Origin of the sequence: Amycolatopsis sp. (assembly GCF_035546795.1) — a bacterium.
Taxonomy (GTDB): domain Bacteria; phylum Actinomycetota; class Actinomycetes; order Mycobacteriales; family Pseudonocardiaceae; genus Amycolatopsis_E.
On sequence record NZ_DASZWC010000007.1, the window covers coordinates 57,046 to 113,200 of the forward strand.

Genomic DNA, 56,155 nt, shown 5'->3' on the forward strand with positions numbered 1-56,155 from the left:
CTGTTGCGGGCCGAGAACGGGGAGCCGGTACTACTGCTCGACGACGTGTTCGCGGAGCTGGATCGGCGTCGGCGATCCAGGTTGGCCGAGGTAGCGGCGGGTGCCGAACAGGTGCTGGTGACCGCCGCCGTGGACGAGGACGTGCCCGCAGAGCTATCGGGAACGCGGTTCGCGGTCTCGAACGGGGAGGTCAACCTTGCCTGAAGAAGATTCAGCAAGATCAAATCGGGCACGCGGAGTGACCGGGGCCACACATTTTATGCACCGATCTGGGGACAACTCTGTGGATAGTGTGGATAACACGGTGAGCGAGTTATCGCCCCCTGTGATCAAGAGGTCAAAAGGGTCTTCTACTTCCCCTACTACGGGGGTTAACCCCACCGAGGGGACTGTATCCGGCACGCAGCGTGATTCCCCGGCTGGGCCGAACGAGAACGCGTCGGGGCGCGACCTGGCGCGTCAGGCGCTGGCGGCCGCTCGGGCCAAGGCGGAAGCGCGGGGTGTGGAGCCCGGTGTGCGCAAACGCGGCAAGCCCAGCGACTTCGGCCAGAATCCCCGGCGCCGCCGCTGGTCCTCGCCCGGCGCCGACTCCCGTGATCCGCAGCCGCTCGGGCGGCTGATCTCCCGGCTTTCCGCTGATCGCGGCTGGGCGGCGCGCCTCGCCGACGGGCAGGTTTTCGGCCAATGGGCGAAACTCGTCGGCGAAGAGGTCGCCGAGCACGCCCAGCCGATCTCACTCAAGGACGGTGAGCTCACCGTCCGTGCCAGCTCGACGGCGTGGGCCACCCAGCTTCGCCTGCTGCAGGGCCAGTTGCTGACCAAGATCGCCGCGGCCGTCGGGCACGGCGTGGTCAAGCGGATGCGTATTCACGGGCCCACCGCACCGAGCTGGCGGAAGGGGCTGCGGCACGTTCCCGGGCGCGGTCCGCGCGACACTTACGGCTGACACTTGAATGCGCCGTGATGCCCCGGCATGACGCAGAGCCATCTCGGCACCCATCTGGGTTCGAGTTCGTGCGCCTGTGACGAAATCAGGGGTGTCCTTGCCGCATGTGAGCGCGCGTGGCCAAGTAAGATGTAACAGGGAGCGGGGATCCCTTGGGCAAGACTGAGGAGAAAGCAGGCCTGTGGCAGCGAATCAGAGTGACTACAACGCGTCCTCCATCACCGTGCTCGAGGGTCTCGAAGCCGTCCGGAAACGCCCGGGTATGTACATCGGCTCGACCGGTGAGCGCGGCCTTCACCACCTTATCCAAGAGGTCGTCGACAACTCGGTCGACGAGGCGATGGCGGGATTCGCGACCAAGGTCGAGGTGACCCTGCTGGCCGACGGCGGTGTCCGCGTCGTCGACGACGGCCGCGGCATCCCGGTGGACATGCACCCCAAGGAGAAGAAGCCGACCGTCGAGGTCGTGCTCACCATGCTGCACGCCGGCGGCAAGTTCGACAGCGACTCCTACGCGGTGTCGGGCGGGCTGCACGGCGTGGGCGTCTCGGTGGTGAACGCGCTGTCCACCGCGCTCGATGTCGACATCCGCTACGCCGGCCGGCGGTGGCAGCAGCACTACGACCACTCCGTGCCCGGCGAACTCATCGACGTCGGCCCCGCCGACGACACCGGTACCACCGTCACGTTCTGGGCGGACCCGGACATCTTCGAGACCACCACGTACAACGCGGAAACGGTCGCGCGCCGCCTGCAAGAGATGGCCTTCCTGAACAAGGGCCTCTCGCTCACGCTGCGAGACGAGCGGGTCAGCGACGAAGAGACCGAGACCGACGTCGAGGGCAGGCAGGCCAGGGTCAAGGAGCGGGTCTACCACTACCCGGGCGGGCTCGAGGACTTCGTCAAGCACATCAACGGCAGCAAGGACCCGATCCACCAGAGCGTGATCTCCTTCGACGCCAAGGGCGACGGCCTCGAGGTCGAGGTCGCGATGCAGTGGAACAACTCCTTCACGCCCTCGGTGCACACGTTCGCGAACACGATCAACACGCACGAAGGCGGCACGCACGAAGAAGGCTTCCGCGCCGCGCTCACCCGCGTCGTCAACGCGTACGCGCGTGACAAGAAGCTGCTCAAGGAGAAGGACGAGAACCTCTCCGGTGAGGACGTGCGCGAGGGCCTCGCCGCGATCGTCTCGATCAAGCTCGCCGAACCGCAGTTCGAGGGCCAGACCAAGACCAAGCTGGGCAACAGCGAGGCGAAGTCGTTCGTGCAGACGAAGACAAACGAATGGCTGGCCGACTGGTTCGAGCGCAACCCGAGCGAAGCCAAGACGATCATCAACAAGTCGGTGTCCAGCGCGCAGGCGCGGATGGCGGCGCGGCGTGCCCGGGATCTGGTGCGCCGCAAGGGTGCGATGGACATCGGCGGGCTGCCCGGCAAGTTGAAGGACTGCCAGTCCACCAACCCCGAGGAGTGCGAGCTCTACATCGTGGAGGGTGACTCCGCGGGTGGCTCGGCCAAGGAAGGTCGGGAGTCGCGGTTCCAGGCGATCCTGCCGATCCGCGGCAAGATCATCAACGTGGAGAAGGCCCGGATCGACCGGGTGCTCAAGAACAACGAGGTCCAGTCGCTGATCACCGCGCTGGGCACCGGTATCCACGACGACTTCGACCTGTCGAAACTGCGCTACCACAAGATCGTCCTGATGGCCGACGCCGACGTGGACGGGCAGCACATCCGCACCCTGCTGCTGACGTTGCTGTTCCGCTTCATGCCGCAGCTCATCGAGCACGGCCACGTGTATCTCGCGTGCCCGCCGCTGTACAAGATCAAGTGGCCCCGGGCGGAGCCGGAGTACGCCTACTCCGACAAGGAGCGCGACGGGTTGATCGCCGCCGGCGCCGAGGCCGGCCGGAAGCTGCCGAAGGACGACGCGATCCAGCGCTACAAGGGTCTCGGCGAGATGAACGCCGAGGAACTGTGGGAGACCACGATGGACCCGGCGCACCGGCTGCTGCTCCAGGTGACCCTGGACGACGCGGCCGCCGCGGACGAGCTGTTCAGCGTGCTGATGGGCGAGGACGTGGAAGCCCGCCGCTCGTTCATCACCCGCAATGCCAAGGACGTTCGTTTCCTCGACGTGTAGCCGCACCAGCGCACTGACTCCAGCTTTCTCATGAGAAGGACCCCATGACGGAAACCTTGCCGCCGGATCACGACCGCACCGAACCGGTCGACATCCAGCACGAGATGCAGCGTTCCTACATCGACTACGCGATGAGCGTGATCGTGTCGCGGGCGCTGCCGGACGTGCGCGATGGCCTCAAGCCGGTGCACCGCCGCGTGCTGTACTCCATGTACGACTCGGGTTTCCGGCCGGATCGCGGGTACAACAAGTGTTCCCGCGTCGTCGGCGACGTGATGGGCAACTACCACCCGCACGGTGACTCGGCGATCTACGACGCGCTCGTCCGGCTGGCCCAGCCGTGGTCGCTGCGCTACCCGTTGATCGACGGGCAGGGCAACTTCGGCTCCCCGGGCAACGACCCCGCTGCCGCCATGCGGTACACCGAGTCCCGGCTCGACCCGCTGGCCATGGAGATGCTGCGGGAGATCGACGAGGAGACCGTCGACTTCTCCGACAACTACGACGGCCGCACCCAGGAGCCGGACGTACTGCCGGCGCGGATCCCGAACCTGCTGGTCAACGGCACGTCCGGGATCGCGGTTGGGATGGCGACCAACATCCCGCCGCACAACCTGCGTGAGGTCGCCGAAGGCGTCATCTGGGCGCTGGAAAACCCCGAGGCGAGCGAGGACGAGCTGCTCGCCGCCCTGCTGCTGCGCATCAAGGGGCCGGACTTCCCGACCAAGGGCCAGATCCTGGGCACGTCCGGGATCGAAGACGCGTATCGCACCGGCCGCGGTTCGGTGAAGATGCGCGCGGTGGTCGAGGTCGATGAAGACCTCAAGGGGCGCACCGTTCTCGTCGTCACCGAGCTGCCGTACCAGGTCAACCCGGACAACCTGGTGGAGAACATCGCGGCGCTGGTGCGCGACGGCAAGCTCACCGGGATCGCGGACATCGCGGATGAGTCGAACAGCCGCCGCGGCATGCGCATCGTGATCACGCTGAAGCGGGACGCGGTCGCGAAGGTCGTGCTGAACAACCTCTACAAGCACACCCAGCTGCAGTACAACTTCGGCGTCAACATGCTCGCCCTGGTCGACGGCGTGCCGCGGACGCTACGGCTGGACCAGGTCGTCAAGCACTATGTCAAGCACCAGATCGAGGTCATCGTCCGGCGCACCCGGTTCCGGTTGCGCAAGGCCGAGGAACGGGCCCACATCCTGCGTGGGTACGTCAAGGCGCTGGACATGCTCGACGAGGTCATCGCGCTGATCCGCCGGTCGGCGACCGTCGACGTCGCGCGCACCGGTCTGATCGAGCTGCTGGAAGTCGACGAGATCCAGGCCAACGCGATCCTGGAGATGCAGCTGCGGCGCCTCGCCGCGATGGAACGTCAGAAGATCATCGACGAATTGGCCGAGATCGAGGCCAAGATCGCCGATCTGAAGGACATCCTGGAGAAGCCGGAGCGGCAGCGGCAGATCATCAAGGAAGAACTGACCGAGATCGTCGACAAGTACGGCGACGACCGGCGCACCCAGATCATCCCCTTCGACGGGGATGTCTCGGTCGAGGACCTGATCGCCGTCGAGGACGTCGTCGTCACCATCACCCGCACCGGGTACGCGAAGCGGACGAAGACCGATCTTTACCGCTCGCAGAAGCGCGGCGGCAAGGGTGTGCAGGGCGCGCAGCTCAAGCAGGACGACATCGTGCAGCACTTCTTCGTGTGCTCCACGCATGACTGGATCCTGTTCTTCACCAACAAGGGCCGGGTGTACCGCACCAAGGCGTACGAGCTCCCTGAGGCGAACCGCAGCGCACGTGGTCAGCACGTCGCGAATCTGCTGGCGTTCCAGCCGGATGAGACGATCGCCCAGGTAATCGAGATCCCGAACTACGAGGTGGCGCCGTACCTGGTGCTCGCCACGCAGAAGGGCCTGGTCAAGAAGACCAAGCTGAGTGACTTCGACTCCAACCGCTCCGGCGGCCTGATCGGCGTCAACCTGCGCGAAGGTGACGAACTGGTCGGCGCCGTGCTGGCCGGCCCGGACGACGACCTGCTGCTGGTTTCGGCGGAAGGGCAGTCGATCCGCTTCCACGCCACCGACGAAGCGCTGCGCCCGATGGGCCGCGCCACCTCGGGGGTGCTGGGCATGCGGTTCAACGACGGGGACGAGCTGCTCGCGCTGAACGTGGTCAAGCCGGAGAAGTTCCTGCTGGTCGCGACCGACGGCGGGTATGCGAAGCGGACGCCCATCGAGGACTACCCGGTGCAGGGCCGCGGAGGCAAGGGTGTGCTGACCATCCAGCACGACCGCAAGCGTGGCAGGCTGGTGGGAGCGCTCATCGTCGACGTGGACGACGAGCTCTACGCCATCACCTCCAGCGGCGGCGTCATCCGGACCGCCGCCGAGCAGGTACGGAAGGCGGGCCGGCAGACGAAGGGCGTGCGGCTGATCAATCTCGGGGAGGGGACAACCCTGCTCGCGGTGGCACGCAACGCGGACGAGCCCTCGGACGTCGATAATGGTGAAGGCAACGAAGGAGACGAGACCGGCGCGGACAACGCCGGGTAAGGACTAGTTGGTGACCTCCCCCGAAAACTCGGAACAGCCGACAGCCACCGGTGAAGCGGCGACTCCGCCATGGCAGCGGCTGAGCAAGGACGCCTCCAACGGCAAATCGGAGACCACACCCGAACAGTGGTTTCCGGGCGGCCAGGCTGCGGAAAATGTGTTGTACTCGGACGGTGGCGGCGGTGCCGACCAGCCGGTGGTGACCGGCACTGCGGCCCAGGGTCTGTTCGGCAACCCCGGGCAGCCGCGAGACGACGACGCACTGGCGGGGCTGAGGGGGCAGGAGACGGTGAGCGTGACCAGTCCCGGCGTGAAGCAGCGCTCCGCGCCCAGCGCGCTGCGCCGTCCGGGCCGCGGTCCACGCCGGGCGAGCCTGCAGGTCAAGCGGTTCGACCCGTGGTCGGTGCTGAAGCTGTCGCTCGTGCTCGGCGTCGCAATGTTCTTCGTGTGGCTCGTCGCGGTCGGGGTGCTGTACACGGTGCTCGACGGTATGGGCGTGTGGGACAAGCTGAACGGCACGTACTCGTCCCTGGTTTCCGGTGACGGTGGGGATGCCCCCGCCCCGCTGATCAGCGCCGGCCGAGTGTTCGGCATCGCCGCGATCCTCGGTGCGATCAATATCGTGCTGCTCTCGGCGTTGGCCACGGTGAGCGCGTTCATCTACAACGTTTCCGCCGATTTGGCAGGCGGCCTGGAGGTCACCCTGTCTGAAAGGGAGTAGAAGGCATCCTGTAGTCTTCTTTCGTTCCCAAAGACGGGCCCATAGCTCAGGCGGTTAGAGCGCTTCGCTGATAACGAAGAGGTCGGAGGTTCAAGTCCTCCTGGGCCCACAGCAGATCAAAGCCCCGTTCTCCCGATCAGGAGAACGGGGCTTTGATCATTCCGGGCCCTTACCAGGGGAGCGCCTGCTGAGCGTGTGACATCACCCCGTGATGTGTGTAACGGGCGGGCTGGTTCACCGTCCTCCGCTGCTTATGGTCGCAACGCAAGGACCGTCAGCGAGGGGAGTGCGAATGTTCGGCCGTCTGCGGCGCAGGGATGGTCGGCAGGGGGAACCGGTCAGCTTCGAGGCCGGTGCCGGACTGGTCAGCGCCAGGGTGCGTAACGAGCATGGGCGTCCGCTGCCCGGGGCCGAATTGTTGTTGCGGCACAAGCGATCGCACCGGGTGAGCCGGGCGGTCGCCGATGATTTCGGGCTGGTTGTGAGTACTGCGGCCGCGGGTACGTACGCCGCCTCGGTCAGCGCGGGTGGTTACCGCGCGGCGACGCACAACGTCGACGTCGGTTCGGGTGATCACACCGCGCTCGGCGAGGTGCACCTGGTGCCGGACGCGGGGCTCCGGCTCCCCGAACCCGGCGACTGGAACCTCGACCCGGACCACTCGTCGATCCGTTTCGTGGCAAGGCATATCGGACTTTCGCGGGTGCACGGCCGGTTCACCGGATTCCGCGGTCGGGTGCACGTCGGCGACCGGCTCGAGGACTCGTCGATCGAGGTGCTCATCGACGCGGCGAGCATCGACACCGGTTCGCCGAAACGGGACGAGCACCTGCGGTCATCCGATTTCCTTGATGTGGAACGGTTTCCGCGCCTGCAGTTCTACAGCGACCGCATCCGACCCGCCGCCGGCGACCAATGGACCCTCGACGGCACCCTGAACCTGCGTGGCGCGAGCCGTGGGGTGCGGCTGAACTCGACCTACCTCGGCCTGCGGTCCTGGAACGGCGACCGGCTCGGTGCGCGGGCCACGACCGAACTGCACCGCGAGGATTTCACGATCAACTGGCAGCAGACACTGGCCAAGGGCCTGGTGGTCGTCGGCTCGACTATCGAGATCCGGCTGGACGTCCAAGCGGTGAAGGCCTGACGTCGGCGACGACGCAGGCCACGTTGTCGGCGCCGCCGGTGTCGTTGGCGAGGCGCACCAGTTCGCGCACCGCGTCTTCGGGCTCCGGTGTCGTTTGCAGGACCCGGCGGACGGTCTCGTTGTCGAGGGCGGCGTGCAGGCCGTCGGAGCACAGCAGGTAGCGGTCGCCCGCTTCGGCGTCGAGCAGTTGGATGTCGGGTTCCTGCCGCTGTCCGCCGTGCAGTGCCTTGACCAGCAGGGTCCGTTGCGGATGCGAGGTGGCTTCGTCGGTGGTGAGCCTGCCTTCGTCGATCATGGCCTGGACGAGCGTGTGGTCGTGGGTGATCTGGAACAGCTCCTCGGCACGCAGGAGATAGACGCGCGAATCGCCGATGTGCACGAGCGCGAGCTGACTGCCTGACCAATGCAGCGCGGTGAGTGTTGTGCCCACGTCGGCGGCGTCGAGCGCGCGGACCGCGTTGTCGGCCCGGCTGATGGCGTCGTTCAGGACGTTGAGCAGTTCGTCCGCGGGGACAATGGTGTCCAGCGGTCGAAGTGCCTCGACCGCGGCCGCGCTGGCGAGGCGATCGTCGTTTTCGGCGCCGAACCCGTCGGCCACGGCGAGCAGATGTGGCCCGGCGTAAGCGACGTCCTGGTTCGACTCGCGCACGAGACCTTGGTCGGTGCGCACGGCGTAACTGATGGTCAGCGGCATGACAGGTTCCTTTCGGGAGAGGTGCTGGACCAGGAAAGACGCGAGACGGCCACGCGCAGCGGTGTCGGCTTCGATCTCCCGCCAGAACGCGGCGATCTGCTCGGCCGCCTCGGGTGCGGTGAGTGCGCAGACGGTCCTGATGCGGGCCAGCGGCATCCCGAGCCGGCGGAGCCAGGCCACGAGCCTTGCCTGTTCGAGCTGGTCAGGGTGATATCGGCGGTAGCCGGACGACGGATCGACGACGGCCGGCCGCAGCAACCCGAGCTCGTCGTAAAGCCGCAACGCCTTCGGCGAGAGGCGAGCCGCCCTGGCGAACGCGCCAATCGTCAGTAACTCCACTCAGTCACTGTGCGGTCTGCCCCAGGGGAAAGGTCAACAGGTTTGGTTCCACGTGGAACGGCCGAAACCGGCGGGTGACCGCGCCGACCGGGGTGCAGCGCCGTGCAGTAACATCGTGAGGTCAGCCGGACCGTCGAGAAGGGGCTTCAGGTGAAGAAGCTGTTGGCGCTCGCAGTAATCGCGGGTGGTGTGCTGTTCGTCATCAAGCGCAACAAGGACGCCAAGGCCGAAGCTGACCTGTGGCGCGAGGCCACCGCCCCGACGGACAAGCCGCTCGGCGCCGTCTCGGCCAATGGCAGCGCCCCGGCCAAGGCCGCGGGAGCAGGTCACAACAACTAGAACTTCCCGCGGGCGGTACTCCCGCCCGCGACCGGGGCTGTAGCTCAATTGGTAGAGCGCTGCTTTTGCAAGGCAGAGGTCAGGGGTTCGATTCCCCTCAGCTCCACCCGGTGGTCAGACCTCATCGATGCTGTTGGTCGTGGCGGCGCTGGGCAGTGACGACGTCGATCGTGTGCTGACGGATCCAGCGCAGGAGTTGTTCCAGCGATTTGGCGAGGCCCTGGCCGAGTGGCGTGAGTTCGTAACTGACCCGCGGCGGCGTGGTGGGCTCGACCGTTCGCGCGACAAGCCCGTCCCGCACCAGGGTGCGCAGTGTTTGCGACAGCATCTTCTCGCTGATCCCACCGATTGTCGCGTGCAATTCGGAAAAGCGCCGCGGTCCGTCTCTCAGCGCCGCCAGGATCAACATGCCCCAGCGAGTGGTGATGTGTTCGAGCACCTCGCGCGCCGGGCAGTCGCTGTTGAACGCGTCACTCATGTTCTGCCAGGCGTCCTGCCCAGCCTGGGAACCTACCTTCATATCTGGAGCTTACTTCAAGGTAGGTCCTTTCGATAAGTAAGCCTCAGACCTACGCTCGTGGCATGGTCACAGTGGTTTTCGGAGCCAGCGGGAATGTCGGTCGTCATGTCGCGGCGGGTCTGAGTTCGGCGGGCGAGAAGATTCGGCTGACGAGCCGGAAGCCGCTCCCCATGGGCTTTCCGCCAGGATCGGAAGTCGGCACGGCCGATCTGGAGAACCCCGAAACCCTGCCCGCCGTACTCGACGGGGCGCAGCGCGTGTTTCTCTACGCCAAGCCAGAAGGAATCGACGGTTTCGTGACTGCGGCAGAATCCGCCGGCGTCCAGCACGTGGTACTGCTGTCGTCCGGGTCTGTCATCCACCCGGATGCCGCGCACAACCCGATCGCCCTGGCACATCTCGCCGTCGAGTCCGCCATCGAGAACTCCAGCCTGTCATGGACATTCATCCGACCAGGAATGTTCGCCACCAACACCTTGTGGTGGTGGCGGAACTCGATCCGCGATGAGGGCGTCGTCCGGGTGCCGTACCCAGACGCGCGGACAGCGCCCATTCACGAGAAGGACCTGGCGGCGCTCGCGGTGACCGCCTTGACCCTGCCAGGTCACCATGGCCACGCCTACACCGTGTGGGGGCCCGAGTCACTGTCCATCCGGCAGCAGGTACGGCACATCGGTGCGGCCACCGGTCGCGAGATCGCCCTCGAGTGGATCACGGTCGAACAGGCACGCGTCGAGCTCGGCAAGACCATGCCGCCTGTCGGTGTTGACGCGATCTTGGCGGCATGGCAGGCCGGAACCACCGCGCCGCCGCAGGTGTCGACCGTCGTCGCGGAAGTCACGGGTCGTCCTGCCCACACGTTCGCGCAGTGGGCCGAAGACCACGCGAACGATTTCCGCTGACCGGCCGACTTCACCACGCGACCGTGAAATGCCTTTCCCTGCTGGGATTTCCAGTTCATCCAGTGCGGCGGTCGCCAGGTCTTCGGCGAAGATGCGGGAAATGCCGTGGGCATCGGTGAGCAAGGTCGACCGGCCGCGGCGATAGTGGCCGGTGGACACGCCTGGCTCGGGAATCGCCGGCGGGCTCAGGTAAGTCCAGTCCGCCGAGTGGGTGCGGCAGGTTTCCAGCCTGGACCACGCTGGCTGCTGCGGCATCACGCCATTCCGTTGGCACGTAAGCAGGATCGTCGAGTGTCAGGCCGCCGGCGGGGCTGAGCAAAGGCCCGGCGCCGCCGATGAACAGGATCCGCACGGCGGCGTCCAGGAGCGCGGTAGTCGTCTCGGCCACCACGTTTTCCTGGCCCGGCCGAGGCCTTGTCGCCGCGACCACGGCCTCGACCCCCGGTGAACACCTCCGCCATCCGACGACGGTCGGTCGCATCGGCACACACCGGCGTGGCCGCACCCACTACCGCGAGATTCATCGGACAGCACCTTCCTTCGAGACAGCCAACGGTTTCCCGGGCAACTGCCCGGCCACGATCGCCGCCAATGCCAGTGCGAAACCGAGTAACTGCACCGGATTCAAGGTCTGCCCCAGCACGAGCACACCCAGCAGCGCGGCGACGATCGGCGACAACAGCGCCAGCACCGCGACCGAAGTGACCGGCATGGTCGCGATTCCCCGGAACCACAACACGTACGCCGCCAGTCCGCCGACCAGCCCGAGCCACAGATAACCGGCCACCGCGGGCAGATCGATCGCGGGCGGCGCGCCTTCGACGAGGAAAGTCAACGGCAGCAACACCAATCCACCCGCGGTCAGCTGCCAGCCCGCGAACGCGGTCGGGCTCACGCCTGCCGGACGGCCCCACCGCTTGGTCAGCGTCACGCCGAAGGCCATCGAAACCGCACCGCCAAGCCCGGCCACAATCCCCACCAGGTCGAAACCCGCGTTCGGGCCGAGGACGACGAGGCCGACACCGATGAGCCCGACCACGCCCCAGCCGAGCTTCCACCCCGACGGCCGTTCGCCGAGTAACACCACGGCGAGCGCGGCGACGACGACAGGTTGCGACGCGCCCAGCGTGGCGGCCACTCCGCCGGGCAGCCGCTCGGCCGCGATAAACAACAGCGGGAAGAACAGGCCGATATTCAGCACGCCGAGCGCGGCCGCCTTCGCCCACCACAAACCGTGCGGCAGCTTTCGCGTCAACACCAACGCGATCAGGCCCGCGGGCAGCGCCCGCAGCAGGCCGGCGAACATCGGATGGCCCGCCGGCAGCAGTTCACTCGTCACGATGTACGTCGTGCCCCACGAGATCGGGGCCAGCGCCGTGGCGGCATTTACCAGTTTCTGCACCAGTTCAGTGTTGGCTGACCTGGGTACATGAGTCCAACACATGTTTGTCATCTGATTGATCTGCATTCACGATGGACGGGTGGAACTCCAGCAGATGCGTTACGTCCTCGCCGTCGCGGAGACGAACAGCTTCACCCGCGCCGCGAAGCAGTGCCTCGTGGTCCAGTCCGCGCTCAGTCACCAGATCGCCCGCCTGGAGCGGGAACTCGGCGCCAAACTGTTCGAGCGCACCAGCCGTCGGGTCCGGCTGACGGCTGCGGGCCGGGCGTTCCTGCCCGAGGCGCGTCAGTGCCTGGACGCGGCGGAGCGCGCCGCCGCGCAGGTCGCCGCCGCGGTGGGGGAGATCCGTGGCCGGCTCAACATCGGCGTGATCCCGACAGTCGCGGCCGTCGACATTCCGGCAGTGCTGCACGACTTTCACCGGCAGCACAAGGAAGTCCGCATTGGATTGCGCGTCGGGGCGAGTGAAGACCTCATCGAGCAGGTGGCGCAGGGAGCGATGGAGGTGGCCTTCCTCGGCCTGCCCGCGACCGCGCGGCCGCAGGGCGTCCACGCGCACGAGCTGGCACGCGACCGGCTTGTCGCGGTGGTCGCGCCGGGGCACCCGCTCGCCGGTGAACCAGCCGTCGACCTCCAGCGGCTCGCGGGCGAGGTGTTCGTGGACTTTCCAGCCAAAACGGCCGGGCGTATCCAGTCCGACCAGGCGTTCTCGGCGGCGGGCCTGACCAGGGAGGTGGCCTTCGAGGTCACCACCGCGGATCTGATGCTGCGCCTGGTGCTACAAGGTCTTTGCGTCGCCATGCTGCCGTCCACCTATACGCCGCAACTCACCGACGTCGTCACCGTTCCGGTGACCGACGCACCGGCCCGCATCGAGTACCTGATCTGGCCGAAGCTGGGGCTCACGCCGGCGGCCGCCGCGTTCCTGGAGCTGCTCGGCGCCCCTGTCACTTGACCGGGCGATTTCGCAGCTTCCCCGCGCGCTTCTCCCCCCGAGCACGGAGTATCACGACTATCCCTGAACTGGAATAGTCGCGAAACCGAAAGGTCGGCGATGGCGCAGGAGGCGATTTACCGCAGGGTGGCGCTCGGCGGGGTCGCGTGCCTGGTTGCCGGAGTCATCGCGACCGGAGTGCAGGCCAACGTGCCCGTCGCGCACGCCGCGGTCGGGGTCAACCCGGTGCGCCCGGTCGCGCCGGACGACGTGCAGGCCGACCCCAGTCACGGCTTTCTCGTACTTGTCGAGGGCGACGCGAACCTGTACGAGAACGAGGTCGAGGGCCCCGTCGCCGTCGGTGGTGACGTGCGATTCCGCAGCTACCAGGTCGCCTTGAACAACCCGGGCACCTACGTCGCGCCCGGAGACAGCCAGGTCACGGGCCTGGTGGTCGGTGGCGCGCCGGATTACGCGGGCAGCCCGGCCGATGGCCAGCTCCGGGTGCTGACCAACACCTACGCCAAGATCGGTGACCTGTCCGGTTCGAGCGTCGAGCGCTCCGGCGCGCACACCTTCGTCGAACCCCTGCGCCAGCCACCGGGCGCGCTACCCGACGTCGACATCCAGACGGCCCAGCCCGCCGACTCGGTCGGTGGCGAGAGCGGTTTCGACTTCCCGTCGCTGTTCGCGACGTATCGCGAGCTCAACGCCCAGATCGCGCAGTGCCCGCACACGATCACGCTCAAGGACCAGAACGGGCAGGCGGACTGGAACGGCACGGATCCCGTCGCCACGGTCGGCCTGCAGCCAGGCGAAAACGTGCTGACGCTGACCGAGGACCAGATGTCGGCGCTCAAGTACATCAACCCGGTCAACGGCGCGCTCCAGCCCGGCGACAGCGCGTGGCTGGTGATCAACGTCGAGAGTTCCGGCGACTACGACTGGCCCGTGCCCGAGGTGAGCTGGCAGGGCAACCACCCTTCGAAGCACGTGCTCTGGAACTTCACCAACACCGGCACGATCACGCTGCCGGTCGGTTCGCCGACGGTCTGGGGCACGATCTACGCCCCCAACGCCGAGCTGGTCGACAAGAGCTCCAACAACATCGAGGGCAACGTCGTGGTCCGCGAGTTCACCCACGGCGGGCGCGTGTCCGGCGCCTCCGGGGACAACGGCGGCGAGGTGCACTACGCCCCGTTCTCCGATGTCGTGAGCTGCCGGAACACCGAGCCGACGACCACGACGACCACCACCACGACCGGGCCGGGCGTGACCGAACCCACCACGACGACCGAGCCGACCACCACCACAACCACGGCAGCCACCTCGACCACGACGAGCACGACGACCACCACCGAGCCGGGCGTGATCGTGCCGACCACGACGACCACCTCGGACACCGCCGAATATCCCGGTTATCCCGGCCCGTCCGGCCCCGGCTCCTCGGGCGGGCAGCTCGCCAGCACCGGTACGCCGATCGTCCCGTGGCTGGTCGCCGGGCTGGGGCTGATCGGGTTCGGCGTCGGGATGCTGGTGCTCGGCAGGCGGCGATTTCGCGGCTCCTCCCAGAACTGACGGCTTGCCCAGCGCAAGTTAGGTTGGTGCGAAAGCAGCAACCGGCGCGAAGGAACCCGATGACCTGGACGGCCCCCGAGGCGAAGATCGTGGACGGGTCGACCGCGGCCGACGAACGCACCATGCTCGCTGGTTACCTGGACTGGCACCGCAGCGTCCTGCTGCACAAATGCGCCGGCCTGACCGGTGAGCAGCTGGCGAAGCAGAGCGTGGAGCCGTCGAGGCTGTCGCTGCTCGGGCTGATCCGGCATATGGCGAAGGTCGAGCGGATCTGGTTCCGCGAGCGGTTCGCGGGCCTGCCCGTCGAACGGCTGCACAAGGGCACCGACACGGACTTCGACCAGGTGGATCCGGCGCGGGCGGCTGAGGAATACGCGCAGCTGCTCGAGGAGCGACGGCTCGCGGACGAGGTTGCCGCGAAGGCCGAGCTGGACGACACCTTCACGTACGACGGCGAAGTGTTCTCCCTGCGCTTCGTCTACCTGCACCTGATCCAGGAGTACGCGCGCCACAACGGGCACGCCGACCTGGTGCGCGAGCGTGTCGACGGGGTCACCGGCGATTGAGCAAGCGACGCAGGCCCGGCCGGCCGGTTCCGGGCGAGTATCCGGTCCGCTTCGGCACCGCTGAGCTGCGCGCCGACGCCGACCGGCCGGGTGGGTGGCTGGTGAGTGTGGACGGCATCGCACAGTCCTATGTGGACCTCGACGACCCGGCGCACCTCGAATTCGATTACGTGCGGCGGATGGGCGATCTCATCGACTGCCTCGGCCCGGGGCCGCTCGACGTACTGCATCTCGGTGGAGCCGGGTGCACGTTGCCGCGGTACGTGGCGGCGACGCGACCCGGTTCGCGGCAGCTGGTCTTCGACGCGGACGGCGAACTGATCGAACTGGTGCGTGCGCATCTGGATCTGCGTGCTGTGCCGAAACTCCGGGTCCGGATCAGCGACGGGCGCGAAGGCGTGGCGACGCGGTACGACGATTCCGCGGATCTGCTCATCGCCGACGTTTTCGAGCGGGCGAGTATGCCCGGCGGGCTCGCGACCGTCGAATTCACCAGGGATGTCGCGCGCGTGCTGCGGTCGACGGGCACCTATCTGATCAATATCGCGGACGGCCCCGGGCTCGTTTTTTCGCGCCGGGTCGCGGCCACGGTCGCGTCCGTTTTCCCGCACGCTTTACTGCTTGCGGAACCGGGTGTGTTGCGCGGACGGCGGTTCGGGAATGTCGTACTGGCCGCGGCGAAGCACGAACTGCCGGTGCAAGCCGTCACGGCGCGGGCGGCGTCGGCGGCCTTCCCGGCCCGATGCGTTGCGGAGGCTGACTTCCGCTCGTTCTACGGGCGCGCCAAACCGTTGACCGACGAGGCGCCGATGACCGCACCGAAGCCTCCGCGCGGTTCGTTCAGCTAACCCAGCAGTTCCCGGAAACGGTCGGTGGACACGTTGCCGCCGGAGATGATCACGCCGATCCGCTTGCCCGGCAAGGAAATCCGGCCCTGCAGCAACACGGCGACGCCGACCGCGCCACTGGGTTCGACCACGATCTTCATCCGGTCGAACAGGAATCGCATGGCCTCGACGATCTCCTCGTCGGTCACGGTCACGACCTCGGAAACCAGTTTCCGGTTGATCGGGAAGGTGAGCTCGCCGGGAGTCCACACGGCGAGCCCGTCCGCGATCGTGCGTGGCGCGTCGAGGCTGACGCGTTCGCCCGCAGCCAGGGAGAGCTGGGTGTCGTTGGCAGTACTGGGTTCCACGCCGATCATGGTGATGCCCGGCTGCAGCGAAGTCGCCGCGACCGCACTGCCCGCCATGAGCCCGCCACCGCTCATCGGGACGGCGAGCGCGTCGAGTTCGCCCGCGTCTTCGAGCAGCTCCAGCGCCGCGGTGCCCTGGCCCGCCATGACATCCGGGTGGTCGTACGGCGGGATCAGGGTGGATCCTTGCTGCTGAGCCAATTCCTCGGCGAGGGTTTCCCGGTCGTCGGTGTAACGGTCGAACCGCTGCACCTCCGCGCCGTAGCCGAGCACTGCGTCCACTTTGGACTGCGGTGCGTCCTGCGGCATCAGGATCGTCGCCTTGGTGCCGAGCAGCGCGGCCGACAGGGCGATCGCCTGTGCGTGGTTTCCCGACGAGTGCGCACACACCCCGCGGGCCAGCGCGTCGGCGGACAAGCGCGACAGCGCGTTGTAGGCGCCGCGGAACTTGAAGGCGCCCATCCGCTGGAAGTTCTCGCATTTGAGCAGCACCTTGGCGCCGACCCGCTCGTCGAGGGTGCGGGAGGTCAGGATCGGGGTGCGGTGCGCGTGCCCGGAGATGCGGCCGGCCGCCGCCCGGATGTCGTCGAGATTCACCTTGACATTATGTCGAAAACTCAGACTGATCGTCTATCTCGTGCGAGCTGCGGCGGATCTGGTTCACTGTGCGGGCTATGCGACGAGTTCTGTTGACCCTAGGCGCGCTCGGGATGGTCGCGGCCTGTTCCGCCCCGCAGCAAAGCACACCCGCGTCGTCCTCCGCGCCGCCGCCGGCGACAACGGCCGTGCAGGTGCCACCCGAACCGAAGCCGACCGCCGGCGGGCCCTGCCCGTACCTGGAAACCTCCTTCGTCGCCGACGCGAACGGGCAGCACGTCTCCAAAGTCCAGACGTCGGCGGACAAACCGCATCCGACCTGCTTCTTCTGCGCACTGAGCGGGCAACTCCAGCTGACTGTGCGGATTTACGTCGGCGATGCCGCTGTCGCGAAGGCGCTGGTGGACCAGGCAGCGCCGGTGAACGCCAGTAACCCCGCCACAGATCCGGCCGGCTGGCAGGGCGGTTACGAACCCACCGACAGCGGCGCGGTCTACGCGGTTGCGAAAGGCGGGTCTGCCGTCGTCGTGACGACGAACCAGAAGCAGACCGTCAAGGCCAGAAGCGTTGCGAAGCAAACAATTTCCGCACTCGGGCTGTAAAAGCCGAGCGGCTGAAGTGTCCAATCGATCTTGTACTACGCTGACCTCCACCTGCGGCCGGGGAGGACCAGCACCCGATCGGCGTGCCAAGGGCCGCGGCGAGATCCGTGTACCTCGAAGTCAAAGAAGTAAGGACTACAGCAGTGGCTGACACCCTCAAGGAAATCCTGCTCGACTCCAGCAGGCGTCCGGCCGTCGTGACCGACCTGAACACCTTGGTCGACGAAGAGGTGGCGGACAAGGGCGGCGTCTCCGGTGCCGTGATCAAGACCGGTTTCGCCGCGGTCAAGAAGATCAAGCCGGGCATCATCGGTTCTGCCGTCGACAGCCTGCTGGACGACTTCACCGCGACCCTCGAGCCGTTCTACGCGGACTTCAAGGCCCAAGGCGGCGGCGACTTCGGCGCCTACCTGTCCGGCCGCGGTGACCAGGCGGCCGACGCGCTGCTCAGTGTCACGGACGCCCGCGCCGAGCGCAGCAGCCGCGACAGCATCAAGAAGGTCTACTCGAAGCTGCGCCCGAACGGCAAGAAGAACGTCGAGGAAGCGCTTCCCCGGCTCGGGCAGCTGATCAACAAGCACGCCGCTAACGCCTGACGGTAAGCGAAAACAGTTGAGGCCACCTCCGTGACGGAGGTGGCCTCAACTGGCTTTTGGCCTGCCCGCTAGTTGTTCTTCTGCTCGGCAGGAGAGGTCTTGGCGGCCTGCCCATTGGCCGACGGCGCGGACTCCGCCGGCTTCGGCGTGACTTGCGGCGGCTCCGTTGCCACCGGCGGCTCCTGCTTGCTGCGCAGCGCATACGCGACGCCGGCAGCAACCAGACCGGCCCCCAGCAGCCACGGCCAGCGGCGACGCTTGCGCTCGCCCTTGGCGGCTGCCTTCGCCTCGATCACCGCGGCCTTGAAGTCCTTCTTCGCGGTCTTGAACTCGCGCTTGGCCTTGCGCTTGGACTCGCCTGCCGATTTCGCGGCCTTGATGGCGGCCTTGCGGGCCTTGCGACCGGGCTTGCGCAGCTCGGCGAGCCTCGCGGCCGCCTCCTTGCGTGCCTCCTTGCCGGCGCGGGCCAGCTCCTTGCGCGACTGCTCGGACTTCTTGGCCAGCTCCTTGCGCGCCTTGCGGCCGCGCTTGCCTGCCTCTTTCCGGGCCTCTTCGGTGTTCTCGGCGAGCAGTTGCTCGGCCGCCTGCGCGGCGCGGGCGGTCGCCTCGGCACCCGCCTTACCAGCCTCTACGGCTCGGTTACGCAGGCCCAGCAAGCCGGTCTTGACCGACTCGCCGACCGAGTCTGCAGCTCGGGTCATGGCCTTCACCTCGTCAATCGTTCGGACTACCGTTGTTTCCCTGTTACCTATCCTGCCCGTTTCCGCCGGATCCCGCTGCGGATGGCACGATGAGTCTCGTGACTGAGAGCAATGAATCCCCCGTTGGTGCGAAGTCGGCCGCCGTGCTGCACACCAACCACGGTGACATCCGGCTGAACCTCTTCCCTGATCACGCCCCCAAGACGGTGGCCAACTTCGTGGGCCTTGCCGAAGGGACGAAAGAGTACACCCAGCCCAACGCGAAGGGCGAGAAGTCGGGGCCGTTCTACGACGGCTCGGTCTTCCACCGGGTCATCTCCGGCTTCATGGTCCAGGGCGGTGACCCGACGGGCACCGGCCGCGGTGGCCCGGGCTACCGCTTCGGCGACGAGTTCCACCCGGAACTGCAGTTCAACCGGCCTTACCTGCTGGCGATGGCGAACGCTGGCCCCGGCACCAACGGTTCGCAGTTCTTCATCACCGTCGCGCCGACCACCCACCTCAACTTCAAGCACACGATCTTCGGCGAGGTGGCCGACCAGGACTCGCAGAACGTGGTCGACACGATCGCCAACATCGCCACCGGCGTCGGTGACCGTCCGCTCGAGGACGTGGTCATCGAGAAGATCGACATCGAGCGCTGAGACCCCGGCGGAATCTGAGGCTAGCCTGGAAGCACTGTGAACCAGCCGCCCAATCCCCAGACCCCGCCGACCTCCGCGTTGCCCGGCTGCTGGTGGCATCCCACCCGGCAGACCGGTCTGACCTGCGTCCGCTGCGGCCGGCCCGCATGCCCGGACTGCCTGCGTGAGGCGTCCGTCGGTGCCCAGTGCATCGATTGCGTGCAGGCCGGCCGTCAGCAGGCGCAGACGCAACAGCGCCAGTACCGCTCGTCGGGGCTCGGCGCGCGCACCGTCGCGGGCGCCAAGCTGTCGAACAGCCTGGTGGTCACGCCCACGCTCATCGCGCTGAACATCGTTGTGTATGCGTACACGGCGTTTCAAGCGAAGAGCTTTACCGACAACCAAACCGCGAAGTTGTTCGGGGACTGGGTGTTGTGGCCGCGGGCGGTGGCGGGTGAGAGCGAGTGGTGGCGGCTGTTCACCTCGGGCTTCCTGCACTACGGGCCGATCCACCTCGCGGTGAACATGTTCTCGCTCTGGATTCTGGGGCGGGACATGGAAGTTCTGCTCGGTAAGGTCCGCTTCGCCGCCGTCTACGTGCTGGCGCTGATCGGCGGCGGGGTGTCGGTCTTCCTCCTCGACGATTCGAACCGTGCGACAGCGGGCGCGTCGGGGGCGATTTACGGTGTGCTGGGCGGAATTCTGGTCGCGGTGATCCGGCTGCGGCTCAACCCGGCCCCGGCGATCGGCACCATCGTGCTGAACCTGATCATCTCCGTTTCGATCCCTGGCATCTCCCTGCTGGGCCACCTCGGCGGGCTCGTCGTGGGCGCGCTCGTCACCGCGGCGATGGTCTACGCGCCGACCAGGAACCGTGCCGTCTGGCAGTCGGTCGCGGCGGTGGTGGTGCTGGTCGCCTTGGTGGGGTTGTACTTCTACCGCGACTCGCAGCTGGCGGGCGTGACCTGCCAGTACCTCCAGGGCCAGTTGGTCTGCTCGCCGCCGACCGGTTAGTCCTGCAGACGAGCCAGTTCGTCGTGTACGTCGCGCGGGTCGGCGCCCAGTTCCAGCCAGCCGAACACGTACAGCCGCTCCCCGGCGGAGATCTCCAGCGTGGTGCTGTCGCGGGCCAGCCGGCGCGTCTTCCGCAGCGAGAGGTGCGCCTCGGCCCAGGGAAGCTCGTGGGCGCCGCTCAGCGTGCGTACGCGGACGCCCTGTGCGTCGGCCATCAGACGGGGCCGGATGAGCATTCCGTGCAGGGACAGCAGCACGAGTACGACCGTGGCGATGCCGAACAGCACGTCGCCGAGCCGGTCTTCGTAGAGCAGTGTCGCGGCCAGCGCGATGGCAGCCGCGAGCCAGCCCACGGCGACGAGAGCCGGTCTTGGCGCCCAGGTTACTGGGGAGTTATCCACAGGAGTTATCCACAATGGGGATGAGTCACACCGGTGTAATTCGCTGTCAATCGGCCGTTCGGAGTAACTACGTGAACAGTTCCCGAACTAGCGCCAGCGCATGGTCATCAGCAGGCCCGAGATCATCAACGCGAAGCCGATCGCGAAGTTCCAGTTGCCGAGATCGGCCATGAACCCGATCTTGTCCCCGGCGATGTAGTTGACCACCAGCCAGGCGAGGCCGACCAGCATCAGCCCGAACATCACGATCTTGTAGATCGGGTGCGACGGCCCGGCGGCGCGCACCTTGACCGGGGTGCGCCGGTCGGTAGGCGGGGTGTACGCCGTCTTCTTGCGAACCTTGGACTTGGGCATCGGAACCTCGCGTGTTCGGGTGACTCCTGGGGGACGCGCTGCCTCCTCGCGCGCATCCACCTCTCCGGACACACGTTAACGTAAGCGAGTACTGGAGAGGAGCGTGCGTGGCGATCCTGGAAGCGCCGCCGCCGGAACGATCTCGTGGCCGCGGCGGCAAGGTCGTGCGGACCATCGGCGAGCTGCTGATCACCGCGGGTCTCGTGGTGCTGCTGTTCGTTGTTTACGAGCTGTACGTGACCGACCTCTTTTCCGCGCAGAAGCAGGCCAGCGCCACGCAGGCGCTCGACAACGACTGGTCACAGGGCCGGGAGCTGCATCCCGAACTGGTCGACGGAAAGGCGTTCGCGAAGCTTTACATCCCCAGCTTCGGCGCCGACTACCACTTCACCATCCAGGAAGGCACCGACGCCGCGGCGCTGGAAGTCGGTCCCGGGCACTACAAGGGCACGGCGCTGCCGGGCGAGCCGGGCAACTTCGCGGTCGCCGGGCACCGGGTCGGCAAGGGCGCGCCGTTCAACGACCTCGACCTGCTCAACTCCTGCGACGCGATCGTGGTCGAGACGCAGACCGACTTCTTCGTGTACCGCGTGCTCCCGCATGAGGAAGAGGTCGCCGGCTGGGCCGACGGCAAGGGCAAACAGCCGCAGTGCTCGCACGTCGGCACGCTGCGCACGGACGCGGCGGACGGCGGCCCGTACGGCAGGACAGTGGGCCGCGAAGTGGTGCTGCCGACGCAAGGTGACGTCGTCGCTCCGGTGCCGCACCAGCCCGCCGACGTGCTGCCGGTCGCGCAGCAGGTGGCCCTGCTGACGCTGACCACCTGCCACCCGCAGTTTTCGGACAAACAACGGCTGATCGTGCACGCGGTGCTCACCAACCAGTACCCGAAGACGCCCGGCGCGACCTACGCCCAGCTGCTGCAAGCGATCGGGGAGGGCTGATGTACGCGTGGGTCTGGCGCCACCTGCCGGGACCGGTGGCCGCGAAACTGCTGATCGCCGTGGTGCTGGTGCTGGCGGTGGTCGCGCTGCTGTTGTTCGTCGTCTTCCCCTGGCTGGACCCGATGCTGCCGTTCAACCAGGTCTCGGTGACGAACTAGTCCTCGCGGCTGACGCGGACCATCTCTTCGCGTTCGACGACCTTCACGCGCTCGCGGCCGTGCGGTTTGCCGAGGGAGCGTTCGTGCGCGTCGAGCTTGCCCCAGCCTTCCCAGGTGGTGAACGGGACGCCGCGCTCGGCCAGGAAGCCGAGGATCGCGTCCGGGTCGCTCTGCTTCGGCTCGGCGGGGGCATCGGCGAGCAGGTTGGCCACCGTCTCCGCCGCGTCGCCCTTCGTGTGCCCGATCAGGCCGACCGGGCCGCGCTTGATCCAGCCCGTGACGTAGACGCCCGGCAGCTGGTTCTCGTCGATGTCCAGCACCCGGCCGCCGGCGTTGGGCACCGTGCCGGTGTGGTGGTCGAACGGAACCTCGGCGAGCGGTGAAGACAGGTAACCGACCGCGCGGTACACGGCCTGCACGTCCCAGTCGTGGAATTCGCCGGTGCCACGGACGTTCCCGTCGCCGGTCAGCTCGGTGCGCTCGGTCCGCAGCCCGGTCACGCGATCGGTGCCGAGCACCTCGGTCGGCGAGTGGAAGAAATGCAGGTGCAGCCGCTTCGGGCGGTCGCCATGGTCGCGGATCGCCCACTCCTGCACGGTTTTCACCACCATGTCGACCTGCTTCGAGCCGCGGATCGCGGCCATCGAACCCTCGTCGAACTCGATGTCCTCCGGGTCGACGAGCACCTCGACGTTCGGCGAGTGGTCGAGCTCGCGCAGCTCCATCGGCGTGAACTTGGCCTGCGCCGGGCCGCGGCGGCCGAACACGTGCACGTCGGTGACCGGGCTGGCCTGGAGACCGTCGTAGACGTTCGGCGGGATGTCGGTGGTCAGCAGCTCGTCCGCGGTCTTGGCGAGAATGCGGGCGACGTCGAGCGCCACGTTCCCGACGCCGAGCACGGCGACGCTCGTCGCGTCCAGCGGCCAGGTGCGGGGCACGTCGGGATGCCCGTCGTACCAGGACACGAAATCGGCGGCGCCGTGGCTGCCGGGCAGGTCGACGCCGGGGATGTCCAGCGTGCGGTCGCTCATCGCGCCGGTGGCGAAGATGATGGCGTCGTAGAACTCGCGCAGGTCGTCGAGCTTGATGTCGGTGCCGTAGTCGATGTTGCCGAGCAAGCGGATGCCCGGGCGGTCGAGCACCTTGTGCAGGGCGGTGACGATGCCCTTGATGCGCGGGTGATCGGGCGCGACGCCGTACCGGATCAGGCCGAACGGCGCCGGCAAGCGTTCGAAGAGGTCCACGTTGACCTGCACGTCGGACTTGTCGAGGAGGTCGGCGGCATAGATACCGGCGGGGCCGGCACCGACGATGGCAACGCGTAAGCTCACGCTTCCACGGTAAAGTGAGGTGACCCTAACTTTCACTGTGATATGGAGTACCGTCCACGATCTGGACATCGGTATCGTGGCCTGCATGCGCGTTCTCGTCGTCGACAACTACGACAGCTTCGTCTACAACCTGGTGCAGTATCTGGCGCAGCTCGGCGCCGACTGCACGGTGTGGCGCAACGATGTCGTGGACATCGAGCGCGTCACCGAGTTCGACGGCGTGCTCGTTTCGCCCGGCCCCGGCACGCCGGAGCGCGCGGGCCAGAGCATCGACGTGGTGCGCCGCTGTGCGGACACTCACACGCCGGTGCTCGGCGTCTGCCTCGGTCATCAGGCGATCGGCGTGGCCTGGGGCGCGACGGTGGATCGTGCGCCGGAGCTGTTGCACGGCAAGACCAGCCAGGTGCGGCACCAGGGCGCCGGGGTGCTGGCCGGGCTGCCCGATCCGTTCACGGCCACCCGCTACCACTCGCTGACCGTGCTGCCGGAGACGATCCCGGCCGAGTTCGAGGTCACCGCGCGGACGGAATCCGGTGTGGTGATGGGCATGCGGCATCGCGAGCTGCCGGTCGAAGGCGTGCAGTTTCACCCTGAGTCGGTGCTCACCGAGCGCGGGCACCGGATGCTGGCCAACTGGATGGCAGGCGCCGGGCATCCCGTCGCGGAGTCCACTGTGGACGGTTTGGTGGCTCAGGTCGAGGCGTTGCAGAAGGCCGCGGTTGCGTGACAGCGCTGCTCCGGCTCCACGGGGTCGGTAAGCGCTACGGACGGGGTCCTGCCGTGCTCGACGGCGTGCACCTCGAGGTCGAAGCCGGGCAGGTGCTCGGCGTGGTCGGGGCGAACGGCTCCGGAAAGTCGACCCTGCTGCGCATTCTCGCCGGGATCTCCCGCCCGACGGCCGGCGCGGTCACCGGCTCACCGTCGATCGGGTACGTGCCCGACAGGTTCCCGGCGGCCACCCGGATGAGCGCGCTGGGCTACCTGCGTCACCTCGGCCGGATCGATGGTCTGTCCACTGTGGACGAAGTAGCGGTGGAACTGCTGGAGCGGCTGGCGCTCGCAGGCGGGCCGAAGGCGCCGATCCGACAGCTGTCCAAGGGAAACGCGCAGAAGGTCGCGCTGGCTCAGGCATTGCTGGGCGAACCCGAGCTGCTGGTGCTGGACGAACCCTGGTCCGGGCTGGACCCCGCCGCACACGGTGTGCTCGGCGAACTGATCACCGAGACCAGGGAACGTGGTGCCGCGGTGGTATTCACCGCGCACCGCGAGGACGTGGCACACGAGCATGCGTCGCGGGTGCTGCGGATGTCGGAGGGAAAACTCCGTGCCACCGACACGGTCGCGGAACCCGGTCCCTGCGCGCAGATCCGGTTGCGTGGCCCCGGTTCCGGCGACTGGTCGAGCGAGCCCGGCCTGGTCCGTGCGACGGCGAACGGCGAGCACGTGGACCTGACCGTCGCGGCGGCGCGCTCCGACGCGATCCTGTTGACCGCCTTGCGCCGCGGCTGGTCCGTGGTCGCCGTGGACACCCCGGTGGCGAGATGACCCGGTACCAACTGGCTCTGCTCCTGCACTCCCAGCGCTATCTGCCGCCGTTGCTGGCCTACCTGCTTGTGCTGGGCATCCTCTACACCGACGTCGGCAGCCTGCCGATGCCCGAACTCGCGGTGAGCGCGGGCGGGCTGACCGTCGTGACCTGCTGGCTGACGATCGCCCTTGTCGACGCGGAAGATCCGGTGCAGCGGCTGATCACCCTGGTGCACGCGCGCCGGATGCCGAAACTGCTGACCGGTGTCGTCGCCGCCGTGCTGGGGGTCGGCCTCGTGGCGGCGGTCGGTTCGCTGGTGTGGTCGTCGATCGAACACCGCGGGCTTTCGGCCGGCGTGCTCGGGCTCGGACTGCTGGCGCATCTCGCGTGCGCCTGCACCGGGATCGCGATCGGCCTGCCCTCTTCGCGGCTGGTGTTGCCGCACATCGGATACACGGTGCTGGCGGCATTGGCCGCGTTGATCGCCGTGCTGCTGATCCGCTGGCTCCCGCTGATCAACCCGATGCTGCGCGCCATGACGGTGCACGGATCCGTGCGCGGGTCCGTACTGTTGTGCTTCGTCGTTTCGGCTGTCGTTCTCTTGCTGAGCGCCACGGCCGTCGGCCTGGTTTACCGGCGCCGCAACTGAAAAAGGGCCAGGGCTTGGCAGCCCTGGCCCTTCCCGGTTCAGCCTCCGGGGAATCCGATCACCCCGCTGGTCGACGTCGGCGGTGACGTCGTGGTACTGCCGCCGCTACCGCTGCGTTCCCCGATGATCAGGGTGACCGTCTGGTTCTTGGCGATCTGCGTGCCCGCCGACGGCGAGGTCTGCTGCACGATCCCGTCCTGATCCCGGTCGGTCACCTTGGTGGCCTGGTAGTTGACCTGCCCGTCCCAGCCGGCGGCGGTCAGCGCGGCCATCGCGTCTTCCTGGGTCTTGCCAACCAGGTTCGGCATGGTGATCTGCTGCTGCGAACCGTCGGACACGTACACGGTGACCGTGCTGCCCTCCGGCTGCTGGCCGGCGTTCGGCTTCTGGTTCACCACCGTGCCTTCGGGCTCCGGCGAAGCCTGGGTCTGCTTGCTGACCCGGAAGCCCAGCGCCTTCAGGCCGGCCTCGGCCTCGGAGTACTGCTTACCCGTGTAGTCGGTGACCGTGACCATGTTCGGCGTCTTGCCGACGGTGATCTTCACCGTGGTGCCCTCATCGACCGTCGAGTTCGCGGCGACGCTCTGGTCCACGACCTTGCCGTACTGGTTCGGGTCGGTGACATCGGTCTCTTCGACGTTCGGGTCGAGGTACAGCCCGGCCTGCGTGAGCGCGGTCTGCGCGTCCTGCTGCGTTTTGCCGTTCAGCGCGGGCACGCTGACCTGCGCCGGCGCGGCGCCGACGCTGAGCTTGATCTCGGTGCCGGTGCTCACCGACGTGCCGCTGACCGGGTCGGTGGCCAGCACCTTGCCGACGTCATCGGGGTTCCGGCAGGCCGAAGTGCCGTTCTGCAGCATCTTGCAGGAGACCTGCACCGGGGTGACGTTGCTGAATCCCTTGTCCTTCAACGTCTGCAGCGCGATGGCCTGCTGCTGCCCGCGCACGTCCGGCACCGCGACCGTGGCCGGTTTGCTGTCGAACGCGCCCAGCAGCCACAGGATGAACGCGAGCAACCCCAGCCCGATGATCGAGAAGAGCGCGATCGTCCACGCGCGGCGCTTCTTCCGCCGGGCGGCGTCCTCCTCTTCGCTGCCCGCGTACTCGTCGTAGTCGGCGGCGTGCCCGGCCGGGCCACCGCCGTTGAGCACCTGGGTGCGCTCGTCCGCGGTCATCACCATCGGCGCGGAAGGCCGTTGCCCCGACAGCACGCGCACCATGTCCGAGCGCATCTCCGCGGCCGACTGGTACCGGTTCGCCGGACCCTTGGAAAGCGCTTTCAGCACGATGGCGTCCAACTCGGGGGAGACCGCCGGGTTCACCGTCGACGGCGCCTTCGGGTCCTCCCGCACGTGCTGGTAGGCCACCGCGACGGGCGAGTCACCCGTGAACGGCGGCTCCCCGGTGATGAGTTCGTAGAGCACGCAACCGGCCGCGTAGACGTCACTTCGCGCGTCCACGCCCTCGCCCCGCGCCTGCTCCGGCGAGAGGTACTGGGCCGTGCCGATCACCGCGGCCGTCTGCGTCATCGCGGCCTGGCCGTCGTGCATCGCACGCGCGATGCCGAAGTCCATCACCTTGACCGCACCGTGGTTGGTGATCATCACGTTGGCCGGCTTGACGTCGCGGTGCACGATCCCGTGCCGGTGCGAGAAGTCCAGCGCCGCGCAGACGTCGGCCATGACCTCCATCGCCCGCTTCTGCGACATCGGGCCTTCGGTCTTGACGATGTCCCGCAGCGTGCGGCCGCTGACGAACTCCATCACGATGTAGGGCAGTGGACCGTATTCGGTCTGCGCCTCGCCGGTGTCGTATACGGCCACGATCGCCGGGTGGTTGAGTGCCGCCGCGTTCTGCGCCTCGCGGCGGAAACGTTCCTGGAACTGCGGGTCACGGGCCAGATCGGCACGAAGGATCTTCACCGCGACCTCGCGCCCGAGCCGGACGTCGGTACCGTGGTGAACCTCGGACATGCCGCCGTAGCCGAGCGTGTCGCCCAGTTCGTAGCGGTTGGACAGCAGTCTGGGTGCGCTCATCGGGGAAAGCCGTTCCGTTCCGTCCAAGATTTGTTCATCATGCCCTGTACGTCGTTTGTTGGGTGGGAGGCGGTTGTTGTCTGCCCGGCAGGGTGTCGCTCGTGCCGATCCGGCCGCCCGGTGGCTGATTTTCGTCGTCCGATGAGCTCAGCAGCTTCGGCAGTACCAGCACGGCTGCCACGATCAGCCCGACGAACAACACGGCGAGCACCACCCACAACGCCGTCAGGTTCCGCCGCCGTGGGGGGACCGGCATCTGCAGGACACCGCTCGGGTGGCCCATCGGCGGCGGGGTTACCGGCTGCATCGCCGGATGGGACACCGGACCCACCGGGGTGATCGGGGCCGGCATCGGATTCGGTATCTGGTACGCCTGCACCAGCCCGGCCGGGGCGGGCAGCGGGTGGCCCGCGCGCACGGCCGCCGCGGCGGCGGCGAACTCGCCACCGTTGCCGTAGCGCTGCCGCGGGTCCTTGACGAGTGTCGCCTCGACCAGCGCGCGCACCCCTGGTGGCACGTCCGGCGGCAACGGCGGTGGCAGATCGCGGATGTGCATCATGGCGACCGTCACCGAATGCTCGGACAGGAACGGCCGGTACCCGGCAAGGCATTCGTAACCGCACACGGCGAGCGAGTACACATCGCTCGCCGGGCCGGCGTCGTGCCCCAGCGCCTGCTCGGGTGCGATGTAGTGCGCCGTGCCCATCACCATGCCCGACCTGGTGACCGGCGCGGCGTGCGCGGCCTTCGCGATCCCGAAGTCGGTCACCTTCACGGTGCCGGTCGGGGTGACCAGGATGTTGCCGGGCTTGATGTCGCGGTGCACCAGGCCACGCTCGTGCGCCGCCTGCAACGCGTTGCCCGCCTGCTCCAGGATGTCCAGCACCCTGTCCCCGGCCAGCCTGCCTTCGCGCGCGAGTATCCCCGCCAGCGGCTCGCCCTCGACGAGCTCCATGACCAGGTACGCGATCGAAGGCTCGTTCGCGTCGTTCGCTCCGGCGGTCGACTCACCGTAGTCGTGCACGGCCGCGATCCCGGGGTGGTTCAGTGAGGCCGTGGTGCGCGCCTCGGTGCGGAACCGGTGCAGGAACTCCGCGTCCCCGGACAGTTCCGCCTTGAGGATCTTCACCGCGACCGTGCGGTCCAACCGGGTATCACTGGCCTGCCAGACCTCGCCCATCCCACCGACGGCGATCCGGCTGACCAAGCGGTAGCGATCCGCCACCAGCTGACCCGTGGACAGCATCCGCTACCCACCCCCGAGCTGGGCGTTGATCGCGGCACGGCCGATCTCGGCCGCCACCGTGCCACCGGTCGCCTCCAGGCCACGGTTACCACCGGACTCCACGATCACCGCGACGGCGATCTGCGGGTCGTCGGCAGGCGCGAACGCGGTGTACCACGCGTGCGGCGGGGTGCTCTTCGGGTCGCTGCCGTGCTCGGCGGTACCGGTCTTGGAGGCGATCTTGATGTTCGCCTTCTTGCCGCCACCGGCGGTGTTGGCCTCGGAGGCCTCCATCATCTGCTTGAGGATCTCCGCGTTCGCCGAAGACAGCGCCGCCTCACCGGTCAGCTCCTCCGGGGTGAAGCCCTCGAGATCGGACAGGTCCGGCGCGAGCAGCTTCTTCACCAGCTGCGGCTTCATCGCCATCCCGCCGTTGGCCACCGTCGCGGCCAGCAGCATGTCCTGCAACGGGGTCAGCCGGACGTCGCGCTGCCCGATGCCGGACTGGTACAGCGCGGCGGTCGAATCCAGGGCGCCGAGCCCGGAGGCGGCGACCTTCTGCGGGATGGTCAGGTCGGTCATGCCGATGCCGAAGTTCGCCGCCGTCTGCCGCAGCTTGTCCGCGCCGAGCTGACCGGCGAACGTCGCGAACGGGACGTTGCACGAGTGCGCCAGCGCGTCCTTGAACGTGGTGCCGGGGCACACTTCGCCGCCGTAGTTCTCCAGCGTGGTGCTCGTGCCGGGCAGGGTCACGTTCGGCGCGTTGCTCACCGGGGTGTCCGGGGTGGCGCCGTTCTGCAGTTCGGCGGCGGCCACGACCAGCTTGAACGTGGAACCCGGCGGGTAGGTCTCCGAGATCGCCCGGTTCAGCATCGGGTTCTTCGCGTCGTTGGCGTACTGGCTCCACGCCTGCTGCTGCGTCTGTCCGTCGTGGCTGGCGAGCGGGTTCGGGTCGTAGGAGGGGGTGGAGACCATCGCGAGGATCTCGCCGGTCTTCGGGTTCATCGCGACGACCGCGCCGGTGTAGCCCTTGGCCATCATCGCGTTGTAGGCCGCCTGCTGCACCGCCGGGTTGATGGTCAGCTGCACGTTGCCGCCGCGCGGATCGCGGCCGGTGACCATGTCCGACAGCCGGCGCACGAACAGCCGCGGGTCGGAACCGTTGAGGATGTCGTCCTCGGCGTTCTCCATGCCGGCCGAGCCGTAGCGCACGGAGTAGTAGCCGGTGACCGGGGCGTAGAGCGGGCCGTTGAGATAGCGGCGCTCGAACTTGAGCTTGTCGTCGGTCGGGGTGACGTCCGCCAGCACCTGGCCGTCGTACTGCGACACGATGCTGCCGCGCTGACGGGAGTATTCGTCCAGCAGCACCCGTTGGTTGCGCGAGTCCGTGCGGTAGCTGTCGGCCTTCACCACCTGGATGTAGGTGATGTTGGCCAGCAGCAGCACCACCATGACGAGCATGGCGATGCCGACGCGCCGCATGGGTTTGTTCACTGGGCACTCCCCGATTCGGTTCCGTCTGCCGGGGGCCGCTGCACCAGTACGGTGTGCGCCTCCGCCAGCGGGGCCTGCTGCTGTGGTGCCACCTTCGGCCGCGGCTTCTGCGCCGGGCGCCGTGCCGCGTCGGAGATTCGCAGCAGCAGTGCCACCAGGATGTAGTTGGCGAGCAGCGAGGAGCCGCCGTAGGACAGGAACGGGGTGGTGATGCCCGTCATCGGGATCAGCTTGGTCACCCCGCCGACGATCACGAAGACCTGCATCACGATCGCGAAGGAAAGACCGCAGCCGAGCAGTTTGCCGAACGTGTCGCGCACCGCGAGCGCGCTGCGCATGCCGCGGGTGGCCAGGATCAGGTACACCACCAGCAGCGCGGCCAGGCCGACGAAGCCCAGCTCCTCGCCGAGACCGGCGGTGATGAAGTCGGTGTTGGCCTCGGGCACGATCTCGGGCCTGCCCGAGCCGAGCCCGGTCCCGCCGACACCGCCGGTGCCGAGCCCGAACAGGCCCTGCGCGATCTGGTAACCGCCGCCCGGGTCGTAGTAGGTGGCCAGCGGGTCGACCCAGTTCGCCACGCGCTGCTCGACGTGCGTGAACAGCTTGTAGGCGATCAGGCAGCCGACCACGAAGAAGCCGAGCCCGGTGACCACCCAGATCGCGCGCTCCGTGGCCACATAGATCAGCACCAGCACGATGCCGAAGAACAGCAGCGAGGTGCCGAGGTCCTTCTCGAACACCAGGACCAGCAGGCAGACCGCGGCGGCGATGAGCAGCGGGCCGAGGTCGCGCGCGCGGGGCAGTTCGACGCCGAAGACCTTCCGGCCGGCGATCATGAACAGATCTCTTTTGGCCACAAGGAAAGCGGCGAAGAAGATCATCAGCAGGATCTTGGAGAACTCACCGGGCTGGATCGACAGGCCAGGCAGCTTCAGCCACACCTTCGCGCCGTTGACCTCGGACAGCGAACTGGGCAGCACCGCGGGCAGCGCCAGCGCGATGATGCCGATCAGCCCGCAGGTGTAGCCGTATCGGGTCAGCGTCCGGTGGTCCCTGACCCAGAACAGGACCGCGAGGAACAACGCCAGCGACAGCGCCGTGAAGAGGACCTGCCGGGGCGCCACCGAGGTGTAGTCGTCCCCGCTCTGCGTCGCCTTCTCGGTCAGTGCCAGGTCGATCCGGTAGATCATCACCAGGCCGATGCCGTTCAGCAACGCCACGCACGGCAGGATCAGCGGATCCGCGTACGGAGCCCAGCGTCGGACGGCCAGGTGCGCGATGCCGAACAATGCCAGATAGGCCAGCCCGTACCAGACGATGGAGAACGAGAGCTCCTGCTCCTGGTTGGCCTGTACCAGCACGAACGCGCAGGTGACGATGAACGCGGCGAACCCGAGCATGGCGAGCTCGGTGCCGCGCCGCGTCGGGAGCTCGCGCTGCGGGTTGCTCTGGTAGACCGCGGCGGCCGGGTCGGGCACGGACGGCTGGCTCATCAGCCACCGCCGCCGGTGGGGGGTGTAGTCGCGCAGTCCGCCGTCTGCCCGGTGGTCGGGATCGCCGGATCGGTGGTGGTGGTCTGCTGCGAACAGTCCTTGAGCGTCTTGTAGCGCAGGAAGTTGTTGATGTAGTCGCGGGCGGACTGCAGGCTGTCCTTCTTGACGCCGTTGCGGACCGCTGTCTGCGCGTCCTGCTGCAGCTGCGAAATCTTGAGCACGTCGCACATCGAGCTGCCGCTCGGGCACGAACCCTCGGCCTGCTGGTGCAACTGGATGCCCAGGATGCTGCCCGGCACCCCGCGGAACACCGCGACCTCGGAGTTCGCGCCTTCGCCGACGTAGTACTGACTGAGCACGAAATAGCGGGTGGCGATGCCGCCCGCGGCGAGCAACACGAGCACCAGGAAGATGCCGACGATCCATCGCCAGCGCTTGCGGCGCTTGGCCTTCGGGTCTGGCGGTGGTTCGGTGAGCTGCTGCGGCGGGGGAGGTGGGGGCGCCGTCAGCGCACGGGCCCGCGCCGCCGGCGAGTCGCCCTGGTGGTACTCGTCGCTGCCGTCCCCGGCCGCGCCGCCCACGATGGGGGCGTCCTCGCCGAAGTCGACGTCGACGACATCCGCGACCACGACCGTCACGTTGTCCGTGCCGCCGCCCTTGAGCGCCAGCTCGATCATCCGGTCCGCGCAGTCCTGCGGATCCGGGATCTGGATCGCCTCGGCCAGCGTCTCGTCGCTGACCATGCCGGACAGTCCGTCCGAACACAGCAGGAACCGGTCACCGGCGCGTGCTTCGCGCACCACCAGCGTCGGCTCGACCTCGTGCCCGGTAAGCGCTTTCAGCAACAGCGAGCGCTGCGGGTGCGTTGCCGCCTGGTCGGCGGTGATCCGGCCCTGCTCCAACAGTTCGTTGACGAAACTGTCGTCGCGGGTGATCTGGGTGAACTGGCCGTTGCGGAACTGGTAGGCCCGCGAATCGCCGACGTGCGCCATGCCCATCCGGGAACCGGAGAACAGCATCGCGGTCAGCGTCGTACCCATCCCGTCCAGGTCGGGATCGTTGGCGACCAGCTCGGAGATCGCCGCGTTGCCGCCGGCGACCGCGTCTCTGAGCATGGACAGCAGATCGTCGCCCGGCTCGTCGTCGTCGAGCGGGGCGAGGGAGGCAATGACGACTTTGCTGGCAACCTCACCGGCGGCGTGGCCGCCCATGCCGTCGGCGAGTGCGAGCAGGCGGGGTCCGGCGTATACCGAGTCCTGGTTACTGGAACGCACCAGGCCACGGTCACTGCGGGCCGCGTAGCGAAGGACGAGTGTCATGGGCGAAGCTCGATCACCGTCTTACCGATCCGGATGGGGACCCCCAGTGGAACTCGGAGGGGTGCAGTGACCTTAGCCCGGTCGAGGTAAGTCCCGTTTGTGGATCCCAGATCTTCCACGTACCAATCGGCTCCGCGCAGCGAGAGCCGTGCGTGCCGGGTCGAGGCGTAGTCATCGTCCAGCACCAGGGTCGAGTCGTCCGCCCTGCCCAGCGTGATCGGCCGTCCGTCCAGCGCGATCCGGGTTCCGGCGAGCGCGCCGTGCGTGACGATCAGCTGCCGGGGCGATTTCCCGCCCGTCTTCGGACGCTGCTTGTCCTTGTTCCGGCGCAGCCCGGGGACCGCCACCTTCAACCCGGAGGCGGCGTACAGGTCCGAACGCACCACCCGCAATGCGGCCAGCACGAACAGCCAGAGCAGCACGAGAAAGCCCACCCTGGTGAGTTGAACGACCAGCTCTGGCACTTGTTGTGTCAGCTCCCGCCTTCTCTGCTCCCAGCCCGCGACACGGTTCGCCACGGGATCCCGCAGGGTCATTCTGCGGGACTCGGGAAATCAGCTTCCCAGGGGCTCGGCCGAGCGCAACAAGTGGCTGGTCTGCTCAGCCCTGGGTGCGGAACACCAACGACGAATGACCCACGCGGATCACGTCTCCGTCGGCCAGCTGCCAGGTCTGCACGGGGGTGCCGTTGACCGTGGTGCCGTTCGTGGAGCCGATGTCCGCCAGGGTCGCGCTCTGGCCGTCCCAGGTGATCTCCAGGTGCCGGCGGGAGACGCCGGTGTCGGGCAGGCGGAAGTCGGCGTCCTGCCCGCGGCCGACGACGTTGCCGCCCTGCTTCAGCGAGTAGGTGCGGTTCGAGCCGTCGTCGAGCTGCAGGGTGGCCGCCAGCTGGCGGTTGCCGCCCTGTACGGCGGGCGGGGCGTAGCCCTGCTGTGCGTACGGGTCCTGGCCGGCGGGAGGCGCGTAGCCGGGCTGGCCGCCGTAGCCGCCGCCCGGGGGCTGGCCATAGCCCTGGTCGTACCCGGGCTGCCCGCCCTGGTCGTAACCCGGCTGGCCCGCGTAGCCGCCCTGCTCGTAGCCGCCCTGGGGAGGCTGACCGCCGTAGCCGCCCTGGTCATAGCCGCCCTGCTGTCCGTAGCCGCCCTGGTCGTAACCCGGCTGGCCACCGTAGCCGCCCTGGTCGTAACCGGGCTGGCCCTGCTGTCCGTAGCCGTACTGACCGCCATGCTGGCCGTACGGGTCACCCTGGTCGTATTGGCCGTAGCCGGGGGGCTGGCTCATTGCTGGGTCTCCTGCGTTGCTGGGTCGTGCTGGCCGTCCTGGACCCGAGACGCCCTTCGGGGTGACGTCCGGGTCGACGGATGAACGGATCTTGAATTGTCCAGTATGCAGCGCCTCGTTGCGCTCGAGCGAGACTACGACGTCACCATAGGTGTCCCAGACGTGCTCGGCGAGGTGCTGCCGTACTGCTTCCGTGAGCGCCCCAGTGACTCGCTGTTCATCGCCGGCCATCCGGTCATGGTCGGTCGGCCCCAAAGACACCACATAGTGATTCGGGGCGAGCAGCCTGCCACCGGCCAGCTCACGAACGTTCTCCTCGCTCTCCCGCTCCAGGGCGGTGGCCACCTCCTGGGTGACCACATTGCCTCCGAACATCCGCGCGAAGGTGTTACCTACCAGGCTCTCCAGGCGCCGATCAAACCGTTCAACTCGGCCCACCGGGTGTTGCCGCCTCCTTCGCGCGTGTGCTTTCGCATCCGATCCTATCGGGATCCGGGCCCGCTGACACCGACCCCGCAAAAACCGCCCGAAGGGGCCTGATAGGCTTTGCTGGCTGTCAAAGTTACTCGGGCGAGTGGCGGAATGGCAGACGCGCACGGTTCAGGTCCGTGTGTCCGTAAGGACGTGAGGGTTCAACTCCCTCCTCGCCCACCGGAATGAGGCCCCCTGGTTCGCCAGGGGGCCTTTTCTCGTGGGGCTCGTCACAGCTGGACCGCTCTGGGGTGCGGTGGGCAGCGGTACCTTCGGGTCGGCAGCGGGGCGAGCGGTGGGGAGACACGGTGCACAACCAGTTCGATGGCGAGGCCCAGTCGGTTGTCCAGGCCCGTGACGTCGGCGGAGTCCATTTTCACGCCCGCGCGAGGCCCCGGATGCGCTGCCAGGTGCCCGCCGAGCTGGTGCCCTACATCAACAACGAGCGGCCGCTCGGCGAGCTGGACCGGTGGTTCACCGACGGTGGCACGAAGGTCGCCGTCGTCCGCGGGGCGCCGGGCTCGGGGCGAACGTCGTTGGCCACCCAGTGGGTCCAGACCAATCGGGCAAAATACCCCGATGGGCAGTTCTTCGTGCGGCTCGCGTCGGGGCCGGACGGCGCCGAACGGGAGCGTTCCGCTCTCCGCGAACTTCTGCTCGCCAACGGATGGGCGCCCGACGAAATCCCGACAAGTCTGGACGGATTGGCCAACGGCTGGCGTTCGTGCAGCGACGGCAAGCGGATCGCGATGGTGATCGACGACGCGCTGACCGCCGCGCAGGTGCGCAGTCTCCTGCCGGGCGCGGGCGATTCGGCGGTACTGGTCACCGAAGCGGGGCGGCTGGGCAGTCTGCGCGCTTCGGCCAACGCCACGTTCGTCGACATCGACCCGATGGCCGAACCCGCCGCTCGGGAGTTGTTGCGCCGGATCGCGGGTGACCGGATCGCCGAGGAGCCGGCGGCGGTCGGCGAGCTGATCGAGTTGTGCGCGGGCTCGACGATCGCCTTGTGCGTGGTGGCGACCTTGCTCGCGGAGCGCGAGTGGCCCGTGCAGCGGCTGGCGGCGAAGCTCCGGCGCGAGGAGCACACCCTCCGCGCGCTCTCGAAGGACGAAAGCCTGTCCGTCTCGGTCGTCTTCGACGCGGCGTACGAGCGGCTCGGGAAGCTGGCGCGCGAGTGCTACCAGGTGCTCGGAGTCCATCCCGGTGTCGGCGACGTGAGTGCGGACGCCGTCGCGGCGGCGCTCGGTGAACCCGAAGAAGAAGTGGCCGACGCGCTGGACGATCTTGTCCGCGCCCGGCTCGCCATCGAATCCGCGGATGGCCGTTTTCTGTTGTCCGGTCTGGTCAAACGGCACGCGGCGGCGAAGGCCGACGGCGATTTCGTGCGGCCGTTGATCGGTTACTACGCCGATCACGCCGTGGCCACGGCCTGGGCGATGTTGCCGGACCGGGTCTGGCACAAAACGCTGCTGCCGCCCGCCGGGGTGCACGCGGACGAGTCGTGGGCGGACGCGGAGCAGGACAACCTGCGTGCGGTGGTCGCGGAATCCTTCCGCCGCGGTGAGTTCGAGTCGGTATGCCGGTTCGGGATCGCCTTGTGGCCGTTCTACGAGCGGGGCGGTCACGCGCAGGACATGGCCGCGGTGAACGAACTGGGCGTACGGGCGGCGCGCGAGCGCGGCGACGCCCTTGCCGAAGCCGTTCTCGGGTTTCAGCTCGGCTTCGCGCACCGGCAGCGGGGCGATCTCGAGCGCGCGGTGCAGGCGTTCGGCGAGGCTCTGGAATTGGCGCGGCGCACGGCCAATGCCGAACTGGAGGCGACCGCGCTGGAGTCGCTCGGGCTCGCTCGACTCGACCAGCACTTGCTGTCCGACGCGGCACGGCTGCTCGGGGAGAGCCTCGAACTCGCGCTACAACTCGACGATCCGCGGCGGCTGGCGCTGGCCCGGTTCCATCTGGCGAAGGCGTTGCCGCCGGCACGTGCGTTGCCGCTGTTGGCCGAGGCCCGTCTGGCGCTCGCAGCCGAACCGGGCAATCTGGCCAAGATCGACCTGTGGCGCGGCCGGAAGCTGATCGAATCGGGCAAGCTCGACGAAGCGGCCGGAATTCTCCGCGGCATCACGGCGATAAGCCGGGAGCGCGGCGAGGTGCTCTGCGAACTCGCCGAGATCGCCGTCGAACGCGGTGACGTCGCGAGCGCCCGGGCGCAGCTCACCGAAGCGGTGGAGATCTTCCGGCAGCGCGGGCTCAGCCTGCTGGGCGTATCGGCTCGGGCGCGGCTTGACGAGTTGGGGTGAGTTCGGTCAGGCGGACTGTGTGCACCTCGTCGCCGAGCCGGATCCGCGACAGGCCCGGCTCACGGTCGTAGAGCAGTCGCGCCGCCAGAGCGGGGATCGGCGCGGTCGGCTCGCCGAGTGACAGCAATCGCTCAGCGTCGCCGGCCATCCAGCCACGTTCGTCGCGCGCGACGGCGAGGTGGCAGCCGGGGAGTTCGCGCAGGGTTCGGGCGATCCAGTGCGCGGGGTCGCAGATCCGGTCGTGCAGGACGATGTCCGCGAGATCGAGCAGCCGGGTGTTGGTTTCCCTGGTGTGCACCACGAGATGCACGTTTTCCGGCAGCAGCTGAGGTTCCCGCAGCGCGTCCGCGGGATATCGCGTGACCGTCGGCGGGTTTGTCGTCATGTCGACATCGATCAGTTGGGCATGCGCCGACGGAAAAGAAACGGTCGGGACGGGCAGGAGCCAGGTCTCCGCCGGTGTCCGCGGGGCGGGCAGATCGAGACCGCGGTAGATAGCTTCGCGCAGCGCCTTCGCGGATTGGCCGGGCCGAGAGGTGGTGAGCCGGGTGATCGGACTGCGTTCGTGCTCGACGAGCGCGCGTTCCAGCTGCGGGGCCGGTTCCGCCTGCCGGTCGAGTTTCGGGGCCACCGCGAGCAACTGGCCGATCGGGGAGCGCGGATCGACTTTGTGCTCCGGTGCGCTCGCCAGCAACAGTGGCGTGCCCAGCGCGGCCGAGTAGAAACTGACGGAACCGTGGTCGCCGATGGTCAGATCGGCGGCGACGAGCGCGGGCGCCCACAGCTCCTCCGAGGGCAGTACGAGCACTCCGGCTCGTTCGCAGTCCGACAGCCATTGGCGCACCTGCCAGCGGGAATGCCGGCCGGCGATGTTCGGGTGCAGGGCCACGGCCAGCCGGTAGCGATCGAGATCGAGCCGGGCGGCGAGCCGCCGGATCAGCCCGGGATCCTTGCCGTACAAGGAAGAATCGCCCCAGGTCGAGCTGATCACCACGAGCCGCTGCCGCGGCCCGATGCCGAATGCCTGCCGATAGGTTTCGCGCAGCGGCAGGCTCGCGAGCATCCGGTCGAAACACGGGTCGCCCGCCACCAGTGCCGCGCGTGCGGCCTGCGGACATGCGTCGGTGAGCCGGGCGAGCTGCTCGGGGTGGGACAGCACGATGATCGACGGCACGAGTTCGCCGCGGTGCAGCAGCCACGGGCTGGACAGGCCGAACACCGGCTGCTGCCCGTGGTGTTCGAGATATTTGTTGTAGCCCATGCCGTGTGGCACCACCATCAGCGGCGCCTTGATCTCGTGCAGATCCCCGCCGTAGCTGGCCGCGATGGCGAAATCGGGCGTTCGCCGCACGGCCTGCGCCCACGGCAGCACCTCGCCGATTCCGGCGCGGGCCAGGAATTCGGTGGTCCCGGCGGTGAACGCGCTGGAGCCGGGGCAGGTGAAAACCGTCTGGATCCGCGGATCCTCGGCGAACAGCGGCAGGATGTCGAACAGCCGGGTGGCCGCCGTGGTGTTGTGCACAACGGCCAGCACGGTGCGCTCGGTACGAACCGTGCTCCACCGATCACCCGACACGACAGTCGATCTTAGAAACTGATGCCGCCCTGGATGTCTCGGGCCTGCACGACGTTGCCCTGCACGGTGCCCGAGACCTGGTTGGTCACCCCGCCCGATTCGGCGTGCTGCGACCATTCGGACCGCAGCGCGGCGGCGAACTCCGGATCCTCCTTGCCCGCCGCCTCCAGCCGCTCGGCGACAGCGCTGATCGTCTCGGGCTTGTCCGGGCTGGCGGCTTCCAGTTCCGCGGCGGCCTTCGGGTCCTTGCTGAACTTCTTCTTGACCAGTTCGAACAGCGTGGTGGCGGCCTTGGTCGACAACGCCGTGGCGATGGAGATCAGGATCGGTTCGGGCATGGGTCAACGTTAGCTAGGGCGTCCAGTCCGAGTTGGCGCCACAGAGCAGGATGCACGGCAGCGCACCGGGGACCCGGCCGGCGAGGAAGGCTGCGAACGGGACGGCCGCGGCCGGTTCGACGGCCAGCCGGAACTCTTCCCACAGCCGGTCACGGGCGGCGAGGAGTTCGGCTTCGCTGACCAGAACCGACTCGACGTTGTGGCTCGACAGCACCGCGAAGGGCGCTTCGCCGACACGCGTCGCGCCGAGGGCCGAAGCGGCGACGGAGTTCACCTCGGCGTCGACGGGGTGCCCCGCTTCGATCGCTTCGTGCAGGCAGGCGCATCGCTCGGGTTCGACGGCTACGGTCAGCCGGCCGCCGGAGCCCAGCGCGGTGCCCGCGACGAGCCCACCCCCGCCGACAGCGACGGCAATGGCGTCGACGTCGGGCGCGTCCTCGACGATCTCGGCGGCGACGGTGCCCTGACCGGCGATGACGGTCGGGTCGTTGTACGCCTCCACATAGCGGGCGCCCGGCACATCGGCTGCTTCGTGCGCTGCGGCGGCCGCATCGGCGTAGCGATCACCGGCGCGGATCAGGCGCGCGCCCGCTTCCTCGATTCGCCGCGCCTTGCCCTCGGGCACCGTCGTCGGCACGAACACCGTCGCGGGCAGGCCGAGGATCGCCGCCGCGGTGGCGACGGCGATGCCGTGGTTGCCACCGGACGCGGTGACGATCCGCTCCGGCCGCGGGCCGGTGAGCAGGGAGTTCAGCGCGCCGCGGAGTTTGAACGAGCCGGTCCGCTGCAGGTGTTCGAGCTTGAACACGACCGGCCTGCCGTCGGCTTCCGCGCGGAGCAACGGGGTGCGCCGGATGTACGGAGCGATCCGCGCGGCGGCGGCCTCGGTGGAGAGCGTGGCTGTCATGTCTCCACTCTGAGCCGCCGAGGCCATTGGTTGCCAGCGGCGAACGCCCCCCGAAGCAGGTCGAGACAATGGTCACCCGCTCCGAGAGGCCGCGACTCGGCTTCAGCCGACCTCGACCAGGTCGACCACGAAGATCAGCGTCTCGTTGGGCTTGATGACCCCGCCCGCGCCCCGCTCGCCGTAGGCGAGGTGCGGCGGGATGACCAGCTTGCGCCGCCCGCCGACCTTCATCCCGACCACGCCCTGGTCCCAGCCGGGGATGACGTGGCCCTGGCCCAGCGGGAAGCGCAGCGGCTGCCCCCGGCCCCAGGACGCGTCGAACTCCTCGCCACTGGAGTGCGAGACACCGACGTAGTGCACCGAAACGACCTGCCCGGACTTGGCCTCCGCGCCGTCACCGACCGTGACGTCGGTGATCTCCAGTTCGGCAGGCGGCGGGCCGTCGGGCCGGTCGACCTCGGGCTTTTCCAATGCCATGGGTAACTCCTCGTTCTCGGGTCGGTGCACGGTATCGACCCGAGACCCTGATCGCATCACGACACGAGGGGCCACACCGTTACCTATGCTGGCGCCGGATACCGAGCAGGGAGAACGAATGAACGACTGGTCGCCACGCACCCGCGCGATCGCCGCGGGCCGTCCCAGCGGGGCGGGGGAGCCGCTGAACACGCCGATCGTGCCGGCGAGCACCTTCTATGCCGGCGGCGACCAGACCTACGCCCGCGAGGAGGGCACCCCGACCTGGCTCGCGCTGGAAGAAGCCATCGGCGCGCTGGAGGGTGGCAAGGCGACGTCGTTCGCGTCCGGGGTCGGCGCCGTAGCCGCCGTGCTCGATCTTTTCCCCGCCGGTGCACAGGTCGCGGTGCCGACGTTCAGCTACGCGGGCACACGCGGGTTGCTCGACCACGCCGCCAAGATGGGCAGGTTGCGAGTGCGCCGGATCGACCCGGCCGACACCGCGGGCTGGGCGGCCGCCGCCGAGGAGGCCGATCTGCTGTGGATCGAATCGCCGACGAACCCGACGCTCGAACTGATCGACTTCGCCCCGCTGGCCGGGCATCGGGCCCGCGTCGTGGTGGACAACACCTTCGCGACTCCGCTCGGGCAGCAGCCGCTCTCGCTCGGCGCGGACATCGTGGTGCACAGCGCGACGAAACTGATCGGCGGGCACAGTGACCTGCTGCTCGGCGTGACCGTCACCGCGGACGAGACGCTGGCCGAAGAACTCCTGCACGCACGCACACGCACGGGCGCAACTCCGGGTGCGCTGGAGGCGTGGCTCGCGCTGCGCGGGCTGCGGACGCTGCCGGTGCGGTTCGCGGAGCAGACGAAGAGCGCCGCGATCCTGGCGGAACGGCTCGCCGCGCACCCCGCGGTGACGAAGGTGCGTTACCCCGGCATCGGCACGATGATCGCGTTCGACCTCGCCGACGCCGAGAGGGCGGCGAAGGTGTGCGAATCGCTCGAACTGATCGTGCACGCCACGAGCCTCGGCGGGGTGGAAAGCCTGATCGAACGCCGGGCGATGTGGCCGGGTGACGCGCATGTTCCGCCCGGTCTGCTCCGCTTCAGCGTCGGCCTCGAAGATCCCGAAGACCTGTGGCGGGATCTGGCGAAGGCGCTCGGCTAAGCGACGTCGCGGTTGTACTGGAGCTGGTCGGGGTCGAGGTGCCAGCTCAGTATCCGCTTGGGGTGGATGCGGATCGTCTCGTTCGAGAACCACTCGCCGCCGTAGGCCGGTTTGTGCCCGGTGACCAGTTCGGCGACCCCGCGGACCTCGATACCGCGGCCCCAGCCGGGCCGCACCGCACCGGGCTCGTCCGGGGTCATGTCGTCGATCACGAACGACACCTCGGGATGGGCCTCGATGTTGCGCCACTTCTGGCTTTTGCTCAGCCCGGGCCCGCCGATGTCGATGGTGCCGTCGTCGTTGACCTCGAAGCCGAGCGGCCGGACGTGCGGGGCGCCGTCCGTGGCGACGGTCGCCAGCCGGCCGAGCGACTGGGTCTTCAGATAGCCGAGCTCGTAGTCGGTAAAGATCATGGGACGAGCCTAAAACTTCCAGCTAACTGGAGGTCAACGGTTCGTCTTGACCTTGGTCGGCCGGGGTGCAAGCCTTCCCGGGTGAAGGTCCGGAACTCCGCTGTGGCGCTCGCCCTGCTGCTCGTGGTCTCGGGCTGTTCGGCCGGTTCGACGGCTTCGGTGAGCAGGGGCCCGGACACCCTGTCGGTTGGTTTCTCGGCCGAGCCGCAGAACTTCGACTTCACCCGCACCGACGGCGCCGCCATCCCGCAGGCCCTGCTGTACAACGTCTACGAGGGCCTCGTGAAGCTCGACAGCAGCGGCAACGTCGTCCCGCTGCTGGCCCGCTCGTGGACGGTCAGCCCGGATCGCACCACCTACGACTTCGAGCTCGCGCCCGGCGTGAAGTTCTCGAACGGCGCGTCGTTCACCGCGTCGGATGTGAAGTTCTCCATCGACCGCGTCAAAACCGACTGGACCATCTCGATCAAGTCCAAAATGGACGTCGTGGACCATGTCGACGTGGTCGACCCGTTGCACGCGCGCGTGGTGCTGAAGAAACCGAGCAACGGCTGGCTGTTCGACATGACCGGCCGCGTCGGCGCGATGTTCAGCCCCACCGGGGTGGCCGATCTGGCGAACAACCCGGTCGGCACCGGCCCGTATGTGATGGCGCAGCGCAAGCGCGGCGACTCGATCATCCTCCAGCAGAACTCCGCTTACTGGGGCGCGAAACCGGCGTACCGGACGGTGGTGCTCAAGTACTTCAAGGACCCGACGGCGCTCAACAACGCCTTGCTCAGCAACGGGATCGACGTGATCTCCACGATCACCGCGCCCGATTCGATCCCACAGTTCGAGTCCGACACCCGGTTCTCGGTGTTGCAGGGCACCACGAACAGCGAGGTCGTGCTGTCGTTCAACGGCGCCCGCGCGCCTTTCGACGACGTGCGGGTGCGCCAGGCGTTGACGCTGGCTGTCGACCGCAAGGCGGTGCTCGCCACGGTTTCGGCGAATCGCGGCACTCTCATCGGCAGCATGGTCCCGCCGACGGATCCTTGGTACGAGGACCTTTCCGGCTACTACCCCTACGACCCGGCGCGGGCGAAGACGCTGCTCGCGCAGGCCGGGCACCAGAACCTGTCGCTGAAGCTGCGGATCCCGAACCTGTCCTACGCGGTCTCGGCCGCCCAGGTGGTGGCGTCGGACCTCGCCGACATCGGCGTGCACGTGAGCATCGAGCCGCTCGACTTCCCGGCCGTGTGGCTCAAGGAGGTGTTCACCGACCACGACTTCGACATGTCGATCGTGCAGCACGTGGAGGCGCGGGACATCGTCACCTTCGGCAGTCCCAAGTACTACTGGGGTTACCACAATCCGCAGGTGCAGCAGGAACTCGCGGCCGCCGACGCCGGCACGCCGCAGCAGCAGGTCGAGGACATGCGGCAGGTGGCGCGCACCATCACCGCGGACGCGGCGGCCGACTGGCTGTTTCTGTTCCCGAACGTGGTGGTGGCGAAGAAGAAGGTGACCGGCCTGGCCCGAAACCAGGTCAGCGAGTCCTTCGACCTGACCGGGCTGGGGCACACGTGATCGCGATCCTGCGCCGGCTGGCGATCTTCGTGGTGAGTGTGTTCGTGGCGTCGATCGTGGTGTTCCTGTTCATGGCCGTGCTGCCCGGCGATCCGGCGCAGGTCGCGCTCGGCGTGAACGCGACCCCGGAGCTGCTCGCGCAGACGCGGCACGCGTTCGGTCTCGACCGGCCGCTCGTGACGCAGTACCTGAGCTGGCTGGGCGGGGTGCTGCACGGAGACTTCGGCCATTCGTACGTGACCGGCGAGGCGATCGGGCCGCAGCTGATCGACCGGCTCGGCGTGACGTTGTGGTTGGTGGCGGCGGGAATGGTGGTGGCGCTCATACTCGCCATCCCGTTCGGCACTGCCGCCGCGATGTGGCATCGGCGGGCGTCCGGCGCGGTGATCTCCGGGATTTCCCAGCTGGGCGTCGCGGTTCCGGCGTTCCTGGCGGCCGTTCTGCTGGTGCAGATCTTCGCGGTACAGCTGCGCTGGCTGCCGTCGGGCGGCTGGACCCCACCCGATCAGGGCGCCGGCGAGTTCGTGCGCGGGTTGATCCTGCCCGCGCTTTCGCTGGGACTGGTGCAGGGCGCTGTGCTCACGCGCTACGTGCGGTCGGCGATGCTCGACACGATGGGCCAGGACTATCTGCGCACAGCGCGGTCGAAGGGCCTGCGCCCGTATCCCGCGCTGATGCGGCACGGCCTGCGCAACGCCGCGGTGCCGGTGGTGACGGTGCTCGGTCTGCAGCTGAGCACGTTGCTGATCGGCGCGGTGGTGGTGGAGCGGGTGTTCGTGCTGCCGGGGCTGGGCAGCATGCTGCTGGACTCGGTGTCCTCGCGGGATCTGCTTGCGGTGCAAGGGATCGTGCTGGTGCTGGTGGTGGCCGTGCTGCTGGTGAACTTCCTGGTGGACGTGGCCTACGTGCTCATCGATCCGAGGCTGCGGGTGCGCCGATGAACCGGAATCTGCTGCTGGGTTCGCTCCTGGTCGGGCTGGTGGTGCTCGCCGCGCTGGTGTCGTTCGTGTGGACGCCGCACGATCCGCTGAAGGTGGACGCGGCGGTGCGGCTGGCGGGGCCGAGCGGGGATTTCTGGTTCGGCACCGACAAGTTCGGCCGCGACGTGTTCTCGCAGATCATGGTCGGGGCGCGGACGACGCTGTACGTCGGGGTGATCGCGGTCGGCGTCGCGGCGGTCATCGGGACGCCGCTGGGGATCCTGGCCGGGATGTCCGGGCGCAGGCTCGGTGAGTTCGTCATGCGGGTCAACGATCTCGTGCTCGCATTCCCCGCGCTGCTGCTGGCGATCATGCTCGGCGCGGTCTACGGAGCGAGCACGGTGACGGCGATGATCGCGATCGGGATCGCCACGATTCCTTCGTTCGCACGGATCGCGCGTTCGGGCACGCTGCAGGTGATGAGCACGGAGTATGTGCTCGCCGCACGCGCGGGCGGCCGGTCGCGCACGTTCATCGCGCGCCGGCACGTGCTGCGCAACATCGCTGGGCTGGTGATCGTGCAGTGCTCGGTCTCGTTCGCGATCGCGGTGCTGGCCGAGGCGGCGCTGTCGTTCCTCGGGTTCGGGACCAGCCCGCCGACCCCGTCGTGGGGGCGGATGCTGCAGGAGTCGCAGGAACTGCTGACCGTGCAGCCGCGGCTGGCGCTGGTGCCGGGGATCGCGATCGCCATCGCGGTGCTCGGGTTCAACCTGCTCGGCGACGGGCTGCGGGACAGGTTCGATCCACGGCTGGAGCGGCGATGATCAGCGTCGGCGAGCTGTCGGTTTTCGCGGGCGGCCGCCCGTTGGTGCACGAGGTGTCGTTCGAGGTCGGCGCCGGGGAGCGGGTCGGGTTGATCGGCGAGTCCGGCTCCGGCAAGTCGCTGACCGCTTCGGCGATCATGGGCCTGTTGCCCGAGGAGCTGCGCGCGACTGGATCGATTACGTTCCACGGGAAACAACTCATCGGGACATCCGAACGTCAACTGTCACAGCTGCGTGGCGCCGAACTGGCGATGGTGTTCCAGGAGCCGATGACCGCACTGAACCCGTTGATGCGGGTCGGTCGCCAGGTCGCCGAGTCGATTCACTTGCACAACCGGAAATCCCGCCGGGCAGCGCGGGCACAGGCGGCCACGCTGCTCGAAGCGGTCGGGCTCGGTGACGTCGCGAGGGCGTATCCGCATCAGCTTTCCGGTGGTCAGCGGCAGCGGATCATGCTCGCGATCGCGCTGGCGAACGACCCGTCCCTGCTCATCTGCGACGAGCCGACCACGGCGCTGGATGTGACCGTGCAGGCGCAGATGCTCGAACTGATCCTGGCCGGGGTGTCCGAACGCGACGCGGCGCTGCTGTTCATCACGCACGATCTCGCCGTGGTCGCGAAGGTCTGCGAGCGCTTACTGGTCATGCACGACGGGCGGATCGTCGAGGAGGGCTCCACCCGCGCGGTGCTCACGGAGCCGAAGCACGAGTACACCCGCAAACTGTTGGCCGCCTCGGATCTGGAGGCAGCATGAGGACTGCTTGCAGGTCCGAATCATCAAGCGCCATGCTGGCCAACGACGCTGCCGCGGCTTGCCGCGTCCTTGAAAGTAGGGCCGCATGATCGAGTTGAAGGACGTGCACCGGCAGTATCGCCGGGTGCACGCGTTGCGCGGGGTTTCGCTGGAAGTTCCCGCGGGCAGCCGGTTCGGTATCGTCGGCGAGTCGGGGTCGGGAAAGTCCACTTTGGTCCGGTTGCTGGCCGGACTGGACAGGCCCACCTCGGGCGAGATTTCGTTCCAGGGCAAGCGAATCGACAACTTGTCCGAACGCCGTCTCGGCTTCCTGCGCTCGGCGCTACAGGTCGTGTTCCAGGATCCGATGGGTTCACTCGACCCACGGATGCGGGTACGCGACATCATCTGCGAGCCGCTCGGCCGCACGGATCGCGCCCGCGCCGCGGAACTGCTTGCCGCGGTGGGGTTGCCCGAGGACAGCGCAGAGCGCTATCCGCACCAGTTCTCCGGCGGACAGCGGCAGCGGATTTCCATCGCCCGCGCGCTGGCCCCGCGCCCGCGCGTGCTGGTGGCGGACGAGCCGGTCAGCGCGCTGGATGTGTCGGTGCGCAAGCAGATTCTCGACCTGCTGGGCACCCTCGTCGAACGGTTCGAGCTGACGCTGGTGTTCGTCTCGCACGATCTCGCCGTGGTACGCAGGGTTTGTGACAACGCGGCGGTGATGCGCCGTGGTGAGATCGTGGAACGGGGCACGGTGGCGGAGGTGTACGACGCCCCGCAGCATCCGTACACCCGCGAACTCATCGCCGCCGCCCCGAACCTGCGCGCCGAGCTGGCCCGGCTGAAGGAGAACCCGTGATCGAGCTGACCGCGACCGAGTTGTTCCGCCGCTACCGCGAGGGGAGCCTGTCGCCGGTCGAGGTCACGGCGGCGGTACTGGACCGCATCGACGAGCTGGAGCCGCGGCTGCACGCCCTCTATGCGTACGACCCGGAGCACGCGCGCGCCGCCGCGAAGCAGTCCGAACAGCGCTTTCGCGCGGGCGAGCCAGGGGCGCTGGACGGAATTCCGTTGACCCTCAAGGAAAACATCGCCACCAAGGGCACTCCCGTGCCGCTCGGCACGGCCGCCACCGAGCTGACGCCGGCCGCCGCGGACGCGCCGGCGGCCGCCCGGGTCCGTGAGGCCGGCGCCGTGCTGCTGGCCAAGACCACGATGCCGGACTACGGGATGCTCACGTCCGGTTTGTCGAGCTTCCACACCGCAAGCCGGAATCCGTGGGACACCGCGCGCACGCCCGGCGGTTCCAGCGCTGGCGCCGCCGTCGCGGCCGCGGCCGGGTATGCCCCGCTGCACGTCGGCACCGACATCGGCGGTTCGATCCGGCTGCCGGCCGGCTGGTGCGGGCTCGTCGGGTTCAAGCCCAGTTTCGGCCGGGTGCCGGTGGATCCGCCCTACCTCGGCCGGGTCGCGGGCCCGTTGACCCGCACCGTCGCGGATGCGGCACTGCTGATGAGCGTGCTCGCGCAGCCCGATCCGCGCGATCACATGTCGTTGCCGCCCGCGGAAGTCCCGTGGACGGACCTCGGCGGCGAACTCACCGGCCTGCGCATCGGACTGCAGCTCGACCCCGGCGCGGGCCTGCCCGTCGAGGCGGAAATCGCCGCCGCGGTGGCCGAAGCGGCCCGCGCCTTCGAGTCGGCGGGCGCTTCCGTCGAGCCCCTTGCGCCCTTCCTCACTCGCGAAATGCTCGACGGGCTGGACACCTTCTGGCGTGTGCGCGCCTGGTCGGACATCAGCGCGCTACCGGCGGAAAGGCAGGCGAAAGTGCTGCCCTACATCGCAGACTGGGCGCGCGGCGGCGCCGACGTCCCCGGGCTCGCGGCGTACCGCGGCTTCGCGCAGATCGACGCGATGAGCGCCGCCGCGGTGCGCGCGACCGAACCGTACGATTTCGTGCTTTCACCCACCTGCCCCGTCGGCCCGCCGCCCGCTGACTGGGCGTCGCCGACCGGCGACCCGGAGCGGCCATTCGAGCACATCGCGTTCACCGTGCCGTACAACATGTCCGGTCAGCCTGCGGTTTCGGTGAACTGCGGCTACACGGATGCGGGAATGCCGATCGGATTGCAGATCGCCGGACGGCGCTTCGACGACGCCGGGGTGTTGCGCGCCGCTGCAGCATTCGAAGGAATTCGGGGCCCCGGACGGTCTCCGGAGGTGTAATCGGCGGCCGAACTTGAGACCATCGTCGCATGCGCATGGTCTACACCGGAGCCGACGAAGAGGACTTCATCGACGCCCGTGAGCGCCTGCTCGTCGAACTCGACGCGTGGTCGCAGATGCGGCAGCGGACGATCGATCCCGTGGTGGCCGGCGCCATGCTCGACTACCGCTTCGAACGCGACGGCATGCTCGGCCGGTGGACCCGCGAAGTGCTGCGCGGCGCACTGCTGACGTGGTTCCCGCGCAAGGTGGTCCTGCTCGACCCGCATTCCACGGCGGTGCTGTCCACTGTCGAATCGTTGCTGGATTTCTTCGACGACGCCGATCTGTTCGACGAGCGCAGCGAACCGCCGTCGGTGCTGCGGTCCTTCGTGCGCGGGGTCGCCGCGGCCTTCGACGAGGCGATGAACGAGCCCGCGAACTTCGGGCTGGCCAAGTTCTGGGCCGTGGCAATGGCCGAGCACGGCATCGACCCGCTGGACGAGCAGGCCGCGCAGGAGTTCATCGACCAGGTGCAGCACGGCGAGGTCGAGGTGGACCAGGTGCTGCTGCACGAGATCGCGTACCGGCATTACGAGGGTGACCCGGAGGTGGAGCCGCTCGACCCGACGCCGGTGTTCGCGCTGGCGTCGGAGGAGGAGCTCGCCGCAGACGCCGGGGCCACGACGGTCGTGCGGGTGTTGCGCCGTTTCGTCGACTGGGTCGGCGACGGACGTGACCTCGCCACCAAGGGCAGGCTCGCCGAGCCGGACGCCCGCGAGCTGGTCGAACGGCTGGGCATGGACGACCCGGCGGAAGTCGTGTCGCTGGCCAAGACCGCCGGTGTGGTGCGAGTGCTCAAAGGCCGCCTCGTGTGCGTGAAGCGGGCGGCGCCGCTGCTCGCGGACTCGCTCGCGCTGTGGCGCGCCGCGGTCCCGCACGCGGTCGCGGACCACCGCGAACCGGTGCGGCGCCGGGCCGCGGACAGGCAGCTGGCCTATGAAGTACTGGAGTCGATCCAGGCCGATCACGACTGCGCGACCGTCCCGATGCTGGTGGAGATCCTCGACGATCTGGCCGATCTCGCCTGGCGCTCGGCCGACGCCGCGCCAGTGCTGCGGGTGGTGCACCGGCTGGCGTTGTACGGCCTGGTCGAGATGACTCCGGCCACCGAGGAGCACTACGAGGATCTGCTCGATTTCTCCGGCGTGGACTCGGTGGACGAGGTGCCGGAGGAGGAACGGCAGGTCGTGCGCATGCTGCCGTTGGGCACGCGCGCGATGTACGAGGCACGAGTCGCCGCCGGAGTGCCGACGCTGACGCTGGAGGATCTGGCCGAGGAGACCGCCGAAGTGTTCTTCGCGCGTATCGCCCCGTTGCCGCGCGAAGCGTTCGAAGAGGGCTCGCGGTTGTGGTTACGCGCGCGCAGGCCGGATCGTGCGATAGCCGAACTGTCCGCCCTCGCCCGTCGGACGGACGATTTCGAGCACCGGATGCTCGCCTTCCAGCTCCTGGCCGAGTACGGCGAGACGGGCGTCAACGCGATCGACGAGCTACGCGAGCACTCCGCCGCCGGCCCGGCCGCGCTCAGCTGGCTGCTCGACGCCGGGCTGATCGATGCGAGCGAGGTGAGCGGGCGCGAGCGCACGTACAGCATGGTCGACGTGCTCGCGGCCGGAATCCGTTCCGCGGGGCGGAAAAAGGCGATGGAGGAGTTCGCCGCGCAACCGCGTCCGGCGCAGCTGCTGTTCCTGGCCGACGCGACGATCTGCGGCCACCCGAGCACCCGCGAGGTGCTGGAGTCGATGGTGGTCGCGCATCCCGACCGGATGGTCTCGAACGCGGCGCGCAAAGCTCTGGACTGGCTGCACGACGAGGACTGACCGGCTCTGTCCGGAATGGACGGAGCCGGTCCAGTCCTCAGGAGCCGAAGGCCTCGGCCAACGCGAGGATCCGCTGCGCGTTGTCCACGTGCAGGTTCTCGATCATCCGTCCGTCCACTGTGACCACTCCGCGCCCTTCGGCCTTGGCCTCGTCGAACGCGGCGATGATCTTGCGGGCCTGCTCGACCTCCGCCTCGGACGGGGCGAAGATCCGGTTGCACGGTTCGATCTGGCCTGGGTGGATCAGCGTCTTGCCGTCGAAGCCGAACTCCCTGCCCTGCCGGCATTCCGCCTCGAACCCCTCGGCGTCCTTCACGTCGTTGTAGACGCCGTCGAGGATCACTTTCCCGGTCGCCCGCGCGGCGAGCAGGCACAGCGAAAGCCCACCCAGCAACGGTGCGCGGCCGGGGACGAACTCGGCGTGCAGCTCCTTGGCCAGGTCGTTGGTGCCCATCACGAGCACGGCCAGCCGCTCGCTCGCCGCGGCGATCTCCTCGGCGTGCAGCATCGCGACCGGCGTTTCGACCATCGCCCAGATCTTCGTGTGCTCGGGCGCGCCGCCGAGTTCCAGCGCGCGCTCGATGTTGTGCACCTCGCGAGCCGAGTTCACCTTCGGCACGACGACCGCGGCCGGCCCTGCCTGCGCGGCCGCCCGGAGGTCGGCGTCATGCCATTCGGTGTCCAGCCCGTTCACGCGGATGGTGACCTCGCGCTTGCCATACTCGCCCGACGAAGCGGCGGCGCAAACGCGTTCACGTGCGGCTTCCTTCGCGTCCGGCGCAACGGCGTCCTCGAGGTCGAGGATGAGCGCGTCCGCGGGCAGGGCCTTCGCCTTCTCCAGCGCACGCTCGTTGGCGCCCGGCATGTACAGCACCGATCGCCGTGGTTTGACCTCGCTCACGCCTGCATCTCCTTGGTTGCCTTGTCATACGCTTCGGCCAGTTCCGGGTCACGTGTGGCCAGCGCGTCGGCCAGTTCCGCGACCACCCGGCACTGCTTGTAGGAGGCGTCGTCCTGCATCTTCCCGTCGATCATCACCGCACCCGTACCGTCGCCCATTTCAGCGATCACACGACGGGCCCACGCGACGTCCTCCGGCGCCGGCGAGAACACCTTCTTCGCGATGTCGATCTGCACCGGGTGCAGCGACCACGCGCCGACACAGCCGAGCAGGAACGCGTTGCGGAACTGGTCTTCGCAGGCCACGACGTCGCGGATGTCCCCGAACGGGCCGTAGTAGGGCAAGATCCCGTGCATCGCGCAGGCGTCGACCATCCGCGCGACCGTGTAGTGCCACAGATCCTGCTGATACGTGGTGCGCCCGGCGTTCAGGTCGTCGCCGACCGGGTCGGTGCGCACCAGGTAGCCGGGATGTCCGCCGCCGACGCGCGTGGTCTTCATCCGGCGGCTCGCGGCGAGGTCCGCCGGGCCCAGTGAGATGCCCTGCATCCGCGGGCTCGCCCCGGCGATCTCCTCGACGTTCGCCACCCCGCTCGCGGTTTCCAGGATCGCGTGCACCAGCAACGGTTTCGTCAGCCCGGCGCGCGCTTCGAGCTGCGCGAGCAGCCGGTCCACGTAGTGGATGTCCTGCGCGCCCTCGACCTTCGGCACCATGATCACGTCGAGCTTGTCGCCGATCTCGGTGACCAGGGTGAGCAGATCGTCCAGCGCCCACGGCGAGTCGAGGCTGTTGATCCGGGTCCACAGCTGGGTGCCGCCGAAGTCGGTCGCCTTCGCGATGCGGACCAGGCCCTGGCGTGCGGCCTCCTTGCGGTCCGCGCGCACGGCGTCTTCGAGGTTGCCGAGCAGCACGTCGACCTTCTTCGCGAGATCCGGCACCTTGGCGGCCATCTTCTCGTTGCTCGGGTCGAAGAAGTGGATCATCCGCGACGGCAGCGCCGGGATGTCGCGGACCGGGTCCGGTGCGCCGACGGCGAGTGGCGCGAAGAAGTCCTTCGGCGAACGCATCGATCCTCCCTGGATTCGGTAACCGGCGAGTAACCTTAACCTCGATCCGAGGGGAACCGCTGCGGCAAAGCTCACCTCAGACTGGTGTGGACGAATGGTCATTGCCCGGTTTCACCGAGATCAGAGCGCTGGGTGAAGGCGGTTTCGGCCGCGTCGTGCTGGCGAGGCACGACGGCACGGGCACGCTGGTGGCCATCAAGTACCTGTTCAGCCGCTATCTGAGCGATCCGGCGCGGCTCGCCGCGTTCCGCCGTGAGGCCGAAATCCTCCGCCGCGTGCCGAGCGCGCACATCACTCGGTTGTATGAGTTCGCGGAAACCCCGTACGGCGCGGCGATCGTGATGGAGGCCGTCCGCGGGGTGCCGTTGCGGGAACTCCTGCTGGTCGACGGGCGGCTGGAGCCCGAATCGGCGCTGGCCGTGCTGAAGGGTTCGCTGCTCGGGCTGGCCGACGCGCACCGGGCCGGGATCGTGCACCGCGACTACAAACCCGACAATGTGCTGGTCGGCCCGGATCGCGAGAGCAAGCTGGTCGACTTCGGCATCGCGACGCTCGCGGGCGAGACTGGCCTGCCGATCGGTACCCCGGCGTACATGGCGCCGGAGCAGTGGCACGGCCTGCCTGCCAGCCCGGCCACCGACGTCTACGCCGCGACCTGCGTGTTCTTCCAGGGAGTGACCGGACGCAAACCGTTCCCGGCCGAGGACACCGAGACCCTGCGCGAAATGCACGAACACGCGCCCGTCCCGCTGGAGATGGCGCCCGAGCCGGTGCGCGCGCTGATCGCCGGCGGCATGGCGAAGGACCCAGGCCAGCGGCCGGTCGGCGCGGCCGAGTTCGTCGGCGAGCTGGAGACGGCGGCCGTCGCCGGGTACGGCGAGGACTGGGAGGAACGCGGCCTGTCCCGGCTGGCCCAGCGGACGGGAGTGCTGCTTGCCTTGTCCCCATTGGCTTTGCTGACCGTCGGCACCGCGGCGGCGCCCACCATCGCGGCTGGGACGGCAGCCGCCGGCGTGGGCAGCGGCGTGGCCACCGCGGCGGGTTTCCTGACCGGCGGCAAGATCGCCGCCATCGTCGGCGCGGTCGTGGCGGCCGCGGTGGCGACGGTGGTCGTGGTGACCGTGAACAACGATCCGGCACCACCAGCCGCGGCGCCCGCCACCACGAGCGTCACTCCGGCCGCGCTCGCGGTGAACCTGAAGACCAGGACCGGAACCGAGAACAACTTCGACGTCAGCGCGCAGTACGCGGAGGTCACCGGCATCAGCGATCCCGCCGTCCAGCAGCGGATCAACAAGGTGCTGAGCGCGCCGGTCGACGAGTGGATCTCCTACGTGCGGGAAGGCGCGCTGGAGCGCGAACCGGACGGCAGCCGGGCGCACGCGCACAACAAGGTGACCATCGACCGCCAGGACGACAAGGTGCTGTCGGTGCACTACGAGCTGAGCGTGGACTCCACCCAGTTCGGCAACCACGGTGGCTACGACATGAAGTTGATCAACGTGGACCTGAGGACCGGCAAGCAGATCACCGCGGGCGACGTGTTCACCGGCATCTCGACCAGCCAGGCGGCGATGTCGAAACTGGAGCAGCGGATCCTGGCGCACGCGCCGGGCGGCGGCTACTGCGAGACCGACACCGGCAGCCGCGGGCTGCAGCCGGTCGACCTCGAGCCGTACACCCTCGGCGGCGATCCGGTGCTCCAGATGGCCTTCACCGATCAAGGTGTCGACTTCAGCGTCGGTGCCGGGGCGCTCGGCTACGCGCTCGCTTGCGGATTCCCCGAGTTCGTGGTGCCCTACCAGGAGCTTTCCAATCTTGTGACGCCCGCCGGAAGGGCCCTGCTGCCAGGGAACTGAACCAGGACGTCCACAGTGGACAAAGCGCCGATTGCTCCATTCGGCGGTACGGAAAACGGCCGGGTAACGCCGTTCGGCTGGACGTCACCCGTTCGGTCGCAGTGTCGGACTGAAGTCCGTCGACCGCTTATCGACCGGTCACCGACCGTTGGGCGCCGCCGATCGCAGCCGTTCTGCCGACCCGAAGACCGGCGGCCGTAGCACTGGTAGTCAAGTCATGTGCCACTTTTCACGAGGGGGAGCGGCACGGCTGACGAAGCAGGGCGAGAAGGAGGCGGACTCGTGGCGGTTACACCAGGACACACCGGCGACGCGGTGGTGGCCGGCGGAACCCGGTCATTTCCCACCCGTGTGGTGCCGCCCGTCGAGCTTCCGGCGAGTACGTCCTACCTGGCGGGCGCGGCTGCCGCGCAGCTGGGCTGGGAGGGCGTCGTACTGCCCGAGGTCACCATTCTCGGCCGCCGTGTGTGCGTCGTCGCCAAGCTGCGCACCGACGTGCACGCCGAGCGGATCGCCGTCGGCATCGGCCCGGTGACCGACCGCACCACGGTCGCCACCTGGACCTGGCCCGAGTTCGCGCGCACCGCCCCGGCACCGGCCGCCGACATCGTCGGCGTGCTGTCCGTCGCCCGGCACTGGCGCACCGGCATGGCCTCCGTGGTGCCCTTCGCCCGCTACGGCGAGGCCGCGATGCTGCTGCCCGCGTCGGCCGTGCTGACGAAGGACTATGTGGACAACTGCCTGCCGCGCGCCCGTTCCTACGGCATCGCGGTGGTCTCCGCCGACACCGACGCCAACGTCGAGCGCGACGTCCCGGGCCGTACCGAGCGCACCCTGCTGCCGCAGGACTCGGTCTCCCGGTGGGTCAACGAGATGGTGTACGAGCAGCTCCTCGCGTCCTACGACCTGCCGGTGGCCTGAGTACAGTCGGTCCCATGCGAGTCGTGATCGCCGGCGGACATGGCAAGATCGCCCTGCACCTGGAGCGGCAGCTGGCCGCGAACGGTGCCGAGGCGGTGGGCATCATCCGGAACCCGGCGCAGGCCGAGGATCTCCGCGCGGTGAGCGCGGAGCCGGCCGTGCTGGATCTGGAGAACAGCACTGCGGCCGAGGTCGCGGAGATCCTCAAGGGCGCCGACGCCGCGGTGTTCGCGGCCGGCGCCGGTCCGGGCAGTGGCACGGAGCGCAAGCAGACGGTCGACCTCGGCGCCGCCGCCCTCTTCGGAGAGGCGGCCGAGCTGGCCGGGGTCCGTCGGCACGTGCAGATCGGTTCGATGGGGGTCGGCAGGCCGCCCCGCCCCGGCACGGACGAGGTTTTCGCCGCGTACCTCAAGGCGAAGGAAGCCGCGGAAGAGGATCTGCGCAAGCGCGACTTGGACTGGACCATCCTGCGCCCCGGCAGGCTCACCGACGACGCGGCCACCGGCGAGGTGCACATCGCGGATTCGGTGGACTACGGCGAGATCCCGCGCGCGGACGTGGCCGCGGTGATCATCGCGCTGCTGGAGGAGCAGCGCAGTGTCCGCCGCACCCTGGAACTGGTTGGCGGCAACACCCCGATCGACGAGGCCGTCGCCCGGCTCTGAGTCCACTCAGGACGGTTCGCCGAGCACCCTGTCGAGATAGGGATTGCCGAACACCCCGGCCGGGTCCACCTCATTCCGCACCCGGACGAAGTCGTCGAAATGCGGGTACAGTTTCCGCAACTTGGACGCGTCGAGGTTGTGCATCTTCCCCCAGTGCGGCCGCCCGCCGACCTCCGCGGCGATCGCCGCGAAACCGGCGAAGTACTCCAGGTACGGCATGCCGACGAACTGGTGGATCGCGATGTACGCCGAATCGCGACCGTTCGCTGTGGACAGCCAGATGTCGTCGGCCGCGGCCACCCGCACCTCCACCGGGAAGGCCACCGGATTTTCCAGCCGTGGCACCAGGTTCCGCAGTTCCCCGAGGACGTGGTGCACGGACTCGCGCGGCACGGCGAACTCCGACTCGACGAACCGCACCCCGCGGTGGGTCACGAAAACGCGATGTGACAGGTCGCTGTACTCGCGCGCGGAGAGCACGGCCGACGCGAACTTTCCCAGTGGCCGCACCAATCGCGGCACCGCCCGGCCGATCCGGCACAGCGTGCCGAACGCGACGTTCTCCATGATCTCATAGTCCACGAACTGTTTGACCCGGCCGAGCGGCTTGCGCTCGCTGCCCGCGGG

Annotated in this window: 56 protein-coding genes and 3 tRNA genes (2 of these 59 running past the window's edge); 36 read left to right on the top strand and 23 right to left on the bottom strand. The window is 68.4% G+C overall.

Annotation, left to right across the window (positions count from 1 at the left end; translation table 11 throughout):
- The 7 genes from recF to VHD82_RS07675 all read left to right on the top strand — a co-directional run.
- A protein-coding gene (recF, locus tag VHD82_RS07645) for a DNA replication/repair protein RecF (protein ID WP_325698624.1) crosses the window boundary here: on the top strand, window positions 1–204 show its end. 951 nt of this gene lie to the left of the window's left edge; only the last 204 of its 1,155 coding nucleotides appear in the window; its start codon lies off the left edge, out of view; its stop codon occupies window positions 202–204.
- Window positions 205–451: 247 nt separating this feature from the next.
- Window positions 452–946, top strand: coding sequence for a DciA family protein (locus tag VHD82_RS07650; RefSeq protein WP_325698814.1), 495 nt, complete (start codon window positions 452–454; stop codon window positions 944–946).
- Window positions 947–1,127: 181 nt separating this feature from the next.
- Window positions 1,128–3,095, top strand: coding sequence for a DNA topoisomerase (ATP-hydrolyzing) subunit B (gene gyrB / locus VHD82_RS07655; RefSeq protein ID WP_325698627.1), 1,968 nt, complete (start codon window positions 1,128–1,130; stop codon window positions 3,093–3,095).
- 44 nt (window positions 3,096–3,139) lie between these two features.
- On the top strand, window positions 3,140–5,659 hold the full coding sequence (gyrA, locus tag VHD82_RS07660; protein WP_325698630.1) for a DNA gyrase subunit A: 2,520 nt from the start codon (window positions 3,140–3,142) through the stop codon (window positions 5,657–5,659).
- A gap of 10 nt (window positions 5,660–5,669) precedes the next feature.
- On the top strand, window positions 5,670–6,380 hold the full coding sequence (locus VHD82_RS07665; protein ID WP_325698632.1) for a DUF3566 domain-containing protein: 711 nt from the start codon (window positions 5,670–5,672) through the stop codon (window positions 6,378–6,380).
- A gap of 35 nt (window positions 6,381–6,415) precedes the next feature.
- Window positions 6,416–6,489, top strand: a tRNA-Ile gene (locus VHD82_RS07670).
- A gap of 183 nt (window positions 6,490–6,672) precedes the next feature.
- Complete coding sequence (locus VHD82_RS07675; RefSeq protein ID WP_325698635.1) at window positions 6,673–7,527, top strand: YceI family protein; 855 nt, start codon at window positions 6,673–6,675, stop codon at window positions 7,525–7,527.
- Here the strand turns inward: VHD82_RS07675 and VHD82_RS07680 are convergent.
- A complete protein-coding gene (locus tag VHD82_RS07680) occupies window positions 7,487–8,560 on the bottom strand; it encodes a MerR family transcriptional regulator (protein WP_325698638.1) in 1,074 nt (357 codons plus the stop codon). The two genes, VHD82_RS07675 and VHD82_RS07680, sit on opposite strands and share 41 nt — an antisense overlap.
- A 150-nt stretch (window positions 8,561–8,710) precedes the next feature.
- On the opposite strand from VHD82_RS07680, the gene VHD82_RS07685 reads away from it, so the two are divergent.
- Both VHD82_RS07685 and VHD82_RS07690 read left to right on the top strand, forming a co-directional pair.
- Complete coding sequence (locus VHD82_RS07685; protein ID WP_325698643.1) at window positions 8,711–8,899, top strand: DLW-39 family protein; 189 nt, start codon at window positions 8,711–8,713, stop codon at window positions 8,897–8,899.
- Window positions 8,900–8,932: 33 nt separating this feature from the next.
- Window positions 8,933–9,005: transfer RNA gene (locus tag VHD82_RS07690), tRNA-Ala, on the top strand.
- 15 nt (window positions 9,006–9,020) lie between these two features.
- Here VHD82_RS07690 and VHD82_RS07695 read toward each other — a convergent pair.
- Window positions 9,021–9,419: a helix-turn-helix domain-containing protein gene (locus VHD82_RS07695; protein WP_325698645.1), complete on the bottom strand. Its 399-nt coding sequence runs from the start codon at window positions 9,417–9,419 to the stop codon at window positions 9,021–9,023.
- Between the two features lie 62 nt (window positions 9,420–9,481).
- Here VHD82_RS07695 and VHD82_RS07700 point away from each other — a divergent pair, with 62 nt between their 5' ends.
- Complete coding sequence (locus VHD82_RS07700; RefSeq protein ID WP_325698648.1) at window positions 9,482–10,321, top strand: NAD(P)H-binding protein; 840 nt, start codon at window positions 9,482–9,484, stop codon at window positions 10,319–10,321.
- A 520-nt stretch (window positions 10,322–10,841) separates the two neighbouring features.
- Here the strand turns inward: VHD82_RS07700 and VHD82_RS07705 are convergent.
- A complete protein-coding gene (locus VHD82_RS07705) occupies window positions 10,842–11,723 on the bottom strand; it encodes an EamA family transporter (protein ID WP_325698650.1) in 882 nt (293 codons plus the stop codon).
- A gap of 79 nt (window positions 11,724–11,802) precedes the next feature.
- Here VHD82_RS07705 and VHD82_RS07710 point away from each other — a divergent pair, with 79 nt between their 5' ends.
- The 4 genes from VHD82_RS07710 to VHD82_RS07725 all read left to right on the top strand — a co-directional run bounded on the left by VHD82_RS07710 (window position 11,803) and on the right by VHD82_RS07725 (window position 15,649).
- A complete protein-coding gene (locus VHD82_RS07710; RefSeq protein ID WP_325698653.1) occupies window positions 11,803–12,678 on the top strand; it encodes a LysR family transcriptional regulator in 876 nt (291 codons plus the stop codon).
- 99 nt (window positions 12,679–12,777) lie between these two features.
- Entirely contained in the window at window positions 12,778–14,235 is a 1,458-nt protein-coding gene (locus VHD82_RS07715) for a choice-of-anchor A family protein (RefSeq protein ID WP_325698656.1), read from the top strand.
- A gap of 59 nt (window positions 14,236–14,294) precedes the next feature.
- Window positions 14,295–14,801 (top strand): DinB family protein, encoded by a 507-nt coding sequence (locus VHD82_RS07720; RefSeq protein ID WP_325698659.1) that lies wholly within the window; start codon window positions 14,295–14,297, stop codon window positions 14,799–14,801.
- Complete coding sequence (locus tag VHD82_RS07725; protein ID WP_325698662.1) at window positions 14,798–15,649, top strand: fused MFS/spermidine synthase; 852 nt, start codon at window positions 14,798–14,800, stop codon at window positions 15,647–15,649. Before VHD82_RS07720 ends, VHD82_RS07725 begins: the two co-directional genes overlap by 4 nt.
- Here VHD82_RS07725 and VHD82_RS07730 read toward each other — a convergent pair.
- Window positions 15,646–16,593: a threo-3-hydroxy-L-aspartate ammonia-lyase gene (locus tag VHD82_RS07730; protein ID WP_325698665.1), complete on the bottom strand. Its 948-nt coding sequence runs from the start codon at window positions 16,591–16,593 to the stop codon at window positions 15,646–15,648. The genes VHD82_RS07725 and VHD82_RS07730 overlap by 4 nt on opposite strands.
- A gap of 77 nt (window positions 16,594–16,670) precedes the next feature.
- On the opposite strand from VHD82_RS07730, the gene VHD82_RS07735 reads away from it, so the two are divergent.
- Together VHD82_RS07735 and VHD82_RS07740 are read left to right on the top strand one after the other, a co-directional pair.
- Window positions 16,671–17,195: a DUF2020 domain-containing protein gene (locus VHD82_RS07735; RefSeq protein WP_325698668.1), complete on the top strand. Its 525-nt coding sequence runs from the start codon at window positions 16,671–16,673 to the stop codon at window positions 17,193–17,195.
- Between the two features lie 143 nt (window positions 17,196–17,338).
- On the top strand, window positions 17,339–17,791 hold the full coding sequence (locus tag VHD82_RS07740; protein ID WP_325698671.1) for a DUF6918 family protein: 453 nt from the start codon (window positions 17,339–17,341) through the stop codon (window positions 17,789–17,791).
- A gap of 68 nt (window positions 17,792–17,859) precedes the next feature.
- Here the strand turns inward: VHD82_RS07740 and VHD82_RS07745 are convergent, their stop codons facing one another.
- A complete protein-coding gene (locus tag VHD82_RS07745) occupies window positions 17,860–18,492 on the bottom strand; it encodes a hypothetical protein (protein ID WP_325698674.1) in 633 nt (210 codons plus the stop codon).
- Between the two features lie 89 nt (window positions 18,493–18,581).
- Between VHD82_RS07745 and VHD82_RS07750 the strand changes: the two genes are divergently transcribed.
- Entirely contained in the window at window positions 18,582–19,136 is a 555-nt protein-coding gene (locus VHD82_RS07750; RefSeq protein ID WP_325698677.1) for a peptidylprolyl isomerase, read from the top strand.
- A 36-nt stretch (window positions 19,137–19,172) separates the two neighbouring features.
- Window positions 19,173–20,129, top strand: a complete 957-nt coding sequence (locus tag VHD82_RS07755) for a rhomboid family intramembrane serine protease (protein ID WP_325698680.1) — start codon at window positions 19,173–19,175, stop codon at window positions 20,127–20,129.
- Here the strand turns inward: VHD82_RS07755 and VHD82_RS07760 are convergent.
- Window positions 20,126–20,482, bottom strand: a complete 357-nt coding sequence (locus VHD82_RS07760) for a PH domain-containing protein (protein WP_325698683.1) — start codon at window positions 20,480–20,482, stop codon at window positions 20,126–20,128. The two genes, VHD82_RS07755 and VHD82_RS07760, sit on opposite strands and share 4 nt — an antisense overlap.
- Window positions 20,483–20,617: 135 nt before the next feature.
- The gene (gene crgA, locus VHD82_RS07765) at window positions 20,618–20,884 is read right to left on the bottom strand and encodes a cell division protein CrgA (protein WP_325698686.1); all 267 of its coding nucleotides are present in this window, start codon (window positions 20,882–20,884) and stop codon (window positions 20,618–20,620) included.
- Window positions 20,885–20,991: 107 nt separating this feature from the next.
- Between crgA and VHD82_RS07770 the strand changes: the two genes are divergently transcribed.
- Entirely contained in the window at window positions 20,992–21,828 is an 837-nt protein-coding gene (locus VHD82_RS07770; protein WP_325698689.1) for a class E sortase, read from the top strand.
- A complete protein-coding gene (locus VHD82_RS07775; RefSeq protein WP_325698692.1) occupies window positions 21,828–21,986 on the top strand; it encodes a hypothetical protein in 159 nt (52 codons plus the stop codon). Before VHD82_RS07770 ends, VHD82_RS07775 begins: the two co-directional genes overlap by 1 nt.
- On the opposite strand, the gene VHD82_RS07780 is transcribed toward VHD82_RS07775, so the two are convergent.
- Window positions 21,983–23,299, bottom strand: a complete 1,317-nt coding sequence (locus VHD82_RS07780) for an FAD-dependent oxidoreductase (protein ID WP_414637472.1) — start codon at window positions 23,297–23,299, stop codon at window positions 21,983–21,985. The two genes, VHD82_RS07775 and VHD82_RS07780, sit on opposite strands and share 4 nt — an antisense overlap.
- A gap of 103 nt (window positions 23,300–23,402) precedes the next feature.
- Between VHD82_RS07780 and VHD82_RS07785 the strand changes: the two genes are divergently transcribed.
- From VHD82_RS07785 to VHD82_RS07795, 3 genes are read left to right on the top strand one after another with little or no spacing between them, the layout of a single operon-like run.
- A complete protein-coding gene (locus tag VHD82_RS07785) occupies window positions 23,403–24,044 on the top strand; it encodes an aminodeoxychorismate/anthranilate synthase component II (protein ID WP_325698698.1) in 642 nt (213 codons plus the stop codon).
- On the top strand, window positions 24,041–24,862 hold the full coding sequence (locus tag VHD82_RS07790) for an ABC transporter ATP-binding protein (protein ID WP_414637470.1): 822 nt from the start codon (window positions 24,041–24,043) through the stop codon (window positions 24,860–24,862). The genes VHD82_RS07785 and VHD82_RS07790 overlap by 4 nt, the downstream gene beginning before the upstream one ends.
- Window positions 24,859–25,494: a hypothetical protein gene (locus VHD82_RS07795; RefSeq protein ID WP_325698701.1), complete on the top strand. Its 636-nt coding sequence runs from the start codon at window positions 24,859–24,861 to the stop codon at window positions 25,492–25,494. The genes VHD82_RS07790 and VHD82_RS07795 overlap by 4 nt, the downstream gene beginning before the upstream one ends.
- A gap of 38 nt (window positions 25,495–25,532) precedes the next feature.
- Here VHD82_RS07795 and pknB read toward each other — a convergent pair whose 3' ends face one another.
- From pknB to VHD82_RS07830, 7 genes are all read right to left on the bottom strand, one after another.
- Window positions 25,533–27,527 carry a Stk1 family PASTA domain-containing Ser/Thr kinase gene (pknB, locus tag VHD82_RS07800; RefSeq protein ID WP_325698708.1) on the bottom strand — a complete coding sequence of 665 codons (1,995 nt, stop codon included), beginning with the start codon at window positions 27,525–27,527 and terminating at the stop codon, window positions 25,533–25,535.
- Between the two features lie 37 nt (window positions 27,528–27,564).
- Window positions 27,565–28,773 carry a serine/threonine-protein kinase gene (locus tag VHD82_RS07805; RefSeq protein WP_325698711.1) on the bottom strand — a complete coding sequence of 403 codons (1,209 nt, stop codon included), beginning with the start codon at window positions 28,771–28,773 and terminating at the stop codon, window positions 27,565–27,567.
- Window positions 28,774–28,776: 3 nt separating this feature from the next.
- A complete protein-coding gene (locus tag VHD82_RS07810; RefSeq protein ID WP_325698714.1) occupies window positions 28,777–30,246 on the bottom strand; it encodes a penicillin-binding protein 2 in 1,470 nt (489 codons plus the stop codon).
- Window positions 30,243–31,739, bottom strand: a complete 1,497-nt coding sequence (locus tag VHD82_RS07815) for an FtsW/RodA/SpoVE family cell cycle protein (RefSeq protein WP_325698718.1) — start codon at window positions 31,737–31,739, stop codon at window positions 30,243–30,245. The genes VHD82_RS07810 and VHD82_RS07815 overlap by 4 nt, the downstream gene beginning before the upstream one ends.
- On the bottom strand, window positions 31,739–33,058 hold the full coding sequence (locus VHD82_RS07820) for a PP2C family protein-serine/threonine phosphatase (RefSeq protein ID WP_325698721.1): 1,320 nt from the start codon (window positions 33,056–33,058) through the stop codon (window positions 31,739–31,741). Before VHD82_RS07820 ends, VHD82_RS07815 begins: the two co-directional genes overlap by 1 nt.
- The gene (locus VHD82_RS07825; RefSeq protein ID WP_325698820.1) at window positions 33,055–33,522 is read right to left on the bottom strand and encodes an FHA domain-containing protein FhaB/FipA; all 468 of its coding nucleotides are present in this window, start codon (window positions 33,520–33,522) and stop codon (window positions 33,055–33,057) included. The genes VHD82_RS07820 and VHD82_RS07825 overlap by 4 nt, the downstream gene beginning before the upstream one ends.
- A gap of 136 nt (window positions 33,523–33,658) precedes the next feature.
- Complete coding sequence (locus VHD82_RS07830; protein ID WP_325698724.1) at window positions 33,659–34,777, bottom strand: DUF3662 and FHA domain-containing protein; 1,119 nt, start codon at window positions 34,775–34,777, stop codon at window positions 33,659–33,661.
- Window positions 34,778–34,907: 130 nt separating this feature from the next.
- On the opposite strand from VHD82_RS07830, the gene VHD82_RS07835 reads away from it, so the two are divergent.
- Window positions 34,908–34,990, top strand: a tRNA-Leu gene (locus tag VHD82_RS07835).
- A 128-nt stretch (window positions 34,991–35,118) separates the two neighbouring features.
- Window positions 35,119–37,110 (top strand): hypothetical protein, encoded by a 1,992-nt coding sequence (locus VHD82_RS07840; RefSeq protein WP_325698728.1) that lies wholly within the window; start codon window positions 35,119–35,121, stop codon window positions 37,108–37,110.
- Here VHD82_RS07840 and VHD82_RS07845 read toward each other — a convergent pair.
- The 4 genes from VHD82_RS07845 to VHD82_RS07860 all read right to left on the bottom strand — a co-directional run bounded on the left by VHD82_RS07845 (window position 37,061) and on the right by VHD82_RS07860 (window position 40,408).
- The gene (locus VHD82_RS07845; protein ID WP_325698731.1) at window positions 37,061–38,686 is read right to left on the bottom strand and encodes a hypothetical protein; all 1,626 of its coding nucleotides are present in this window, start codon (window positions 38,684–38,686) and stop codon (window positions 37,061–37,063) included. The two genes, VHD82_RS07840 and VHD82_RS07845, sit on opposite strands and share 50 nt — an antisense overlap.
- A gap of 11 nt (window positions 38,687–38,697) precedes the next feature.
- Entirely contained in the window at window positions 38,698–39,024 is a 327-nt protein-coding gene (locus tag VHD82_RS07850) for a hypothetical protein (protein WP_325698735.1), read from the bottom strand.
- A gap of 13 nt (window positions 39,025–39,037) precedes the next feature.
- Entirely contained in the window at window positions 39,038–39,931 is an 894-nt protein-coding gene (locus VHD82_RS07855) for a serine/threonine dehydratase (RefSeq protein WP_325698740.1), read from the bottom strand.
- Window positions 39,932–40,033: 102 nt separating this feature from the next.
- On the bottom strand, window positions 40,034–40,408 hold the full coding sequence (locus VHD82_RS07860) for an FKBP-type peptidyl-prolyl cis-trans isomerase (RefSeq protein ID WP_325698743.1): 375 nt from the start codon (window positions 40,406–40,408) through the stop codon (window positions 40,034–40,036).
- Window positions 40,409–40,526: 118 nt separating this feature from the next.
- Here VHD82_RS07860 and VHD82_RS07865 point away from each other — a divergent pair, with 118 nt between their 5' ends.
- A complete protein-coding gene (locus VHD82_RS07865) occupies window positions 40,527–41,561 on the top strand; it encodes a PLP-dependent aspartate aminotransferase family protein (RefSeq protein WP_325698747.1) in 1,035 nt (344 codons plus the stop codon).
- Here VHD82_RS07865 and VHD82_RS07870 read toward each other — a convergent pair.
- Window positions 41,558–41,974, bottom strand: coding sequence for a PPOX class F420-dependent oxidoreductase (locus VHD82_RS07870; RefSeq protein WP_325698750.1), 417 nt, complete (start codon window positions 41,972–41,974; stop codon window positions 41,558–41,560). The genes VHD82_RS07865 and VHD82_RS07870 overlap by 4 nt on opposite strands.
- Before the next feature lie 81 nt (window positions 41,975–42,055).
- On the opposite strand from VHD82_RS07870, the gene VHD82_RS07875 reads away from it, so the two are divergent.
- The 7 genes from VHD82_RS07875 to VHD82_RS07905 all read left to right on the top strand — a co-directional run bounded on the left by VHD82_RS07875 (window position 42,056) and on the right by VHD82_RS07905 (window position 50,115).
- Window positions 42,056–43,546: an ABC transporter substrate-binding protein gene (locus VHD82_RS07875; RefSeq protein ID WP_325698753.1), complete on the top strand. Its 1,491-nt coding sequence runs from the start codon at window positions 42,056–42,058 to the stop codon at window positions 43,544–43,546.
- A gap of 5 nt (window positions 43,547–43,551) precedes the next feature.
- Window positions 43,552–44,487, top strand: a complete 936-nt coding sequence (locus VHD82_RS07880) for an ABC transporter permease (protein WP_325698823.1) — start codon at window positions 43,552–43,554, stop codon at window positions 44,485–44,487.
- The gene (locus VHD82_RS07885; protein ID WP_325698756.1) at window positions 44,484–45,290 is read left to right on the top strand and encodes an ABC transporter permease; all 807 of its coding nucleotides are present in this window, start codon (window positions 44,484–44,486) and stop codon (window positions 45,288–45,290) included. The genes VHD82_RS07880 and VHD82_RS07885 overlap by 4 nt, the downstream gene beginning before the upstream one ends.
- On the top strand, window positions 45,287–46,045 hold the full coding sequence (locus VHD82_RS07890) for an ABC transporter ATP-binding protein (protein ID WP_325698759.1): 759 nt from the start codon (window positions 45,287–45,289) through the stop codon (window positions 46,043–46,045). The genes VHD82_RS07885 and VHD82_RS07890 overlap by 4 nt, the downstream gene beginning before the upstream one ends.
- 85 nt (window positions 46,046–46,130) lie before the next feature.
- Window positions 46,131–46,886, top strand: coding sequence for an ABC transporter ATP-binding protein (locus VHD82_RS07895; protein WP_325698763.1), 756 nt, complete (start codon window positions 46,131–46,133; stop codon window positions 46,884–46,886).
- On the top strand, window positions 46,883–48,253 hold the full coding sequence (locus VHD82_RS07900; protein WP_325698766.1) for an amidase: 1,371 nt from the start codon (window positions 46,883–46,885) through the stop codon (window positions 48,251–48,253). Before VHD82_RS07895 ends, VHD82_RS07900 begins: the two co-directional genes overlap by 4 nt.
- A 29-nt stretch (window positions 48,254–48,282) precedes the next feature.
- Window positions 48,283–50,115 carry a hypothetical protein gene (locus VHD82_RS07905; RefSeq protein WP_325698769.1) on the top strand — a complete coding sequence of 611 codons (1,833 nt, stop codon included), beginning with the start codon at window positions 48,283–48,285 and terminating at the stop codon, window positions 50,113–50,115.
- 37 nt (window positions 50,116–50,152) lie between these two features.
- Here the strand turns inward: VHD82_RS07905 and VHD82_RS07910 are convergent, their stop codons facing one another.
- Both VHD82_RS07910 and VHD82_RS07915 read right to left on the bottom strand, forming a co-directional pair.
- Entirely contained in the window at window positions 50,153–51,016 is an 864-nt protein-coding gene (locus VHD82_RS07910) for a CoA ester lyase (protein ID WP_325698772.1), read from the bottom strand.
- On the bottom strand, window positions 51,013–52,083 hold the full coding sequence (locus VHD82_RS07915) for a CoA ester lyase (protein ID WP_325698775.1): 1,071 nt from the start codon (window positions 52,081–52,083) through the stop codon (window positions 51,013–51,015). Before VHD82_RS07915 ends, VHD82_RS07910 begins: the two co-directional genes overlap by 4 nt.
- An 86-nt stretch (window positions 52,084–52,169) precedes the next feature.
- On the opposite strand from VHD82_RS07915, the gene VHD82_RS07920 reads away from it, so the two are divergent.
- From VHD82_RS07920 to VHD82_RS07930, 3 genes are all read left to right on the top strand, one after another.
- A complete protein-coding gene (locus VHD82_RS07920; RefSeq protein WP_325698778.1) occupies window positions 52,170–53,942 on the top strand; it encodes a serine/threonine-protein kinase in 1,773 nt (590 codons plus the stop codon).
- Between the two features lie 282 nt (window positions 53,943–54,224).
- Window positions 54,225–54,863, top strand: a complete 639-nt coding sequence (locus VHD82_RS07925) for a hypothetical protein (RefSeq protein ID WP_325698781.1) — start codon at window positions 54,225–54,227, stop codon at window positions 54,861–54,863.
- A gap of 14 nt (window positions 54,864–54,877) precedes the next feature.
- Window positions 54,878–55,528, top strand: a complete 651-nt coding sequence (locus tag VHD82_RS07930; protein ID WP_325698784.1) for an NAD(P)H-binding protein — start codon at window positions 54,878–54,880, stop codon at window positions 55,526–55,528.
- 6 nt (window positions 55,529–55,534) lie between these two features.
- Here VHD82_RS07930 and VHD82_RS07935 read toward each other — a convergent pair whose 3' ends face one another.
- A protein-coding gene (locus VHD82_RS07935; RefSeq protein ID WP_325698787.1) for a D-arabinono-1,4-lactone oxidase crosses the window boundary here: on the bottom strand, window positions 55,535–56,155 show its final stretch. 687 nt of this gene lie beyond the right edge of the window; 621 of the gene's 1,308 nt are visible here — the last part of the coding sequence; the start codon falls outside the window, past its right edge — the gene reads right to left on this strand; its stop codon occupies window positions 55,535–55,537.

Excerpts from the sequence above, each read along its gene's own strand:
- VHD82_RS07735 (WP_325698668.1), top strand. The coding sequence starts at position 16,671 with ATGCGACGAGTTCTGTTGACCCTAGGCGCGCTCGGGATGGTCGCGGCC.
- VHD82_RS07820 (WP_325698721.1), bottom strand. The coding sequence starts at position 33,058 with ATGACACTCGTCCTTCGCTACGCGGCCCGCAGTGACCGTGGCCTGGTG.
- VHD82_RS07865 (WP_325698747.1), top strand. The coding sequence starts at position 40,527 with ATGAACGACTGGTCGCCACGCACCCGCGCGATCGCCGCGGGCCGTCCC.
- VHD82_RS07815 (WP_325698718.1), bottom strand. The coding sequence starts at position 31,739 with ATGAGCCAGCCGTCCGTGCCCGACCCGGCCGCCGCGGTCTACCAGAGC.
- VHD82_RS07930 (WP_325698784.1), top strand. The coding sequence starts at position 54,878 with ATGCGAGTCGTGATCGCCGGCGGACATGGCAAGATCGCCCTGCACCTG.
- VHD82_RS07795 (WP_325698701.1), top strand. The coding sequence starts at position 24,859 with ATGACCCGGTACCAACTGGCTCTGCTCCTGCACTCCCAGCGCTATCTG.
- VHD82_RS07720 (WP_325698659.1), top strand. The coding sequence starts at position 14,295 with ATGACCTGGACGGCCCCCGAGGCGAAGATCGTGGACGGGTCGACCGCG.
- gyrA (WP_325698630.1), top strand. The coding sequence starts at position 3,140 with ATGACGGAAACCTTGCCGCCGGATCACGACCGCACCGAACCGGTCGAC.
- VHD82_RS07855 (WP_325698740.1), bottom strand. The coding sequence starts at position 39,931 with ATGACAGCCACGCTCTCCACCGAGGCCGCCGCCGCGCGGATCGCTCCG.
- VHD82_RS07915 (WP_325698775.1), bottom strand. The coding sequence starts at position 52,083 with ATGCGTTCGCCGAAGGACTTCTTCGCGCCACTCGCCGTCGGCGCACCG.
- VHD82_RS07750 (WP_325698677.1), top strand. The coding sequence starts at position 18,582 with ATGAGTCTCGTGACTGAGAGCAATGAATCCCCCGTTGGTGCGAAGTCG.
- VHD82_RS07885 (WP_325698756.1), top strand. The coding sequence starts at position 44,484 with ATGAACCGGAATCTGCTGCTGGGTTCGCTCCTGGTCGGGCTGGTGGTG.
- VHD82_RS07700 (WP_325698648.1), top strand. The coding sequence starts at position 9,482 with ATGGTCACAGTGGTTTTCGGAGCCAGCGGGAATGTCGGTCGTCATGTC.
- pknB (WP_325698708.1), bottom strand. The coding sequence starts at position 27,527 with ATGAGCGCACCCAGACTGCTGTCCAACCGCTACGAACTGGGCGACACG.
- crgA (WP_325698686.1), bottom strand. The coding sequence starts at position 20,884 with ATGCCCAAGTCCAAGGTTCGCAAGAAGACGGCGTACACCCCGCCTACC.
- VHD82_RS07805 (WP_325698711.1), bottom strand. The coding sequence starts at position 28,773 with ATGCTGTCCACGGGTCAGCTGGTGGCGGATCGCTACCGCTTGGTCAGC.
- VHD82_RS07905 (WP_325698769.1), top strand. The coding sequence starts at position 48,283 with ATGCGCATGGTCTACACCGGAGCCGACGAAGAGGACTTCATCGACGCC.
- VHD82_RS07870 (WP_325698750.1), bottom strand. The coding sequence starts at position 41,974 with ATGATCTTTACCGACTACGAGCTCGGCTATCTGAAGACCCAGTCGCTC.
- VHD82_RS07695 (WP_325698645.1), bottom strand. The coding sequence starts at position 9,419 with ATGAAGGTAGGTTCCCAGGCTGGGCAGGACGCCTGGCAGAACATGAGT.
- VHD82_RS07850 (WP_325698735.1), bottom strand. The coding sequence starts at position 39,024 with ATGCCCGAACCGATCCTGATCTCCATCGCCACGGCGTTGTCGACCAAG.
- VHD82_RS07775 (WP_325698692.1), top strand. The coding sequence starts at position 21,828 with ATGTACGCGTGGGTCTGGCGCCACCTGCCGGGACCGGTGGCCGCGAAA.
- VHD82_RS07890 (WP_325698759.1), top strand. The coding sequence starts at position 45,287 with ATGATCAGCGTCGGCGAGCTGTCGGTTTTCGCGGGCGGCCGCCCGTTG.
- VHD82_RS07745 (WP_325698674.1), bottom strand. The coding sequence starts at position 18,492 with ATGACCCGAGCTGCAGACTCGGTCGGCGAGTCGGTCAAGACCGGCTTG.
- VHD82_RS07715 (WP_325698656.1), top strand. The coding sequence starts at position 12,778 with ATGGCGCAGGAGGCGATTTACCGCAGGGTGGCGCTCGGCGGGGTCGCG.
- VHD82_RS07895 (WP_325698763.1), top strand. The coding sequence starts at position 46,131 with ATGATCGAGTTGAAGGACGTGCACCGGCAGTATCGCCGGGTGCACGCG.
- VHD82_RS07860 (WP_325698743.1), bottom strand. The coding sequence starts at position 40,408 with ATGGCATTGGAAAAGCCCGAGGTCGACCGGCCCGACGGCCCGCCGCCT.
- VHD82_RS07785 (WP_325698698.1), top strand. The coding sequence starts at position 23,403 with ATGCGCGTTCTCGTCGTCGACAACTACGACAGCTTCGTCTACAACCTG.
- VHD82_RS07675 (WP_325698635.1), top strand. The coding sequence starts at position 6,673 with ATGTTCGGCCGTCTGCGGCGCAGGGATGGTCGGCAGGGGGAACCGGTC.